Origin of the sequence: Gordonia sp. NPDC057258 (genome assembly GCF_042668985.1) — a bacterium.
In the GTDB taxonomy this organism is placed as follows: Bacteria; Actinomycetota; Actinomycetes; order Mycobacteriales; family Mycobacteriaceae; genus Gordonia; species Gordonia hongkongensis.
In genome coordinates, this window is record NZ_JBHUXZ010000011.1 from 57,672 (window position 1) to 113,522 (window position 55,851).

Annotated in this window: 58 protein-coding genes and 2 pseudogenes (2 of these 60 running past the window's edge); 25 read left to right on the top strand and 35 right to left on the bottom strand. The window is 68.2% G+C overall.

Annotated features, from left to right (window positions below):
• Both ACFUEJ_RS10440 and ACFUEJ_RS10445 read left to right on the top strand, forming a co-directional pair.
• Positions 1–194, top strand: the final stretch of a protein-coding gene (locus tag ACFUEJ_RS10440; RefSeq protein ID WP_388029104.1) for a condensation domain-containing protein. Its footprint begins 1,228 nt before the window's first position; the window shows 194 of its 1,422 coding nt (coding positions 1,229–1,422); the start codon falls outside the window, past its left edge; its stop codon occupies positions 192–194.
• Between the two features lie 95 nt (positions 195–289).
• Positions 290–1,876 (top strand): MFS transporter, encoded by a 1,587-nt coding sequence (locus tag ACFUEJ_RS10445; RefSeq protein WP_388029220.1) that lies wholly within the window; start codon positions 290–292, stop codon positions 1,874–1,876.
• Between the two features lie 54 nt (positions 1,877–1,930).
• On the opposite strand, the gene tsf is transcribed toward ACFUEJ_RS10445, so the two are convergent.
• On the bottom strand, positions 1,931–2,755 hold the full coding sequence (gene tsf / locus ACFUEJ_RS10450; RefSeq protein WP_388029107.1) for a translation elongation factor Ts: 825 nt from the start codon (positions 2,753–2,755) through the stop codon (positions 1,931–1,933).
• 54 nt (positions 2,756–2,809) lie between these two features.
• Positions 2,810–3,631 (bottom strand): 30S ribosomal protein S2, encoded by an 822-nt coding sequence (rpsB, locus tag ACFUEJ_RS10455; RefSeq protein ID WP_058250093.1) that lies wholly within the window; start codon positions 3,629–3,631, stop codon positions 2,810–2,812.
• A gap of 361 nt (positions 3,632–3,992) precedes the next feature.
• Between rpsB and ACFUEJ_RS10460 the strand changes: the two genes are divergently transcribed.
• Positions 3,993–4,502 (top strand): M23 family metallopeptidase, encoded by a 510-nt coding sequence (locus ACFUEJ_RS10460; protein WP_388029110.1) that lies wholly within the window; start codon positions 3,993–3,995, stop codon positions 4,500–4,502.
• 6 nt (positions 4,503–4,508) lie between these two features.
• On the opposite strand, the gene ACFUEJ_RS10465 is transcribed toward ACFUEJ_RS10460, so the two are convergent.
• Together ACFUEJ_RS10465 and ACFUEJ_RS10470 are read right to left on the bottom strand one after the other, a co-directional pair.
• Entirely contained in the window at positions 4,509–5,393 is an 885-nt protein-coding gene (locus ACFUEJ_RS10465) for a tyrosine recombinase XerC (protein WP_388029223.1), read from the bottom strand.
• An 86-nt stretch (positions 5,394–5,479) separates the two neighbouring features.
• Entirely contained in the window at positions 5,480–6,346 is an 867-nt protein-coding gene (locus ACFUEJ_RS10470) for a siderophore-interacting protein (protein ID WP_388029112.1), read from the bottom strand.
• A gap of 172 nt (positions 6,347–6,518) precedes the next feature.
• On the opposite strand from ACFUEJ_RS10470, the gene ACFUEJ_RS10475 reads away from it, so the two are divergent.
• Entirely contained in the window at positions 6,519–7,097 is a 579-nt protein-coding gene (locus ACFUEJ_RS10475; protein ID WP_388029115.1) for a TetR/AcrR family transcriptional regulator, read from the top strand.
• 2 nt (positions 7,098–7,099) lie between these two features.
• Here ACFUEJ_RS10475 and dprA read toward each other — a convergent pair whose 3' ends face one another.
• Together dprA and ACFUEJ_RS10485 are read right to left on the bottom strand one after the other, a co-directional pair.
• Positions 7,100–8,242 carry a DNA-processing protein DprA gene (gene dprA / locus ACFUEJ_RS10480; RefSeq protein WP_388029226.1) on the bottom strand — a complete coding sequence of 381 codons (1,143 nt, stop codon included), beginning with the start codon at positions 8,240–8,242 and terminating at the stop codon, positions 7,100–7,102.
• Positions 8,242–9,750 carry a YifB family Mg chelatase-like AAA ATPase gene (locus ACFUEJ_RS10485; protein ID WP_388029117.1) on the bottom strand — a complete coding sequence of 503 codons (1,509 nt, stop codon included), beginning with the start codon at positions 9,748–9,750 and terminating at the stop codon, positions 8,242–8,244. The genes dprA and ACFUEJ_RS10485 overlap by 1 nt, the downstream gene beginning before the upstream one ends.
• A gap of 122 nt (positions 9,751–9,872) precedes the next feature.
• On the opposite strand from ACFUEJ_RS10485, the gene bluB reads away from it, so the two are divergent.
• Positions 9,873–10,511, top strand: coding sequence for a 5,6-dimethylbenzimidazole synthase (gene bluB / locus ACFUEJ_RS10490; protein WP_159370634.1), 639 nt, complete (start codon positions 9,873–9,875; stop codon positions 10,509–10,511).
• On the opposite strand, the gene ACFUEJ_RS10495 is transcribed toward bluB, so the two are convergent.
• Positions 10,508–10,894: a GIY-YIG nuclease family protein gene (locus tag ACFUEJ_RS10495; protein WP_343213052.1), complete on the bottom strand. Its 387-nt coding sequence runs from the start codon at positions 10,892–10,894 to the stop codon at positions 10,508–10,510. The two genes, bluB and ACFUEJ_RS10495, sit on opposite strands and share 4 nt — an antisense overlap.
• Positions 10,895–11,228: 334 nt before the next feature.
• Between ACFUEJ_RS10495 and ACFUEJ_RS10500 the strand changes: the two genes are divergently transcribed.
• The gene (locus tag ACFUEJ_RS10500) at positions 11,229–12,575 is read left to right on the top strand and encodes a DUF4185 domain-containing protein (protein ID WP_388029121.1); all 1,347 of its coding nucleotides are present in this window, start codon (positions 11,229–11,231) and stop codon (positions 12,573–12,575) included.
• 9 nt (positions 12,576–12,584) lie between these two features.
• On the opposite strand, the gene ACFUEJ_RS10505 is transcribed toward ACFUEJ_RS10500, so the two are convergent.
• The 21 genes and pseudogenes from ACFUEJ_RS10505 to ACFUEJ_RS10605 all read right to left on the bottom strand — a co-directional run bounded on the left by ACFUEJ_RS10505 (position 12,585) and on the right by ACFUEJ_RS10605 (position 32,934).
• Positions 12,585–12,989, bottom strand: a complete 405-nt coding sequence (locus tag ACFUEJ_RS10505; RefSeq protein WP_065628985.1) for a YraN family protein — start codon at positions 12,987–12,989, stop codon at positions 12,585–12,587.
• Between the two features lie 100 nt (positions 12,990–13,089).
• Positions 13,090–13,401 (bottom strand): DUF2469 domain-containing protein, encoded by a 312-nt coding sequence (locus ACFUEJ_RS10510; RefSeq protein WP_388029123.1) that lies wholly within the window; start codon positions 13,399–13,401, stop codon positions 13,090–13,092.
• Entirely contained in the window at positions 13,398–14,087 is a 690-nt protein-coding gene (locus ACFUEJ_RS10515; protein WP_058250085.1) for a ribonuclease HII, read from the bottom strand. The genes ACFUEJ_RS10510 and ACFUEJ_RS10515 overlap by 4 nt, the downstream gene beginning before the upstream one ends.
• A 7-nt stretch (positions 14,088–14,094) precedes the next feature.
• Positions 14,095–14,955 carry a signal peptidase I gene (gene lepB, locus ACFUEJ_RS10520; RefSeq protein ID WP_058250084.1) on the bottom strand — a complete coding sequence of 287 codons (861 nt, stop codon included), beginning with the start codon at positions 14,953–14,955 and terminating at the stop codon, positions 14,095–14,097.
• Between the two features lie 18 nt (positions 14,956–14,973).
• Positions 14,974–15,315 (bottom strand): 50S ribosomal protein L19, encoded by a 342-nt coding sequence (gene rplS / locus ACFUEJ_RS10525; RefSeq protein ID WP_004572295.1) that lies wholly within the window; start codon positions 15,313–15,315, stop codon positions 14,974–14,976.
• Between the two features lie 195 nt (positions 15,316–15,510).
• Positions 15,511–16,485, bottom strand: coding sequence for a hypothetical protein (locus ACFUEJ_RS10530; RefSeq protein ID WP_388029128.1), 975 nt, complete (start codon positions 16,483–16,485; stop codon positions 15,511–15,513).
• Positions 16,482–16,832: a hypothetical protein gene (locus ACFUEJ_RS10535; protein WP_058250082.1), complete on the bottom strand. Its 351-nt coding sequence runs from the start codon at positions 16,830–16,832 to the stop codon at positions 16,482–16,484. Before ACFUEJ_RS10535 ends, ACFUEJ_RS10530 begins: the two co-directional genes overlap by 4 nt.
• Positions 16,819–17,163, bottom strand: coding sequence for a YbaB/EbfC family nucleoid-associated protein (locus tag ACFUEJ_RS10540; RefSeq protein WP_159370630.1), 345 nt, complete (start codon positions 17,161–17,163; stop codon positions 16,819–16,821). The genes ACFUEJ_RS10535 and ACFUEJ_RS10540 overlap by 14 nt, the downstream gene beginning before the upstream one ends.
• 41 nt (positions 17,164–17,204) lie before the next feature.
• Entirely contained in the window at positions 17,205–17,924 is a 720-nt protein-coding gene (gene trmD / locus ACFUEJ_RS10545) for a tRNA (guanosine(37)-N1)-methyltransferase TrmD (protein ID WP_388029133.1), read from the bottom strand.
• Positions 17,924–18,457 (bottom strand): ribosome maturation factor RimM, encoded by a 534-nt coding sequence (rimM, locus tag ACFUEJ_RS10550; RefSeq protein WP_065628991.1) that lies wholly within the window; start codon positions 18,455–18,457, stop codon positions 17,924–17,926. Before rimM ends, trmD begins: the two co-directional genes overlap by 1 nt.
• Positions 18,458–18,483: 26 nt before the next feature.
• Positions 18,484–18,726, bottom strand: a complete 243-nt coding sequence (locus ACFUEJ_RS10555; RefSeq protein ID WP_004572301.1) for an RNA-binding protein — start codon at positions 18,724–18,726, stop codon at positions 18,484–18,486.
• Positions 18,723–19,160, bottom strand: coding sequence for a 30S ribosomal protein S16 (rpsP, locus tag ACFUEJ_RS10560; protein WP_058250078.1), 438 nt, complete (start codon positions 19,158–19,160; stop codon positions 18,723–18,725). The genes ACFUEJ_RS10555 and rpsP overlap by 4 nt, the downstream gene beginning before the upstream one ends.
• Positions 19,161–19,617: 457 nt before the next feature.
• Positions 19,618–20,688 carry an amidohydrolase family protein gene (locus ACFUEJ_RS10565; RefSeq protein WP_388029228.1) on the bottom strand — a complete coding sequence of 357 codons (1,071 nt, stop codon included), beginning with the start codon at positions 20,686–20,688 and terminating at the stop codon, positions 19,618–19,620.
• Positions 20,689–20,714: 26 nt separating this feature from the next.
• Positions 20,715–22,280, bottom strand: a complete 1,566-nt coding sequence (gene ffh, locus ACFUEJ_RS10570) for a signal recognition particle protein (RefSeq protein WP_269554526.1) — start codon at positions 22,278–22,280, stop codon at positions 20,715–20,717.
• Between the two features lie 38 nt (positions 22,281–22,318).
• Positions 22,319–24,942 (bottom strand): annotated as a pseudogene (locus tag ACFUEJ_RS10575) ([protein-PII] uridylyltransferase).
• Between the two features lie 30 nt (positions 24,943–24,972).
• Positions 24,973–25,311: a P-II family nitrogen regulator gene (locus ACFUEJ_RS10580; protein ID WP_004572306.1), complete on the bottom strand. Its 339-nt coding sequence runs from the start codon at positions 25,309–25,311 to the stop codon at positions 24,973–24,975.
• Between the two features lie 50 nt (positions 25,312–25,361).
• Entirely contained in the window at positions 25,362–26,714 is a 1,353-nt protein-coding gene (locus tag ACFUEJ_RS10585; RefSeq protein WP_269554522.1) for an ammonium transporter, read from the bottom strand.
• Positions 26,715–26,945: 231 nt separating this feature from the next.
• The gene (gene ftsY / locus ACFUEJ_RS10590) at positions 26,946–28,532 is read right to left on the bottom strand and encodes a signal recognition particle-docking protein FtsY (protein WP_265964506.1); all 1,587 of its coding nucleotides are present in this window, start codon (positions 28,530–28,532) and stop codon (positions 26,946–26,948) included.
• On the bottom strand, positions 28,529–32,137 hold the full coding sequence (gene smc, locus ACFUEJ_RS10595) for a chromosome segregation protein SMC (protein WP_058250073.1): 3,609 nt from the start codon (positions 32,135–32,137) through the stop codon (positions 28,529–28,531). Before smc ends, ftsY begins: the two co-directional genes overlap by 4 nt.
• Before the next feature lie 43 nt (positions 32,138–32,180).
• The gene (locus ACFUEJ_RS10600) at positions 32,181–32,471 is read right to left on the bottom strand and encodes an acylphosphatase (protein ID WP_068972345.1); all 291 of its coding nucleotides are present in this window, start codon (positions 32,469–32,471) and stop codon (positions 32,181–32,183) included.
• Positions 32,472–32,475: 4 nt separating this feature from the next.
• A complete protein-coding gene (locus tag ACFUEJ_RS10605; protein WP_058250071.1) occupies positions 32,476–32,934 on the bottom strand; it encodes an OsmC family protein in 459 nt (152 codons plus the stop codon).
• Positions 32,935–33,068: 134 nt separating this feature from the next.
• Here ACFUEJ_RS10605 and ACFUEJ_RS10610 point away from each other — a divergent pair, with 134 nt between their 5' ends.
• Entirely contained in the window at positions 33,069–33,947 is an 879-nt protein-coding gene (locus tag ACFUEJ_RS10610; RefSeq protein WP_083229499.1) for a hypothetical protein, read from the top strand.
• Positions 33,948–33,983: 36 nt separating this feature from the next.
• Here the strand turns inward: ACFUEJ_RS10610 and ACFUEJ_RS10615 are convergent.
• Positions 33,984–34,133 (bottom strand): annotated as a pseudogene (locus ACFUEJ_RS10615) (zinc finger domain-containing protein); the annotation flags it as partial.
• Between the two features lie 44 nt (positions 34,134–34,177).
• Here ACFUEJ_RS10615 and ACFUEJ_RS10620 point away from each other — a divergent pair.
• The 5 genes from ACFUEJ_RS10620 (at position 34,178) to ACFUEJ_RS10640 (ending at position 38,397) form a co-directional block, all read left to right on the top strand.
• The gene (locus ACFUEJ_RS10620; RefSeq protein ID WP_388029141.1) at positions 34,178–35,584 is read left to right on the top strand and encodes a recombinase family protein; all 1,407 of its coding nucleotides are present in this window, start codon (positions 34,178–34,180) and stop codon (positions 35,582–35,584) included.
• 455 nt (positions 35,585–36,039) lie between these two features.
• Positions 36,040–36,393: a hypothetical protein gene (locus ACFUEJ_RS10625; protein ID WP_068972348.1), complete on the top strand. Its 354-nt coding sequence runs from the start codon at positions 36,040–36,042 to the stop codon at positions 36,391–36,393.
• Entirely contained in the window at positions 36,390–36,626 is a 237-nt protein-coding gene (locus ACFUEJ_RS10630) for a hypothetical protein (protein ID WP_068972349.1), read from the top strand. The genes ACFUEJ_RS10625 and ACFUEJ_RS10630 overlap by 4 nt, the downstream gene beginning before the upstream one ends.
• Entirely contained in the window at positions 36,626–36,883 is a 258-nt protein-coding gene (locus ACFUEJ_RS10635; RefSeq protein WP_388029145.1) for a hypothetical protein, read from the top strand. Before ACFUEJ_RS10630 ends, ACFUEJ_RS10635 begins: the two co-directional genes overlap by 1 nt.
• Positions 36,883–38,397, top strand: a complete 1,515-nt coding sequence (locus ACFUEJ_RS10640; protein ID WP_388029147.1) for a replication initiation protein — start codon at positions 36,883–36,885, stop codon at positions 38,395–38,397. The genes ACFUEJ_RS10635 and ACFUEJ_RS10640 overlap by 1 nt, the downstream gene beginning before the upstream one ends.
• Positions 38,398–38,522: 125 nt before the next feature.
• On the opposite strand, the gene ACFUEJ_RS10645 is transcribed toward ACFUEJ_RS10640, so the two are convergent.
• Positions 38,523–38,804: a hypothetical protein gene (locus tag ACFUEJ_RS10645; RefSeq protein ID WP_139115587.1), complete on the bottom strand. Its 282-nt coding sequence runs from the start codon at positions 38,802–38,804 to the stop codon at positions 38,523–38,525.
• A gap of 167 nt (positions 38,805–38,971) precedes the next feature.
• On the opposite strand from ACFUEJ_RS10645, the gene ACFUEJ_RS10650 reads away from it, so the two are divergent.
• From ACFUEJ_RS10650 to ACFUEJ_RS10670, 5 genes are all read left to right on the top strand, one after another.
• The gene (locus tag ACFUEJ_RS10650) at positions 38,972–39,445 is read left to right on the top strand and encodes a hypothetical protein (RefSeq protein ID WP_388029150.1); all 474 of its coding nucleotides are present in this window, start codon (positions 38,972–38,974) and stop codon (positions 39,443–39,445) included.
• A 721-nt stretch (positions 39,446–40,166) separates the two neighbouring features.
• Positions 40,167–40,874, top strand: a complete 708-nt coding sequence (locus tag ACFUEJ_RS10655; protein WP_388029152.1) for a hypothetical protein — start codon at positions 40,167–40,169, stop codon at positions 40,872–40,874.
• Positions 40,871–42,808, top strand: coding sequence for a hypothetical protein (locus ACFUEJ_RS10660; RefSeq protein WP_388029155.1), 1,938 nt, complete (start codon positions 40,871–40,873; stop codon positions 42,806–42,808). The genes ACFUEJ_RS10655 and ACFUEJ_RS10660 overlap by 4 nt, the downstream gene beginning before the upstream one ends.
• Positions 42,805–43,092 carry a hypothetical protein gene (locus ACFUEJ_RS10665; RefSeq protein ID WP_388029158.1) on the top strand — a complete coding sequence of 96 codons (288 nt, stop codon included), beginning with the start codon at positions 42,805–42,807 and terminating at the stop codon, positions 43,090–43,092. The genes ACFUEJ_RS10660 and ACFUEJ_RS10665 overlap by 4 nt, the downstream gene beginning before the upstream one ends.
• Positions 43,083–43,451 (top strand): hypothetical protein, encoded by a 369-nt coding sequence (locus ACFUEJ_RS10670; protein ID WP_388029161.1) that lies wholly within the window; start codon positions 43,083–43,085, stop codon positions 43,449–43,451. The genes ACFUEJ_RS10665 and ACFUEJ_RS10670 overlap by 10 nt, the downstream gene beginning before the upstream one ends.
• A 16-nt stretch (positions 43,452–43,467) precedes the next feature.
• Here ACFUEJ_RS10670 and ACFUEJ_RS10675 read toward each other — a convergent pair whose 3' ends face one another.
• Entirely contained in the window at positions 43,468–44,946 is a 1,479-nt protein-coding gene (locus ACFUEJ_RS10675; RefSeq protein ID WP_388029164.1) for a type IV secretory system conjugative DNA transfer family protein, read from the bottom strand.
• Between the two features lie 522 nt (positions 44,947–45,468).
• Here ACFUEJ_RS10675 and ACFUEJ_RS10680 point away from each other — a divergent pair.
• The 6 genes from ACFUEJ_RS10680 to ACFUEJ_RS10705 are packed head-to-tail and all read left to right on the top strand — an operon-like array spanning position 45,469 to position 48,709.
• On the top strand, positions 45,469–45,639 hold the full coding sequence (locus ACFUEJ_RS10680; RefSeq protein ID WP_388029166.1) for a hypothetical protein: 171 nt from the start codon (positions 45,469–45,471) through the stop codon (positions 45,637–45,639).
• Positions 45,636–46,457: a hypothetical protein gene (locus tag ACFUEJ_RS10685; protein ID WP_388029169.1), complete on the top strand. Its 822-nt coding sequence runs from the start codon at positions 45,636–45,638 to the stop codon at positions 46,455–46,457. Before ACFUEJ_RS10680 ends, ACFUEJ_RS10685 begins: the two co-directional genes overlap by 4 nt.
• Before the next feature lie 53 nt (positions 46,458–46,510).
• Positions 46,511–46,762, top strand: a complete 252-nt coding sequence (locus ACFUEJ_RS10690; protein WP_388029171.1) for a DUF3040 domain-containing protein — start codon at positions 46,511–46,513, stop codon at positions 46,760–46,762.
• Positions 46,759–47,499 (top strand): hypothetical protein, encoded by a 741-nt coding sequence (locus tag ACFUEJ_RS10695; protein WP_388029174.1) that lies wholly within the window; start codon positions 46,759–46,761, stop codon positions 47,497–47,499. Before ACFUEJ_RS10690 ends, ACFUEJ_RS10695 begins: the two co-directional genes overlap by 4 nt.
• Positions 47,492–48,313, top strand: coding sequence for a hypothetical protein (locus tag ACFUEJ_RS10700; RefSeq protein WP_388029177.1), 822 nt, complete (start codon positions 47,492–47,494; stop codon positions 48,311–48,313). The genes ACFUEJ_RS10695 and ACFUEJ_RS10700 overlap by 8 nt, the downstream gene beginning before the upstream one ends.
• A 36-nt stretch (positions 48,314–48,349) precedes the next feature.
• On the top strand, positions 48,350–48,709 hold the full coding sequence (locus tag ACFUEJ_RS10705; RefSeq protein ID WP_388029180.1) for a hypothetical protein: 360 nt from the start codon (positions 48,350–48,352) through the stop codon (positions 48,707–48,709).
• A gap of 541 nt (positions 48,710–49,250) precedes the next feature.
• Here ACFUEJ_RS10705 and ACFUEJ_RS10710 read toward each other — a convergent pair.
• On the bottom strand, positions 49,251–50,423 hold the full coding sequence (locus tag ACFUEJ_RS10710; RefSeq protein WP_388029183.1) for a hypothetical protein: 1,173 nt from the start codon (positions 50,421–50,423) through the stop codon (positions 49,251–49,253).
• Positions 50,420–50,992 (bottom strand): recombinase family protein, encoded by a 573-nt coding sequence (locus ACFUEJ_RS10715; RefSeq protein ID WP_388029185.1) that lies wholly within the window; start codon positions 50,990–50,992, stop codon positions 50,420–50,422. The genes ACFUEJ_RS10710 and ACFUEJ_RS10715 overlap by 4 nt, the downstream gene beginning before the upstream one ends.
• A 338-nt stretch (positions 50,993–51,330) precedes the next feature.
• Here ACFUEJ_RS10715 and ACFUEJ_RS10720 point away from each other — a divergent pair, with 338 nt between their 5' ends.
• Positions 51,331–51,453 carry a hypothetical protein gene (locus tag ACFUEJ_RS10720; protein ID WP_317724354.1) on the top strand — a complete coding sequence of 41 codons (123 nt, stop codon included), beginning with the start codon at positions 51,331–51,333 and terminating at the stop codon, positions 51,451–51,453.
• On the opposite strand, the gene ACFUEJ_RS10725 is transcribed toward ACFUEJ_RS10720, so the two are convergent.
• Positions 51,450–51,761 carry a hypothetical protein gene (locus ACFUEJ_RS10725; protein WP_388029188.1) on the bottom strand — a complete coding sequence of 104 codons (312 nt, stop codon included), beginning with the start codon at positions 51,759–51,761 and terminating at the stop codon, positions 51,450–51,452. The two genes, ACFUEJ_RS10720 and ACFUEJ_RS10725, sit on opposite strands and share 4 nt — an antisense overlap.
• A 612-nt stretch (positions 51,762–52,373) precedes the next feature.
• Positions 52,374–53,528, bottom strand: a complete 1,155-nt coding sequence (locus ACFUEJ_RS10730) for a hypothetical protein (protein WP_388029191.1) — start codon at positions 53,526–53,528, stop codon at positions 52,374–52,376.
• A gap of 280 nt (positions 53,529–53,808) precedes the next feature.
• Between ACFUEJ_RS10730 and ACFUEJ_RS10735 the strand changes: the two genes are divergently transcribed.
• A protein-coding gene (locus ACFUEJ_RS10735) for a DNA methyltransferase (protein ID WP_388029194.1) crosses the window boundary here: on the top strand, positions 53,809–55,851 show its 5' portion. The gene runs 669 nt beyond the window's last position; 2,043 of the gene's 2,712 nt are visible here — the first part of the coding sequence; it begins with the start codon at positions 53,809–53,811; its stop codon lies off the right edge, out of view.

The following is a 55,851-nucleotide window of genomic DNA, read 5'->3' on the forward strand; positions in this document are numbered from 1 at the left end:
ATCGTGGTAGCAGCGAAGAGGTGTACATGTGGGTCAATCGGTTCTCCGGCCAGACCTCGATCACGTTGCTGTACCCCGACACCGAGATCGCGCGCGAGTCCGTCACGCAGTATGTCGAACGATTCGTCGCGGTGATGTCCGCGGTCGCCGACCTGGGCGACTACCGACCCTTGCTGCCGGCCCTCGCACCGTGACCGCCGGCCCCGCGGCGGGCCGGGAGACGACGGGCGCTCTGCGCGATCGTCCGGGGGCCTGGGCGGCTCTCGCGGGATGCCTGCTCGGGGTGTTCATGCAGATGCTGGACACCACCATCGTCAACATCGCTCTGCCCGATCTCGCCCGGGATCTCGGCGCGTCGACGTCGCAGCAACTCCTGGTGCTGACGGTGTACACCCTGTCGTTCGCGTGCACCCTGCTGACCGCAGCGACACTGGGGGCGCGTGTCGGACGCCGGCGGATGTTCGTGGTCGGGATGGTGGCCTTCACCGTGACGTCGGTGCTGTGCGGTGTGGCGACCGGTCCTGCTGAAGTCATCGCCTGTCGCGGAATACAAGGCGTGAGTGCGGCGCTCATGTCCGCGCAGACCCTGGCTCTCATCGCGGCCCTGTTCGACAAGAGGCGTCACGGACTGGTCTTCGGCGTCTACGGGGCCGTCGCCGGTATCGCCGCCATCCTCGGTCCGGTGATCGGCGGCTTCCTCGTCGACGCCGACGTTCTCGGATGGGGCTGGCGCGCGATCTTCTTCGTCAACGTGCCGCTCGGCCTGCTCTCGTGCCTGCTCGCCCACCGCCGCCTACCCGACGCGCGCGAACCGTCGCCGGGACGCGTGGACGTCCCGGGCGTGGTGCTGTCGGCAACGGCGCTGTTCCTGCTGCTGTACCCGCTGGCCCTCGGACGCGAGTTGGGGTGGCCCCCGATCCTGTGGGGGATGATCGGGACGGCCGGAATCCTGTTGACGCTGTTCGCTGTTCACGAGGTGCGTGTCGACGCCCGCGGTGGCACTCCCCTGTTACGACCACGGCTGTTCGCCTCGCGCCGCTTCGCGGTCGGGCTTCTCCTGTCGCTCCTGTTCTTCAGTGTGTTCGCCGGGTTCTTCTTCACCGTGTCGATCTCGGCTCAGTTCGGACTCGGCTACTCGGCCTTCGGGACCGGGATGCTGGCCCTGCCCTTCGCGATCGGCGCCGCGGTCGGCTCACTCGCCTCACCACGCGTGGTCGCCCGCATCACCGCCCCGCACACCCTGATGGCCGGATCCGTCGCCGTCGGAGCCGGATTCGTCTGGCTCGCGATGATCATCGAACCGGCTGCGGAGACCCTGCCGGTGCTTGGCATCCTCGGTCCCCTCGTACTCGGCGGTCTGGGGACGGGTGTGTTCATCGCACCGCTGCAGGCCGTGATCCTGTCCGACACGACCGAAGCCACGGTGGGCACGGCAACCGGGACGATCCCCACTGTTCAGCAGATCGGCGCCTCGATCGGGCTGGCGGTCGTCACCCTCTTCTTCTTCGGTCAGGTGGCCGGCCGGACAAGCGAGACGGTTCCGGCGGTGAGAGCCGAACTCGTTGCGTCGCTGTCGGAGTCACCGGTTCGCCCGGTGCTGCACGGGGCGGTCGCCGATCGTTTCGCATCCTGCGCGAGCGATCAGCTGCGGTCCGCACATCCGGAGCGACCGGCGCCCGCCTGCGCGGGCGGACCGACGTCGCCGGCGGTCGCCGCGGTCGCCGCGCAGGCACGGCCCTGGACTCAGGATGCGGCGCGGTCTGTGACCGCTCGGACTTTCCTGGCCGCGCTGAGGACGACCTTGGTGATGCTGGGTCTCGTCGCCGTGGCGATCGGGGCACTCGCCGCCGCTCTGCGGACGCGACGGACCCCATGAACGCACATCGCCCCGTCTCCTCGACGGAGACGGGGCGATGTGGAACGCGTTCGATCAGGCCTGGCCGACCTCGAACCGGGTGAAGGCCTTGACGGTCACACCGGCGTCGTCGAGCAGGGCCTTGACGGACTTCTTCGAGTCCTGAACCGAGGCCTGGTCGAGCAGCACGACGTCCTTGTAGAAGCCGTTGACGCGACCTTCGACGATCTTGGGCAGGGCCTGCTCGGGCTTGCCCTCCTCCTTGGCCGTCTGCTCGGCGATACGACGCTCGTTCTCGACGACGTCCGCGGGGACCTCGTCGCGGGTGGCGTAGCGCGCCTTGAGCGCGGCCACCTGCATCGCGGCGCCGCGAGCGGCCTCCTCGGCGGCCTCGCCCTCACCGGTGTAGGACACCAGCACGCCGACGCCCGGAGGCAGGTCCGACGCGCGCTTGTGCAGGTAGACGGCAACGGGACCGTCGTAGTAGGCCACGCGCCGGAGCTCGAGCTTCTCGCCGATCTTGGCCGAGAGAGCCGCCACGGCCTCGTCCACGGTGCCGTCGCCGAGCGGAGCCTTCTTCAGCTCGTCGAGGTCGTTGGTCTTCGCCGCGGCCGCCGCGTTCACGATGTCGTCGGCGAGCTGCTGGAACTCACCGTTCTTCGCGACGAAGTCGGTCTCGGAGTTGATCTCGATGAGCGCGCCGCCCTTGGCCGCGACCAGGCCCTCGGCCGTGGAGCGCTCGGCGCGCTTGCCCACGTCCTTGGCGCCCTTGATACGCAGCTCATCTACGGCCTTGTCGAAATCGCCGTCGTTGTTGGCCAGCGCGTTCTTGCAGTCGAGCATTCCAGAGCCGGTGAGCTCACGGAGACGCTTCACATCAGCTGCGGTGTAGTTCGCCATCGTCGGCGAGCCTCCTTAGAGAAAGTGTTGGGACCGGACTGCGAGCAGTCGGGACTACTGAGCAGCCGGGGCGTCGGTCGCGGCGGCGTCGCCGGCCGGTGCCGCAGCCTGGGTCAGCAGTTCCTGCTCCCACTCTGCCAGCGGTTCGCCACTGCCGGCCTCGGGCTTGGCGTCGCCACTGGCGGCGCCGGCACGGGCCTGGACGCCCTCGGCCACGGCCGAGGCCACGACGCGGGTGAGCAGTGCTGCGCTGCGGATGGCGTCGTCGTTGCCCGGGATCGGGTAGTCGACGAGGTCGGGATCGCAGTTGGTGTCCAGGATCGCGATGACCGGGATGTTCAGCTTGCGCGCCTCGCCGACGGCGATGTGCTCCTTGTTGGTGTCGACGACCCACACGGCCGACGGAACCTTGGCCATGTCGCGGATACCGCCGAGGGTGCGCTCGAGCTTGTTCTTCTCACGCGTGAGCATGAGGATTTCCTTCTTGGTGCGTCCCTCGAAACCGCCGGTCTGCTCCATGGTCTCGAGCTCCTTCAGGCGCTGCAGGCGCTTGTGGACGGTCGAGAAGTTGGTGAGCATGCCACCGAGCCAGCGCTGGTTGACGTACGGCATGCCGACACGGGTCGCCTCCGCGGCGATCGATTCCTGTGCCTGCTTCTTGGTGCCGACGAAGAGGATGGTGCCGCCGTGGGCGACGGTCTCCTTGACGAACTCGTACGCCTTGTCGATGTAGGTCAGCGTCTGCTGCAAATCGATGATGTAGATGCCGTTGCGGTCGGTGAAGATGAATCGCTTCATCTTCGGGTTCCAACGGCGGGTCTGGTGCCCGAAGTGTGCGCCGCTGTCCAGCAGCTGCTTCATGGTCACGACAGCCATGATCGTCCTTTTCTCGCAGTTGTCGTCGGTACCGTCGGTACCGACCCTGGCGCCTGCGGCCGAGTGCCACCCGAGACGGCATGGGCCGTTCCGGGACTGCTCACTTGGCGTGTGTTTCTCGACTGTGCTGGTCAGGGCGTCGAAGCCCGGAGCGTCACAGACCTGAGTGCAGGCGCGCGAAGTCACCTCATCAACGAGCGATGAGGTGCGTGGGAGAGTTTACGCCGCGGCGGATGGAACACCAAAACGCCTTCGCCCACGTCGGAGACGGTTGTGGTCATGCAGTCGGAGACGGTTGTGGTGATGCAGTCGGAGACGGTTGTGGGCGGATCCCATCCGGCTTCCGCTGCGTCCAATCACCGTGCCATCCCGATCACTGCGTGTCCTCGCCGCGTTCCTGCCGACTGTCCTCTGCGTCGTCGGTCCGGTCCCGGCCGCCGCGTCCGTCGGTGTGTACGCGGCGCCGTTGTCGCCCCGGCCCACCGTGGTGACCGCCTACGACGAGCCCGAGAAGCGATGGCAGCCCGGCCACCGAGGCGTCGACCTCGCGGCCGGGCGCGGCCAGACCGTCCGCGCGGCGGGCGCCGGTCGCGTGCGCTTCGCGGGAACGGTCGCCGGACGGCCGGTGGTCTCGGTGTCCCATCCCGACGGCGTGACCACGACGTACGAGCCGGTGGAGGCGAGTGTCGACGCGGGTGATCACGTCTCACGAGGTGAGGTCATCGGGACCGTGATGACAGGTCATCCGGGATGCCCGGTGCCCGCCTGCCTGCACTGGGGCGCCCGACGCGGTAGCGGCCGTGCGGCGGACTACCTGGACCCGCTCGGCCTGCTCGGGGCCGTGCGCGTCCGACTCAAACCGGTCGACTGACGGCGGTCACGCTCGCGGGTGCGCCTGTCGATGGACGGCCCGCAGACGTTCGACGCTCACATGCGTGTAGATCTGCGTCGTGGCGAGCGACGAGTGTCCGAGCAGTTCCTGGACGACGCGCAGGTCGGCACCACCCTCGAGCAGATGAGTGGCGGCGCTGTGCCGGAGTCCGTGTGGCCCGGTCGCCGGGCCTCCGCTCGCCTCGACCGCGCGTGACACGACCGAGCGCGCCATCCGCTGGTCGAGCCGTCCCCCGCGGGCACCCAGCAGCAAGGCTGGTCCGGACGCGTCGGTCACCAGGGCCGGGCGTCCGGAACGCAGCCAGGCGTCGATCGCGCGGGCGGCGGGCTCTCCGTAGGGGACCGACCGTTCCTTGTCGCCTTTGCCGATCACCCGCACCACCCGTCGCCCGGCGTCGACGTCGCCGACGTCCAGCCCGCACAACTCCCCCACTCGAACTCCGCTGGCGTACAACAACTCCAGGATGACCCGGTCCCGCAGGGCGATCGGGTCGTCGGGGGCACGATCCACTCCGGTGGCCGCGATCGCGGCTTCTGCCTGGGCGGGGGCCAGTACGGCGGGCAGGGTCCGGTGCGCCTTGGGCGCCTTCAACCGCTGTGACGGGTCGGCCGCCAGGTAGCCCTCGCGGACCGCCCACGCGCAGAACGTCTTCGCCGCGGAGACCTGCCGGGCCACGGTCGTGCGCGCGGCGCCGCGCCGGGCCAGTTCCGCGAGCCAGGCCCGCAGCAGCGGGAGATCGATGTCGGCCACCGCGATTCCGCGGGCACCGGCGAACGAGACGAGGGCGCGAGCCCCACCGACATAGGCGCGGATCGTGTGCTCGCTGCGCCCTTTCTCCAGGCGCAGGTGATCGGCGAAGTCGTCGAGCATGGTCACGACCTCACCGCGTCGGGCACCCGAGTGCAACCGCACACGCGGCGTCGTGGCCGAATCGGTGCCTGTCCGGCCTGTGGGCCTCAGCCCTGGACGCCGACGGCCTCCTCCTCGGCCCGCAGGTCGGCCTTCCATTGCCGGAACCCCTCCTCGGTCCGGCCGCGCCGCCAGTACCCGGAGATCGAGGCGTTGGCCGCACCCACGCCGCGTTCCTTGCGGATGTAGGCACGCAAGTTGTGCATGACCGCTTGCGCCTCTCCGTGGATGAACACGTGCGGTTCGCCGTCGAGCCATTCCGTCGCGCGCACGGCCGCGATCAGCGGGGCGTTGTCACCGGCGAGCGAATCGTCGACGTCCGCCGCGGGTCCGCCGCGGTGCACCCAGGAGACCTGCGCCTCGGCGGGTGCGTCGAGGTCGAGTTCGTCGTCGGGGCCGGCGACCTCGATGAAGACCTTGGCGACGGCGTCGGCGGGAAGGGCTTCGAGTGCGGCGGCCACCGCGGGGAGACCCGCCTCGTCGCACGCCATGAGATGCCAGGGGGCATCGGATCGCGGACGGTAGCCACTACCCGGCCCGATGAAGCGGATCGTCTCGCCCGGCTCTACCGAGGCCGCCCAGGGGCCGGCAATGCCCTCGGTGCCGTGCACGACGAAGTCGACGACGAGCTCGCGGGCCTCCGCATCGACCCGCCGCACCGTGTAGGTACGCAACACGGGTTGCCGCTCGGGGGGCTCGTTCGAACGGATCTCCTGGAGATCGAACGGTTCGGGATAGCTGACACCCGGCGGGGCGAAGACGAACTTCACATACATGTCGGTGTCGGGTTCCCCGGACTTGTTCAGGGCCGGTCGAAAGTCGTCGAACCCCTCCCCGCCCAGGTACAGGCGTACGAAATGCGGGCTGATCCGCTCTCTCCGTAGCACCGTCATCGTGTTCACGCGTTTCGCCATCGAACCTCCCTTTCGGGTCAACCCTACGCCTACGAGATTAGGCCACCCTTAGCTTTAGGCCGGCGAACCACCCATCCGCGGTTGTAAGGTTTTCTATCGATCAAGCGATGTGAATTTGAGACTTTGCCATTCCTAAAGTCAGACGTCGCGAGACCCGACCAGAGGTGACTCCATGCCGGATCAGCCCGTGGACCAGTCCACCACGCGCCGCAGCTCGCGGCTCAGTGTGGACGACTGGTTGGAGGCCGCGACCCAGATCCTGGTCGACGACGGGATCGATGCCCTCAAGATCTCGCGCCTCAGCGCGCGCCTCGGTGTGACCAAGGGCAGCTTCTACTGGCACTTCACCGACATCGGGGCGCTGAAGACCGCGCTCGCCGAACACTGCCGACGTGCCCAGTCGGCGGCGGCCGACCGGATCGAGGCGCTGGAGGCCCTACCACCGGTCGAACGGGTCGAAGGGATGGCCCGTCTGCTGTCGGATCCTCGTCGCTGGGCGATGGAGTCCGCCCTGCGCCGCTGGGCCCAGACGGACGAGTCGATCGCGAACTCGGTCGATGCACTCGACTGCCGGATCTTCTCGATCGCGATCTCCGCGATGCGTGAACTCGGTTTCTCGGAGGCCGAGGCACACGCTCGCGCGACGACGCTTCTGTACGCGGGAATCGGTTACGTCCATGCTCATGGCCGTCTGAACGAGGCGACGGTCGAGGATCTGCATGTCATCATCGAGATCCTCACCCGCCGCTGAGGTCACGCCAGCCGCCATCGTCCGTCCACGTTCTCCACATACCCCTTGATGTCGAGGTGCGCGAGCGCCGCGCGGACGGTTCCGATGTCGAGGCCGGCGGCGAACGCGATCTCGTCGATCCCCACTCCACCCCGGCCGGGAATGGCGTCGTGGACCCGTAGTTGCTCGGCGTCGAGCGCGTCGGTCGGTTTCGCGCGGCCGCGGCCGATGTCGCCCCCACCGTCGGGTCGTACCAGGTTGACCACCGACGCGACGTCGGACACCAGCACGGCGAGCTCGTCGGCGATCATCCGGTGGCATCCCACCGAGGTCGCCGAGGTGACGGGACCGGGAACGGCTCCCAGCGGCCGGCCGAGCTTGCGCGCCCATGCCGCAGTGTTCGCCGCGCCGGACCGTCGCCCGGCCTCGATGACCACGGTCGCGCCGCTCATCGCGGCGACCAGTCGGTTCCGGGTGAGAAATCGATGTTTCGCCGCTATCGTCCCGGGCGGGTACTCGCTGATCACCGCGCCCGTACGCGCGATCGCGGTCAGCAGCGACGAGTGTGACGCCGGATAGTCGCGGTCGATCCCACACGCCATCACCGCCGCGGTCACCCCGCCCGCCGCGACGACCGCGCGGTGAGCGGCGCCGTCGATGCCGAACGCCCCGCCGGACAGCACCGCGAAACCCTGGGCCGACAACCCCGACGCGAGCGTCTGCGTGACGTGTTCGCCGTACGACGACGCGGCACGGGACCCGATCAACGCGACCGACGCAGCGGCGAGGTCGTCGAGCCGGGCCGGACCGCGCACCCACAGGGCGAGCGGTTCACCTCCACGAGCGGCCGTGTCGGCCTGCCCCAGCGCCAGCAGCGACCAGGCCGGCCACTCCGGATCGGCACGGGTCACCAGGCGCGCACCGATCCGCTCGGCGGTGTCCAGATCATCGATCGCACAGTCGGATTCGCTCCGGGCATCAGTGGCGGCGAGCACCGCCTCGTGGCCGCCGGGCACGGTGCGTCGGCGGATCGCCGCGGCCGCCTCGACCGGACCGATGTCGTCGACGAGCGCGATGACCGCGGCGCACGGCGGTTCGGCGACCCGCGCCAGATAGGCCCAGGCGATGGATTCCGGCGACCGGGGTTCCGACGAATGGGCGGAGATCACCAGGTCGCTCCTCGGTCTCGGTACAGAAGTGCCTGTGCGACATCGTCTTCGACGGGACGCCCGGACCCGCTCAGATCGCTGAGGGTCCATGCCAGCCGCAGAGCGCGATCGGCACCGCGGGCGGTCACGCGGCCGTCTCGGAGGAACAGTTCGATGGGCCGCAGCACGTCGGGCGGCAGCCGGAACCGCTGCCGCAGCGCGGACCCGGGAACCTCGGCATTGGTGCGCCACCCGAATTCCGACCACCGCTCGATCGCAGTGGCTCGCGCCGCGGTGACGCGGGCCCGGACGTCGGCACTCGACTCCCCGGCACCGCTCATCAGCGCGGTGTTGCCCGGTGGGTCCATCCGCACGCGGATGTCCACGCGGTCCAGCAGCGGTCCGGACAACTTGCCCAGATAGCGCCGCCGCACGACGGCCGTGCAGACGCAGTCGACGTCGTGGGCGGGCGCGCACGGGCACGGGTTCGCCGCGAGGATCAGCTGAAAGCGCGCGGGGTAGACCGCCATGCCGTCACGCCGGGGCACCCGGACCTCGCCGTCTTCGAGGGGTTCCCGCAGGGATTCGAGCGACTTGACACTCATCTCGGCGCACTCGTCGAGGAACAGCACTCCCCGATGCGCCTTGGACGCCGCGCCCGGCCGGGCGAAACCGGTACCGCCACCGAGCAGGGCCGTGATCGATGAGCTGTGGTGCGGGGCGACGAACGGCGGTTCGGTGATCAGCGGACGTCCGGGCGACAGCTCCCCCACCAGGGAATGGATCGCCGTCACCTCCAACGAGTCCTCCAGACCCAGCGGCGGCAGAATGCCCGGCAGCCGCCGCGCGAGCATCGTCTTGCCGATCCCCGGCGATCCGGTCATCAGGACGTGATGAGCTCCCGCGGCAGCGATCTCGAGCGCGTGCCGGGCCTCGTGCTGCCCCACGACGTCGGCCATGTCGGGGGCCGGCGGCGCCTGCGTCGTCGTCGCCGCGTGCACCGTGTCGAGCACGTGGTCACCGGCCAGCCACTGCGTCACCTCTTTCAGACTGCTCGCTCCACCGACGTCCATCCCCTCGACGAGCGCGGCCTCGGCAACGGTCTCGATCGGCACCACCGCCCGTCGATACCCCTCCTGCCGCGCCGCGATCACCGCCGGCAACACCCCGCGGATCGGCCGCACGGTGCCGTCCAGACCGAGCTCGCCCAGAAAAACCGTCGACGACAACTTCTCCGCCGACACCTGTTGCGTGGCAGCCAGAATGGACACGGCCATCGACAGATCGAACCCCGGACCGATCTTCGGCATATCGGCCGGCGACAACGCCACCGTCACCTTCAACTCGGGAAAACTGAACCCGGAGTTCTTGATCGCAGCCCGCACCCGATCCCGCGCCTCCCGAACCGACGAATCCGGATTACCCGTCACCGCGAACCCCGGCAGACCCGAACTCACACTCGCCTGCACGTCGACGACCTGCGCGACAAAGGCATTGAGCCCCACCGCCTGTGTTTGCCCCAACATGGGCACAGTCTCACCGGAAACACGCGTGGCGGGCGGCGCCGAACCACTCACACAGCCGATCTGTGGATGACCTCGCGGTTGTGCACCACCGTTCACAGCAGCCCGACTAGGCTCGACAACCGATGGACGACGGAACATTCGACGATGCGTTCGTCGGCGATCTCGACCGACTACTCCGATGGCGACGCGACGTCCGTTGCTTCCGCCGCGAACCACTCGAACCCCACGTGCTCCCCGACATCCTCGACGCAGCCGAACTGGCTCCGTCTGTGGGCAACAGCCAACCGTGGCGCTGGGTCGAGGTCCGGTCCGCCGAAGCCCGGCAATCGGTGCGCGACAGCTTCACTCGCTGCAACGCCGACGCGCTGGACGGTTATACGGGCGAACGCGCACAGCTGTATTCGTCGCTCAAGCTCGCCGGTCTCGACGACGCTCCCGTCCACCTCGCCGTGTTCTGCGAACCCGGTGTCGAGCAGGGCCGGGGACTCGGCCGACAGACAGTGCCCGAGACGCTGGAGTATTCGGTCGTCACCGCGATCTCCACACTCTGGCTGGCGGCGCGGGCCCGAGGCGTCGGGGTGGGGTGGGTGTCCATCCTCGAACCCGAGGAGGTTTCCGAGGCACTTGCGGTACCGCCGGCCTGGAAGCTTGTCGCCTACCTGTGTATCGGCTACCCCGCGCACGACTCGGAGACACCGGAACTCGAACGTGTCGGCTGGCAATCACGGACGAGGTCCGAGAAGCGGTTCTTCGTGCGCTAGGACGTCGCCGAAGCTGCAGCCCGAGCCCGGGCCAGCTTGAGGTCGCGGTAAAAGGGGTTGTGCGAGTTACCTTCTAGATTCAGCGGCACATCCAGCTGGCGGATCAGTGCTTCCTCGACCAGCCAAGGTTCGTCGACTGCCAACCACGAGACCCGGGTGTTGTCACCCATCCACTCACTGAGGACCGGCTCGCCGACGCCGAAATGCCTTTTCGTCCCGTGTAGGGCGAGCTGGATGCCGAGCTCATCAGCCAGGAGAACACCGAGACTGAGGCGCGGAGTCGACGTCGACGCTCGTCCTCGGTAGTGCGTTCGCAGCCGACGACGGAGATTCTGCCGACTGACCGCCCGACGCGGAGGGTCTCCTGGGGCTGATGCCGACATATGGGAGTGTCATGCCATCTCGGCTCCGGCAGTACGACACGTCCATGAGGTGGGAGGGCGGGCGTTGGAACCACCAGCCATATACGCCTGGCGACGCAGGGACCACAGAACCGGCATGGAGGACCTCGCCGCGGTCATACATCGGCGCACCGAGAAGTTGGCCGACACGGACGTTCGTACCTGCCGAATCGGAGGGTCCCAACGTGCTCCCATCCTGCGGACGAACGCCCCTCGACACCAGATCGTGACCCCGCGGACCGCGCGATCCGCATGTAACTCCAGTAACAATAGTCACGTCAATCACTTCTGTCGCAAGAGTAACTGGAGGACGCGCGTGTCTAGCCGTCTCACCACGAGTGTCCGACTGGCCCTCGCCGGGGTCATCGCCTTCAGCGGCACCGCGGTCGCGCTGACGACCGGTGCCGGCGTCGCGCACGCCGCGCCGTGCGGCAACGCGAGCACGGGCTCGAGCTTCCTGGGCTTCGGGTCCAGCGGTTCCAGCGGCTCGAGTGGCTCCAGCGGGTCGGAGGGCTCGTCGGGCAGCTCGATTCCGAACCCGGGACCGCAGCGGCCGTTGATCCCCTATGTCGGTTCCAAATCCCGCACCGTCGGATGGGTCACGGGCCCGCTCAGCGCCAACCGCACATTCAGCCGGTTCGGTATCGGCGGCACCGATCTCGGCGTCTCCTGGGACAACGGCCGCGGCCAGACGCTGATGGCCTTCGGAGACACCTTCGGCAACTGCAACGCGCCGGGACAGCAGTGGCGGCACAACGTGCTGCTCCGCACCGACGACGACAACCTCGCGAACGGACTCTCCGTCCCGGCCGGTCGCGCCGGCGACGTGACGTCGGGTTCGGTGATCGCGCCCGGTCAACCGAACTACGCGCAGGAACTGATCCCGTCGCTCGGCATCTCCAACGTCGAGGTCACCACGATCCCGACGGCGGCCATCTCTCTCCCGCACGGCGACGGCTTCCGCCAGTACGTCAACTACATGTCGGTGCGCTCGTGGGGTTCGCCGGGCAACTGGGTCACCAACTTCTCGGCGATCGCCCATTCCGACGACAACGGCCAGACCTGGGTCACCGACCAGGACACGATCCTCATCAATGCTCCGGTCTCACTCCGACTGCCCGGCGAGTTCCGTCCGATCGAGTTCAACAACGGCAAGTTCCAGCAGAACGCCTACGTCCGCGGCCGGCCCGGGACACCCGAAGCCGAGTACGTCTACCAGTTCGGCACCCCGAACGGACGATTCGGCGCCGCCTTCCTCGCGCGGTTCAAACCCACGGACATCCTCGACCTCGACGCGTACGAGTACTGGGCCGGGAAGAGTCGCGGCTGGGTGGACGACATCGCCGCGATCCCCGACGACGGCTCGGCGGTCGTCGTCCGACAACCGGTCACCGAACTATCGGTCGCCTGGAGCCCGTACCTCGAGAAGTACGTCATGCTCGATGGCGACAACGACATCACGCTGCGCACCGCCGATCATCCCGAAGGTCCGTGGAGTGCACCGAAGACCATCGTGCCCCGTGGTGCGCTCGTCGTCTACGGACCGATGATGCTCCCCAACTCCCCCGCGCTGCAGGGGGATTCGAAGGAGCTCTACTTCAACGCATCGCGGTGGAGCGACTACAACGTGATGCTGATCCGGACCGATCTGAGCAAGCTGTGACATCCGGGCTCACACGTGCACACCCTGGTGATGCCGCACCTGCGCACGAGCCAGATCGTCGGGAGCGGCCTGGTCGAGGCGCACGCTGACGACGTCGAACCGGATCTGCGTCCATCGCCGATCCTGCGCCGCCAGCCACATCCCCGCGAGTCGGCGCATCCGGGCGAGCTTCGACGGCGTGACCGCCATGACCGGATCGTCGTACGTGCGGCTCGCGCGGGTCTTGACCTCGACGATCACCAGGACCGACCCATCCGCGGCCACCAGATCCAGTTCGCCATAGCGGGTACGCCAATTGCGCTCCAGGACAGTCCAGCCCAGGGATATCGCGTAATCCGCGGCCACGTCCTCACCGAGCCGGCCGATATGACCGCGGCGATCGGGGCGAGGATGGTCGCGCGCTTGTGCACTCATGCCGATCAGATTCGCGCAGAACCGGTTTCGCCGACCGTCCGAAAGCGAGCAACGCCCTGATCTGTGAACGATCAGGGCGTTGTCAACAGATTGCGCGTGGTCAGGGCTCGTCGGGCAGGCGGAGTTCCGACTTCTCGAGTTCCTCGATGTTGACGTCCTTGAACGTGATCACGCGGACCTGCTTGACGAACCGCGCCGGGCGGTACATGTCCCACACCCAGGCATCGCTCATGCGGAGTTCGAAGTAGACCTCGCCGTCGGTGTTGCGCGGGATCATCTCGACCGCGTTGGCGAGATAGAAGCGCCGCTCGGTCTCCACCACGTAGGAGAACTGCCCGACGATGTCCTTGTACTCGCGGTACAGAGAGAGTTCCATCTCGGTTTCGTACTTCTCGAGATCCTCAGCACTCATCCTGTCAGCCTATCCCTGTTGTCGTTTGCGCTGGTGACCACACGTGCCGCGACATTACGGTACGACATGCGGTGTTGTGGTGAGGGGCCGGCGGCGTCGATGCGCGACATGTGCAACGCCGTGCTGTAGCCCTTGTGGATGGCGAAGTCGTACCCGGGCAGGTCGTCGTCCATGGCGACCATGATGCGGTCTCGGGTGACCTTGGCGATGATGCTGGCGGCGGCGATGCACGCGGCCGCCCCGTCTCCTCCGATCACGGGCAGGGACGGCGCCGTCAGTCCCGGCACCGCGAAACCGTCGGACAGCACGTACCCCGGTTTCACGTCGAGGGCGGCCACCGCCCGGCGCATGCCCTCGATGTTCGCGACGTGGATGCCGATGCGATCGATCTCGGCGGCTTCGATGATCACCGCACTCCAGCTCTGCGCGTAGCGCGTCACCGAGCGGTACAGCTCCTCGCGGGTGCGCTCGGTCAGACGTTTCGAGTCGTCGAGGTCGGCGAGGGAGACGAGCTGCGTCGGCTTCAAGACGCAGGCCGCCACGACCAGCGGGCCCGCGCACGCTCCGCGGCCGGCTTCGTCGACCCCCGCCACGGGCCCCAGACCCTGCCGGTGCAGGGCGAATTCGAACGTCCGCAGGCCCGCGGCACGGCGGACGGGTGAGCGGGGTGGCCATCGAGTCGTCACAGCTGTCTCACCCCTGCTGCGGATTGAACGAACCGACACCACCGATCCGCGAGAAGGGGTAGATGATGAACCGGACCTTGCCGCGGATATCGCTGACCGGGACGGTGCCCTGGTACTGGTCCTCGACGTGGTAACGCGAGTCCTGCGAGTTCAGTCGATTGTCACCCATGACCCACACATTGCCCTCGGGCACGGTGATCGGACCGAAATCCGGCCCGAGACACGGAGGCACCTGGTCGCCCGGCCCGGCGACACCGGGCCCGAACGACGCAACCGTCTCCTCCTGGAGCTTCATGTCGATGTAGGGCTCGCGCAACGGGCGACCGTTGACCTTCACGCCGACGCCCTCGTCGTTGCGACATTCCACCGTCTGACCGCCGGTCGCGATGACCCGCTTGACGAGGTTGTTCTCGTCCGGCGGCGCGAACCCGAACCACGACAGCGCATCCTGCGCCTTGTGCATCACCGGATTCGTCGATCGGGGCGACACCCAGGCGCCGTTCCACGACTCCGACGGGCCCTTGAAGACGACGACGTCGCCGGGTTGCGGATCACCGAACCGGTACGTGAGCTTGTCGATCACGATGCGGTCGTTGGTGCAGCCGTCGCACCCGATGAGGGTGGACTCCATCGACTCCGACGGGATGACGTACTGCCGACCGATGAAGGTCTGCAGCACCCAGGTGAGGAGAAGGACGCACCCCACGATGATGACGACTTCGCGCAGGAGCGAACCCGAGCCGGACTTGCGCTTGCCGCGCTCGTCGGCATCGGATTCGGCCGGGTCGGTCTTCAACCTCCACGGACGCTTGGCGTCGTCGGCGCGGTCGTCGTCGGGGGCATCGTGGGGTCGCTGTGTGTCGGCCACCTCGTCAGGTTAGACGCGTCAGCGCTTTTCCTTGATCTTGGCTGCCTTGCCGCGCAGATCGCGCAGGTAGTAGAGCTTGGCGCGACGGACGTCACCGCGGGTGAGGACGTCGATCTTGGCGATGTTCGGGCTGTGCACCGGGAAGGTGCGCTCGACGCCGACGCCGAAGGACACCTTGCGGACGGTGAAGGTCTCGCGCACGCCGCCGCCCTGACGACGGATGACGACGCCCTTGAACACCTGCACGCGCTCCTTGCTGCCCTCGATGACCTTGACGTGGACGTCGAGGGTGTCACCGGGGCCGAAGTCCGGCACGTCGTCGCGGAGGGACTGCTTGTCGAGGAAGTCGAGCGTGTTCATGTGTCGTGGTCCTTGTCTGGCGGAGAACGTTGAGCAGAGGAACCTGGCGGCCCGTGGGCTCGACCGGTTCGTGCTCCGAGTCGTTGGCGTCGCAGCCGGCGGTCTCGGAGAGACAGCCCCGGACACGGGGCATCGTCGGCAGGCAACCCGACTATTGTGCCAGAGACACCCCGGGCCGACGAAATCGCGGAGCCGCTACGTCCGTGGCGCCACGATCACGACGTCGTCGGCCTGCAATGCCGAGATGGTGGCGGGCTCCATCGGCGTCGCCGCGGCGATCGCTCTCGGCGTCACACCGGCATGCACCATGTGGTCGCGGACCGCGAGTTCGGGCGCCTGGCCGTTGGCGGTGAGTGCCTCGTCGTCGGCGAGTTCCATCCCCACCCGCTGATACGGCTGCGGGTCGTTGGTCCCGACGACGACCACCGGGGCTCCCCGCGGGCCGATCCCGACGCCCACCGCGGTCCGGAACCAACCTGCGATCGATGCCGGGACCGTGGTCTGGAGTCGCTCGGCTCGCCCCCGCAACCAGGTCAGGTCGTGCGCGCCGATCACGTCGCGGTCGGCGCGAGCCCGCGCGCCGGCCAGACCCCCGAGACCGGCAGCCATCGCACCCGCCGCACCCAGTGCCCCGAGCGGCATCATCGGCATCATCCCGCTCGTCGCCGCGGGTGCAGCGGCGCTCTGCCCGGCCTCACCCGACCGTTCGGTGTGGTCGTCCCCCGCCGCGGTGAGGGCCATCCGGCCGGTGCTCGCGGCCTCGACCCGCCACGTGTCGTCACCGATCGCGGCGTTCACCTCGGCCCGCCGGATGTCGCGGTCGGCGATCAGTGCGACCACCGACATCTGCTGCTGCGTGTCGATCACCGTCCGGGCATACGCGTCCAGCGACGTCCCGAGCGCGCGCAGCCGTTCCGCCGCTCCGGGCAGATCGGCACGGGCGATCTGTCCGAGCCCGTCGACGACGGCATCGTGGAACCCGCCCGCGGTCGAGTCCCCCGTCGCGTACGAGTCGGTCACCGACGCCACCGCCTCGGCGAGGCCGGCCACCCTCTCGGCGAGTGCCCGCACGCGCTGTGCCGAGTCGCTCAGTGCCGCCGCGTCGGCGGTCGGCCACACCCCCGGGGCCAGTTCCTCGGCGATCCGCTCGGCCTCGCCACGCGCCGTCATGCGTCGGCCCGGCCGATACGCGCCGAGGCCTCGGCATCTCGGTCGAGGAGGTCGTCGATGCCGGCGACGAGGGCGCGGCGGCGTTGTCCGAGACGGTTCTCGACGTCGTGCAGACGATCCGTCGACGCCGCGGCCGCCGGCGAGAACCCCGCCCGGAACGCACCCGCCGATTTCCCGGTGCCTACTGCCATGTCGACGTCGATGAGCAGGGCGGCGAGCTCGGTCTGTATCGCCGTGAGTTCCGCCGCCGCTGCCTGCAGTCGCGTCGCCACGACGGCGGCGGCACCGGGGTCGGCGGCGACCCGGGGACCGGCGTCGGCGGCCGGCGAGAGGTCAGGGTCGGTCATCGGCGACCACACTGTCGAGGCGGGCGTCGGCGTAGTCGATCGGCAGATCCGTTGCGCCGGAGAGGATGTCGGCGGATCTGGTGCGCAGCGCGGTGTCCGCCTCGGCGATCAGCGTGGTCAGCAGGGCGGACAGTTGATCCGCGCGGTATCGACGCATTGCGGAGGGTTCGATCATGATGTCCACCGCACGGCCGCGCGCGTCGACCGTCACCGCGACGAGCCGGTCGTGACTGGTCGCCCGGGAGGTCAGCTGCGACAACGACTTCCGGACCCGTTCGAGTTCGGTGCGTTGCCGGTCGAGTTCCTCGACCATGGCCGAATACCCCTGCATCGTCTGCTGGACCCCCGTCCGAGTCGAACCTCTGCCGAATCCTAGTCGGTATCGCCCGGATGGTCCGCGGAGGAGTCCACAGGGTCCGGGAGGAGATCAGGCCGGCGCGCGCGCGTCCGCTCGAGGGCCTGTTCGGTACGCCAGCGTGCCACCTTCGCATGGTCGCCACTGAGGAGTACGGGCGGGACGTCCAGACCGCGCCAGGACACCGGCCGCGTGTAACTCGGACCTTCGAGCAGCCCGTCGGAGAACGAATCCTCCTGATGCGAGCGGGGATTGCCGAGTACGCCGTCGAGCAGCCGGACGGTCGCCTCGATCATGGCCATGACCGCGACCTCTCCCCCGATGAGGACGAAGTCGCCGAGGGAGACCTCTTCGACGCGCACCCGTCGGGCCGCGTCGTCGAAGACACGCTGGTCGATACCCTCATACCGGCCGCAGGCGAACACCAGATGCGGCTCGGTGCTCCAGCGACGCGCGGTCTCCTGGGTGAACGGCACACCGGCGGGGGTCGGCACGATCAGCAGCGCGTCGTCGGGGCACACCCCATCGAGGCACGGCCCCCAGACGTCGGGTTTCATCACCATGCCGGGCCCGCCGCCGTACGGCGAGTCGTCCACGCTGCGATGGACGTCGTGCGTCCAGTTGCGTAGGTCGTGGACCGCCACGCTGATCCGTCCGGCGTCGATCGCCTTGCCCAGCAAAGCAACTCGGAGCGGATCGAGGTACTCGGGGAAGATCGACACGACGTCGAGACGCATCACGGCGCCTCGTCGAGCGAATCCGGATCCAGCAGCCCCTCCGGGGGGTCGATCACGATCAGCTCGCGACCGACGCTCGGCACGATCTCGCGCACGAACGGCACCAGCACCTCACGGTCGTCGGTGGTGCGTACCGACAGCAACTCGCCGCCGGGCAGATGCAGGACCGATTCGACGACGCCGACCGCGGAGCCGTCGGTGAGTTGTACGGGCACGCCCTCGAGTTCGTGGTCGTAGAACTCGTCCGGGTCGTCGGAAGGCTCCACCTGCGAACTGTCGATGAGGAACAGGGTGCCGCGCAGGGCGTCGGCGGAATCCCGGTCCGCGATGCCGGCCAGGGACACCAACAGCCGCCCGGAATGATCCCGGGCGGCTGTGACGGTGAAATCCCGTTCCCCGGCACCGCGCGGCAGACGGCCACGCAGCACCGAGTTCGGGGCGAAACGCATCTCGGGCTCGTCGGTGCGGACGTCCACGACGACCTCACCACGGATTCCGTGTGACTTGACCACACGGCCTACGACGAGATCCACGATGCGCTCGGTGTTCGGGTTCGCGGTCAGCGGTCGGTGTCGACGATGTCGACGCGCATCCCGCGGCCGCCGATCCCGGAGACCAGGGTGCGCAGCGCGGTGGCGGTACGACCGTTGCGACCGATCACCTTGCCGAGGTCGTCGGGGTTCACGTGAACCTCGACGAGCCGGCCGCGACGGCCGGTGACGAGGTCGACCCGGACGTCATCGGGGTTGGAGACGATTCCGCGGACCAGGTGCTCGACCGCGTCGGCGACGACTGCGCTCACGCGTCACCCTCGGCGGCGGGAGCCTCGGCAGCCTCGTCGTCCTTCTTGGCGGCCTTCTTCTTGGGGGTGGTCGCGGCGGCGACCGGCTCGTTGTCGGCGGCGGCGAGCGCGGCGTTGAACAGGTCGAGCTTCGACGGCTTGGGCTCGGCGGTCTTCAGGGTGCCCTCGGCGCCCGGCAGGCCCTTGAACTTCTGCCAGTCACCGGTCACCTTGAGGATCGCGGCCACGGGCTCGGTCGGCTGCGCACCGACGCCCAGCCAGTACTGCGCGCGCTCGGAGTCGACCTCGATCAGCGAGGGCTCTTCCTTGGGGTGGTACTTGCCGATGGTCTCGATGACCCGGCCGTTGCGGCGGGTGCGGGCGTCGGCGACGACGATGCGGTACTGCGGGTTGCGGATCTTGCCGAGCCGCGTGAGCTTGATCTTGACAGCCATGTCTACATCTCTTTCGTGTGGTCACTGCGCAATTCAGCAATCCGCCCGGAGTGGCGGACCCGGTTTTGCGTCTGTAGTGGTGTGACCGTCGGGCGGCCGTGACCGGATCCGACGAACCAGCGAATCATTGTGCCAGACCGGGCGGTGAGTACCGAATCCGGTGATCGGCCTGCAGAAGGAACAGCCGATGGACCGGCATGTGGTCACCCACCCCGCGAGGACGACCACATGCCGAACGTCACTTCCGTCACTCTGTCGGTGTCGGCTCATCCGCGTCCTGATGCGCGACACCGCCGGAGCCTCCCTCGACCCCCGGCTCCGACGGGCCCGCGCTCTCGGATCCGGGCCGCGGATCCGAGGTGGACTGATCCGGTTCGTCCTGGCCGAACCGTTGCAACGCCGTTGCTACGTTACGCGGCGGTAAGGAAGGCAACCAGCCACTACCGTGTGGCTTTGCTCACACGAGGTGGCGACCAGACGAGACCACTGCCACCGGGTGTCGCAACGTGCCCAGGTCGTCGCACGGGTTGTCCGCGTACACGACGAAGTCGGCGCGGTGCCCGTCCTCCAGGAGGTCGGCGCCCAGCCAGGCGCGCGCATTCGTCGACGCCGCCGCGATCGCACCCGCCGGGCCCAGGCCCACGTCCGAGAGCGCCTCGATCTCGTCGACGATGCGTCCGTGCTCGACGAATCCGCCCGCGTCGGTCCCGGCGAAGATCGCGACGCCGGCCTCACGCGCGGCGGCGAACACCGCCGGGCCGCCCGCATGCAGGGCGCGCATGTGCGCGGCGTAGGTCGGGAAGCGTTCGGCTCCGTCGGCGATCCCGGGAAAGTTTTCGACCTGGATCATGGTGGGCACCAACGCGATCGAGCGGTCGACGAGCTGGTCGACTAGATCGGGAGTCAGCCCGGTGCCATGCTCGATGCAATCGACACCGGCCCCGATCAGGTCGACGAGAGCATCGGTTCCGAAGACATGGGCGGTGATCCGGGCGCCGTGCTCGTGCGCCACCGCCACCGCCGCCTCTATCTGTGCACGGGTCCACAACGGGGCCAGGTCGCCGACCTCGCGGTCGATCCAGTCGCCCACGATCTTCACCCAGCCGTCGCCGGCCTGCGCCTGCCGGGCCACCTCGGCCGCGAGTTCGTCCGGATCGTCGAGGTCGACGCCGTAGTCGCGCAGATACCGCTTGGGCCGGGCGATGTGCTTGCCCGAGCGGATGAAGCGCGGGCAAGCGGGGTCGTCGTCGAGTGGGTGCGTGTCGAGCGGCGACCCGACCTCGCGGATCAGCAGGGTGCCTGCGCGCGCATCGGCGTAGGCGTACCCACGGGCCTGCTCGATGTCGACCCCGAGGCCCGGCGCGATCCCCACATGATTGTGGGCGTCGACGAGGCCCGGCAGAATCCAGCCACCGTCGACTGCCGTCTCGGCGTCGGGAACCGCGGTGAGGCTGATGGTGTCGTCGGACACCCAGAACTCGACCGGTTCGGACGTGAGCGGATCGGTGCCCCGGTAGTGGCGGGCCATTGCACCCTGTTCCGGGCCACCCACCGTCATTTCTTCTTCTTGGGCTGCTGGAACTGCGACACGTCGATGCCCTCGAGACCCGGGGGCAGCTGATCGAGACCGGCCGGCATGTTCGACAGGTCCGGGAACCCGGCCGGCATGCCTCCGGGCATACCCGGGAAGCCGCCGCGCGCCGCCTTCGGCGGGGTGGGGCCGCGACCCTTCCCCTTCTTGCCCTTCTTGCCCTTGCGGTTGGACTTGCGGTTCATCGCGCCCATGCCCATGCGACCCGACATCTGCGCCATCATCTTGCGGGCCTCGAAGAACCGGTCGACGAGCTGGTTGACCTCGCTGACGGTCACACCCGACCCGTTGGCGATCCGGATCCGGCGTGAGGCGTTGATGATCTTCGGGTTGTCGCGCTCGGCGGGGGTCATGCCGCGGATGATCGCCTGCACGCGGTCGAGCTGCTTGTCGTCGACCTGCGACAGCACGTCCTTCATCTGGCCGGCGCCCGGCAACATCCCCAGGATGTTGCCGATGGGGCCCATCTTGCGGATCATCAGCATCTGCTCGAGGAAGTCCTCGAGGGTCAGCTCGCCCTGGGTGATCTTGGCGGCCGCGGCCTCGGCCTGCTGCGCATCCCAGTGCTGTTCGGCCTGCTCGATGAGCGACAACACGTCGCCCATGCCGAGGATGCGGCTGGCCATGCGGTCGGGATGGAAGACGTCGAAGTCCTCGAGCTTCTCGCCCGAGGACGCGAACATGATCGGTTGGCCGGTCACCTCGCGTACCGACAACGCCGCACCGCCGCGCGCATCGCCGTCGAGCTTGGTCAGCACGACGCCGGTGAAGCCCACACCCTCCTGGAAGGCCTCGGCGGTGGTGACGGCGTCCTGACCGATCATCGCGTCGACGACGAACAGCACCTCGTCGGGCGAGGTGGCGTCGCGGATGTCGGAGGCCTGCTTCATCAGTTCGGCGTCGATGCCGAGCCGGCCGGCGGTGTCGATGACCACCACGTCGTAGTGCTTGCTCCGCGCCTCGTCGACACCGGCCTGCGCGACCGAGACCGGATCGCCCGAGGTCACACCGAGCACACCCTCGCCGCCGACGCTCGTGCCCGGATGCGGCGCGAAGACCGGCACGCCGGCGCGCTCGCCGACGATCTGCAGCTGTGAGACCGCGCCCGGACGCTGCAGGTCACAGGCGACGAGCAGCGGGGTGTGACCCTGCTGCTTGAGCCAGTTGCCCAGCTTTCCGGCGAGTGTCGTCTTACCGGCACCCTGGAGACCGGCCAACATGATGACGGTCGGGGGGTTCTTGGCGAACCGCACCCGCCGCGTCTCCCCGCCGAGGATTCCGATGAGTTCCTCGTTGACGATCTTGACGACCGTCTGCGCCGGGTTGAGTGCCGCGGAGACCTCGGCACCCTTGGCGCGCTCCTTGATCCGGGCGATGAAGGACCGGACCACCGCGAGCGAGACGTCCGCCTCGAGCAGGGCGAGCCGGATCTCGCGACAGGTGCGGTCGATGTCGGCGTCGGACAGCCGCCCCTTGCCACGCAGATCCTTCAGGGCACCGGTCAACCGGTCGGAGAGGGAATCGAACATGGGTCCCATCCTTCCATGCGGGTCCCGAGACGAAACATCTAGGAGATCGGCACTCCGGACCGTCCCGTCCCGCCATAGGACTGCGGCCCGTCGCCGTCCTCCTCGCGCGCCGGCTGCGGTGGCGGGCAGACCGCGACGACGGCCTCGGCCAGCTCCGCCCGTGCGTCCTCGGTGTCGGTCGCCAGCCGCAGGCCGAAGATGTCGACCCCGGTGGCGCCCAGGGTCGCCACCTTGGCCCACCGGATGTCGGCGCCGTGGCGTTCCAGGACCGCACTGACCCGGCTGAGCAGGCCGATCCGGTCGTCCGAGCGGACCTCCAGCACCGCTTCCCCCTCCGGGGCGTCCAGCCACGTCACCCGCGGTGGCGCCACGGCGAAGAGCGCGGGTACCGCGTTCTTCGGATGCCCGGCCCCGTCGACCTCGGGATCGGTGCTCCCGGCGCTGGCGCCGATGGTCACCACGGTGCCGGGAATCGTGGTGACGGTGCCGATCGTCGGGATCGGCGAGTCCCGCTCGCGCGCGTCGAGCCGCGCGAGGACGTCGATCTTGCCGTCGACGGCCGCGATCAGCTGCTGGCGCAACAGGCCGGCATCGGGCGGACTGCCGAACATCGGGACGACCAGGAACGAGTTGATCGCCTTCCCGTCGGCGCTCTGGGCACACGCCGAGTGGGACCGCAACCCGCCCAGGGCGAGGACCCCGGCCATCTTCGACAGCAGGCCGGGTTGATCAGGCGCCACCATGGTGACGCGGTACGTGTGTTGCCCGTCGGCCCGGACGAGCCGGACCGCGTAGTCCCCTTCCGCCGCCGTGGCCAGGTCCTCGGCCGTCAGCGGCTCGGGCGCGCTCGGCTCTTCGCCGTCGATGAGTCGCATCGACCGGCGGACGAGGTCGTGGATGAGCGAGGCCTTCCACTCCCCCCACACCCCCGGGCCGGTGGCCAGCGAATCCGCTTCGGCAAGTGCGGCAAGCAGTTCCAACAGCACCCGGTTGTGTCCCAGGGTGTCGGCGACCGACTCGGCGGTGGCCGGGTCGTCGAGGTCCCGGCGGGTGGCGACCTGCGGCAGCAGCAGGTGGTGTCGCACCATGTCGGCGAGGATCGCCACATCCTGCGGCCAGAGACCGAACCGGTTGCCGACCTGAACCGCCAGATCAGCGCCGACGATGCTGTGGTCGGCACCCCGACCCTTGCCGAGGTCGTGGATCAACGCACCGAGGACGAGCAGGTCGGGCCGGGACACCCGGGTGGTCATCGCACTCGCGTACGCCGCGGTTTCCACGAGATGCCGGTCGACGGTCCAGGTGTGGATGGCATCGCGCGGCGGGAGGTCGCGCACCGCACCCCATTCCGGCAGGAGCCGGCCCCACAGGCCGGTGCGGTCGAGTGCCTCGATCGGGTCGACCATGTGATGTCCCGAACTGAGCAGGACCAGCAGGTCGCTGAGTGCTTCGGCCGGCCACGGCTCACGCAGTTCCGGCGCGTAGTCGGCCAGCCGGCTCAGCGTCGACGCGCTGATCGGGAGGCCGGTTCGGGCCGACGCGGCGGCGACCCGCAGGATGAGTCCCGGGTCTTTGCTCGGAATCGCGTTGCGCGCCAACACGATCTCTCCGCTGTGCTCGACGACGCCTTCGTCGAGCGGACGGCGCAGCGGCGAGCGCCGCAGCTTGGCCAGTCCGCGACGCGGCAGGGCGTTGCCCGCGGTCCGCAGGCCGACGTCGATGGAGTAGCTGATGGTGCGGGCCGAGTCGCTGATGACGCGGGCGAGATCGAACCGGTCCCCGATCCGGAGGGCCGCCCCGATCTCGTCGGCGTCCTGGGCCTGCACGTGCTCGCGGGGACGCCCGGCGATGCGGTGCAGTTCGGTACGGATGTCGAGGAGCCGCGTGTAGGCGACCTGCGGTCCGGCACCGGGCGAATCGGGTCGCAGGCTCGCCATCCCGCTGGTGAGCTGGGCGATCGCCAGCGCTCCCAGGAGCTGGACGTCACGCAGGCCGCCCCGGCCGCTCTTGAGGTCGGGTTCGGCGCGATGTGCGATGTCGCCGGCTCGCCGCCAGCGGTCCTGCGCGTGCGTGACCACTTCGGGGAACCGATTGCGGATGTCGTTGCGCCACTGCTGGCGGACCCCGCCGATCAGCAACGTGGACAGATCCTCGTCGCCGGCTATGTGGCGCGCCTCGAGGAGGCCGAGGGCCGCGGTGACATCGTCGCCGGCGACCTGCAGCGCCTGCGGCACCGTCCGCACACTGTGGTCGAGCGGAATGTTGGCGTCCCACAACGGGTACCAGAGTCCGTCGGCAACCTCGGACACCCGCTCGGCGGGCATGTCGTCGTGCAGCAGGATCAGATCGAGGTCCGAATACGGGAGCATCTCACCGCGACCGAGTCCGCCCACGGCGACGATCGCGAACCCGCTGTGCGGCTTGATGCCGAGTTCCGCGCCCTTGCTGGTCAGCCAGAATTCGTGCAGGTCGACGAGCACCTGGCGCAATGCCGGTGCGTCGAGTTTTCCCGATCGGCCGGACTCGGTGAGTTGCCGTCGGGTCTTGGCCAGGTCTGCGGCGCTTACGACTGCCTCCAAAGTGTGTGGGAGAGAAAGGAATACGAGGTGTGGAACTCCGACGGCCCCGCGCCCGACTGGTCGTCGGGCACGGGGCCGTTCACCGGGAATTCGTCGACGCCTCGGCGGGCTCGCTACAGTGCGTCGCCACCGCGCTCGCCGGTTCGGACGCGAACCACGGACTCGACCGGCGAGACCCACACCTTGCCGTCACCGATCTTGCCGGTCCGGGCGGCCTCGACGATCACGTCGACGACCTTGTCCACGGCGGCGTCGTCCACCACGACCTCGACGCGGACCTTGGGTACGAAGTCGACCGAGTACTCGGCGCCGCGATAGACCTCGGTGTGACCCTTCTGGCGGCCGTAGCCCTGGACCTCACTCACGGTCATGCCCAGGATGCCGGCCTGCTCCAACCCGGCTTTGACATCCTCGAGTGTGAACGGCTTGACGATTGCAGTGATCAGCTTCATTAGTTATCCCTCTCCACAGGATTCAGCGTAGTAGCGAATGGCTTCGAGCGTCATGCCAGCTCATAGGCCGTCTCGGCGTGTTCCGCCTCGTCGATGCCGCTCTTCTCGTCCTCGTCGCTGACGCGCCAACCCAGCGGCTTGAGCACCAGGGCGATGATCGCGGTGAGAACACCGGTGAACACGAGGGCGAACAAGGCGATCACGACCTGGACCACCAGCTGCTTGTAATCTCCGCCCCAGAAGAGGCCCACGTCCTCGCCGATCAGGCCGATGGCCACCGTGCCCCAGAGGCCGGCGACGAGGTGGACACCGACGACGTCGAGCGAGTCGTCGTAGCCGAACTTGTTCTTCAGGCCGATCGCGACGGCGGCGAGAGCACCCGCGATGACACCGAGGATGAGCGAGCCGACCGGGGTCAGCGAACCACACGCGGGGGTGATGGCGACCAGACCGGCGACCACACCCGAGGCGGCGCCGACGCTGGTGGCGTGCTTGTCACGGATGATCTCCACCGCGAGCCAGCCGAGGATCGCCGCGGCGGTGGCAGCGGTGGTGTTGACCCACACCTGACCGGCGAGCAGATCGGCGCCCAGCTCGGAGCCGACGTTGAACCCGAACCAGCCGAACCAGAGAAGTGCTGCGCCCAGCATCACGAACGGGATGTTGTGCGGACGGTAGGCGGTGCGGCCGAAGCCGACGCGCTTGCCGATGATGAGAACCAGGACCAGCGCCGCGATACCGGCGTTGATGTGCACGACCGTGCCGCCGGCGAAGTCGATCGGCGCGACGTTGGCCGCACCTTCCTCGTCGGTCCCGAACATCTTGGCCGCCAGACCGTCCTCACCGCCGCCGAGGAGGCCGCCGCCACCGACGAGCCCGCCCCAGACCATGTGGGACAGCGGGAAGTACACGATCGTCGCCCACAGGACGGTGAAGACCATCCAGGTGGAGAACTTGACGCGTTCGGCGAGCGCACCGCTGATGAGGGCGACGGTGATGACCGCGAAGGTCAGCTGGAAACCCATGAAGACGATCGCCGGGATGGTCAGGCCGCCGGTGACGTACATCTCGGTGTCGCCCTCGCCGATGGTGCTCATCAGCTGGTCGGACCCGAAGAGCGCGAACGGGTTCGCGAAGATGCCGCCGATGTCGCTGCTGCCGGTGATCCCGTCGCTGAACGACATCGAGAAGCCCCACAGCACGTACACGACGCTGATCGACGCGAGTGCTCCGAAGGACATCATCATCATGTTCAGGACGGACTTGCCTCGCGCCAACCCCCCGTAGAAGAACGCGAGGCCTGGGGTCATCAGCAACACGAGCGCGGCCGACACGAGCATGAATGCCGTGTTACCCGTGTCGATCGGGCCAAACGATTCGTTTGGCAACTGAGCCAACTCCACTACGAAACCTCCTCAGGATGCGCCGACGGCTCGGCGCCTCCAAAGAGATTGTCGGCAGTCGGTTTCGGCCGTGGTGCCCTGACGTTTCGGGCGCGTAACCCCCTGGGCGGTTTGTATTTCGCCCATGTAACATCCCAGTTCGGCTCTGAGCTGTCTCTCAGACTCCGCGGCCGATGTCTGACCCGACATTTCCGATCACAGATCCCGACTTCACGGCAGCGTCCGCCGGCGTCAGAGGAGGGCGTCGACGAATGCGTCCGGTTCGAAGGGCGCGAGGTCGTCCGCGCCCTCCCCCAGTCCGACGAGCTTGACCGGCACGCCGAGTTCCTTCTGGACATGGAACACGATGCCGCCCTTGGCGGTGCCGTCCAGCTTGGTCAGCACCACGCCGGTGATGTTGACGACCTCGGCGAACACCCGGGCCTGCATCAGTCCGTTCTGTCCGACGGTCGCGTCGAGCACCAGCAGCACCTCGTCGACCGGCGCCTTCTTCTCCACGACGCGCTTGACCTTGCCCAGCTCGTCCATCAGGCCGGTCTTGGTGTGCAGCCGGCCGGCGGTGTCGATCATGACCACGTCGACGCCGCTCTCGATGCCCCGGTCGACGGCGTCGAATGCGACGGCGGCGGGATCGGCCTGTTCCTTGCCGCGCACGATCTCGGCGCCGACCCGCTCGCCCCACGTCTGCAGCTGGTCGGCGGCGGCCGCGCGGAACGTGTCCGCCGCGCCGAGCAGGACACGACGCCCGTCGGCGACCAGGACGCGTGCCAGCTTGCCGGTCGTGGTGGTCTTGCCGGTGCCGTTGACGCCGACGACGAGGACGACGGCGGGACGGCCCGCGTGTGGCAGCGCCCGGATCGACCGGTCGAGCGTCGGGTCGAGCTGCTCGACCAGGACCCGCTTGAGCAACGCCCGGGCCTCACCCGCGGTGCGGACCGGGTTGGCCGCGAGCTCGGTGCGCAGCGTCTCGACGACGGTGGCCGTCGTGGACGCACCGAGATCGGCCATCACCAGCGTGTCCTCGATCTCCTCCCAGCTGTCCTCGTCGAGATCGCCGGCGCCCAGCAGGCCCAGCACACCCTTGCCGATCGCACCCTGTGACCGGGACAGCCGGCCGCGCAGCCTACCGATCCGGCCCGCCGTCGGCGCGATCTCGTCCAGCGGCGGCGCGGTGGTCGCCTCCGCGACATCGTCGGGTACCCGGGTCCCGGGCCCGGTCGTTGCCGGCTCGGTCGTTGCCGGCTCGGCGGTGGCCGGTTCGGGTTCGGCGACCTCGGGCTCGGCGACCTCGGGTTGCGCGGGTGCGGCAGTGGCGGACGCGGGCTCGGCGACGTCGGGCTCCGCCGTCTCGGGCTCGACGGTTTCGGGGCGGGCGGTGGCAGGTTCTGCGGTCTCGGGTTCGGTGGTGTCCGGCTCGGGCAGCGACACCTCGGTGACGCCGCGCCGGATCGAATCCCGCGGCACCGCGGAGTCGTCACCGACGCCCGGCTGACCGTCGACATCGGTGCGCTCTCCGGGCGGCCGGACCACCTCGGGTGCCGGCGTCGCAGACTCCGGAGCCGGGGGTTCCGGCCTCCGTCGCGGCGGTTCCGCGAGGGCGGTGTCACCCGCGGCCTCCCCGCGACTGAAGCTGAACCCCGATCCGGCCTGGTAGCCCCCGGACCGGTCGACCTGGCGGGTCGTCCCGTCGACGATCTCCGGTTGCCGCTCGTCGGTCAGCGAGATGCGCCGGCGGCGCGACAGCACCAGCCCGAGCACGATCAGCGCGATCACGACGAGCACCGCGACGACGATGCCGATGATGATTCCGGTGTTCACTGGCTGGTGTCCTCCTGTTGACCGACGGGCATGTTCACTCCGCGCATGCGTTGCGAGATGACCGTCGTGATGCCGTCGCCGCGCATGCTGACTCCGTAGAGCGCATCCGCGACCTCCATCGTGGGCTTCTGGTGGGTGATGACGATGAGCTGGGACTTCTCCCGCAGTTGGGCGAACAACGTGATCAGTCGCCGCAGGTTGGTGTCGTCGAGCGCGGCCTCGACCTCGTCCATGACGTAGAACGGCGACGGGCGCGCGCGGAAGATCGCCACCAGCATCGCGACCGCGGTCAGGGACTTCTCCCCGCCCGAGAGCAGCGAGAGCCTCTTGACCTTCTTACCGGGCGGGCGGGCCTCGACCTCGATGCCCGTCGTGAGCATGTCGCCGGGTTCGGTCAGGACGAGCCGGCCCTCGCCGCCGGGGAACAAGGTCTGGAAGACCTGGCCGAACTCGCGTTCCACGTCGGCGTACGCCTCGGTGAACACCTGCAGAATCCGGGCGTCGACCTCTTCCACGACGTCGAGGAGGTCCTTGCGGGCCGCCTTGACGTCCTCGAGCTGCGACGACAGGAAGTTGTACCGCTCTTCGAGAGCGGCGAACTCCTCGAGCGCCAGCGGGTTCACCTTGCCGAGCGTGTTGAGATCCTTCTGTGCCTTCTTGGCGCGGGCCTCCTGCGTCGCCCGGTTGTAGGGCATCGGGGCCGGTGCGACGACCTGCTCGCCGCGTTCCCGGGCCTGCTCGTACTCGGCCATCTCCAGCGCCGACGGGGGCATCGGCACGTCGGGACCGTATTCGGCGATCAGATCGTCGGGCGCCATCGCGAAGGTCTCGAGGACCTGCTCTTCGAGCTGTTCGATCCGCAGCGCGACCTGGGCCCGCGCCACCTCGTCGCGGTGGACGGTGTCGCGCAGCGAATTGAGCGTGGTCGTCAGTTCGCCCGCCCGGACCCGGAGCGCGTCGAGGGTCGCGGTGCGGGCGGTCCGGATCTCCTCGAGTTCGTCGCGCCCGGCCTGCGCCGAGGCCACCGCCGCGGCGAGACGCTCACTGACCTGTGCACCGGCGCGTTCGACGGCTGCCGCCACGCCCGCGGCCTGGCGTCGGATCTCGTCCTGCCGACGAGCCCGCTCGCGTGCCTCGCGCTCGCGCTGTGCGGCCCGCCGCAGCGAGTCCGCCTTGCCACGGACGGATGCCAGGCGTTCCTCGGCTGTCCGCAAGGTCAGGCGCGCCTCCATCTCGGCGCTGCGTGCCACGCCGACGGCGGTCGCGGCGTTCGCGCGGTCGGTGTCGTCGGCGGACATCTCGGTCCCCACCTCGGACTCATCGCGGGCGAGACGCAATCGCTCGGTGAGTTCCTGCAGGTTCTCGAGGGTTTCCTCGCGGCCCTTCTCGAGCAGATTCCGCTGTCGGGTCAGCTTGTCGGCCTCGGCACGCGAGGCTCTGATCTCCTGGCCCAGCCGGGCCATCTGCTCATAAGCGGCGCCGACGCCGGCGTCGGACTCGTGCAGCGCCGCGAGCGCCTCCTCGGCCGCCTCCCGCCGATCGTGCTGCTCGGTGAGCGCGCCGGCGAGCGCCGCCTCGAGTTCTTCGACGCGCCTGCGGGTCGAGGCGAGTTCGGCGGTCGCCGCATCGATCGCCGACTGGACCTCCAGCGTGGAGGGACGGCGTGACGAACCGCCCTCGACCGACGCCGCCGAGATGCGGTCGCCGGCGGGCGTCACCGCGCGCACGCCGAGACGGCGGGCGAGTTCGAGCCCCTGCGCGGGATCGTCGACGATGACGGTGTCGGCCAGGACGGTGTCGATCGCACCGCGGATCTCCGGGCGGGTGTCGACCACCGAGGCCGCCCACCTCGCCCCGTCGGGCAGCGCGACGTCGCTCGATCGGTCCGGGCCGGTGAGTCCGCCGCAGATCAGCGCGGCCCGTCCCCCGTCGCCCGACTTCAGGGCCGCCAACGCCCGCACCGCGGCGATCCCGTCCACGGTGACGATGCCGTCCACGGCGGGTCCGAGCGCCCCGGCGATGGCCGTCTCGAAACCCGCTTCGACCGTGACCAGCTCCGACATCGGTCCGAGCAGGCCGTCGGGCGCGTTCTCCAGGAGCCATGCGCCGCCGTCGCCCCGCTCGAGTCCCATGGCGAGTGCGTCCACCCGGGCCGACAAGGAGGCGATGGCGTGCTCGGCGTCGCGGTGTGCGGCCTGCAAGGTGGCCACGCGCTCGTTGGACAGGTTCAGCGCGGCCACGCATCGTTCGTGGTGTTCGTCGAGTGCCTGTTCGGCGGCTTCCAGCTGCGCCAGCTCGCTTGCCGCCGAATCCTGTTGCGTGACTGCGACTTCGGCGCGTTCGGTGGCGGCCGAGATGGCCGCGGTGAGGCGCTGCGCCTCAGCGTCGACCGACTCCGAACGCGTCCGCAGGTTGTCCACCTGCCCTTCGAGGCGCGCCAGACCCTCGCGACGGTCGGCGATGGCGCGGACAGCCGCGAGGTGAGCCGCCTCCGCGGCCTCCGCAATCGACTCGCGTTCGCCAAGCACCTCGCGGGCGCTCTCGAGCTGTTCGGCGGCGATCTCGACACCCTCGGTCAGCTCGGCTTCGAGTTCGGCGGCCTCGAGGGCCTGCTCGTCGAGCTCCTCCGGGTCGGGCCCGGACGCCTCGCTCGACGGCTCGCTGAGGTACCGGCTGCGTTCGGCGGCCACCCGGCGGGTCGCGTCGACGCGCTCGGCGAGCGCCGACAACCGGAACCAGGCGCGGTTGGCCGCGGCCGCGGCGGGCGTGATCTCGGCGAGATGCTGTTCGTGTTCGGTCACTTCCGCGTTCGCACGGTCGAGTTCGGCGGCCACCTCGTCCTGCCGACGCCGGACCTCGTCCTCGACGGCGGCGTGTTCGGCCATCTCGGCGCGGCGGGTGACGAGGTCGTCGGCGGCCAGGCGCAACCGTGCGTCGCGGAGATCGGCCTGGACGGTCTGGGCCCGGCGGGCGACCTCGGCCTGGCGTCCCAGTGGTTTGAGCTGACGACGGAGTTCGGCCGTCAGATCGTTCAGACGCGCCAGGTTGGCCTGCATCGCGTCGAGCTTGCGGACCGCTTTTTCCTTGCGCTTGCGGTGTTTGAGGACCCCGGCCGCCTCTTCGATGAACGCGCGGCGGTCCTCGGGCCGGGACTCGAGGATCGCCGACAACCGTCCCTGGCCGACGATCACGTGCATCTCGCGACCGATACCGGAGTCCGACAGCAGCTCCTGCACGTCCATGAGGCGACAGGAACTGCCGTTGATCTCGTACTCGCCGGCGCCGTCGCGGAACATCCGGCGCGTGATGGACACCTCGGAGTACTCGATCGGCAGCGCACCGTCGGCGTTGTCGATGGTGAGGGTGACCTCGGCGCGGCCCAGCGGAGGACGGCCCGAGGTGCCGGCGAAGATGACGTCCTGCATCTTCCCGCCGCGCAGTGCTTTGGCGCCCTGCTCGCCCATCACCCAGGTCAGGGCGTCGACGACGTTCGACTTACCGGAGCCGTTGGGGCCGACGACGCACGTGATACCCGGCTCGAAGCGCAGGGTCGTCGCCGAGGCGAACGACTTGAAGCCCTTCAGGGTCAGGCTTTTGAGGTGCACGACGGTACAGACTACTCACCATCGCGACGTGTTTCGGCTCTCCTCACCGTTCGACGAAGCCGTCGAGGTCCCCGCGCGGTTCATCCACACGCTCGACCACCAGGTCCACCTGTCCGGGCGTGGTTCCCGACCGGAGCGCGTCGAGCAGGGCGAGGGCCTTGTCCCGTGGCCCCTCGGCAACGACCAGCACCCGGCCGTCGGCCTGGTTCGACGCGTAGCCGACGAGCCCGAGTTCGAGAGCACGCGCTCTGGTCCACCAGCGGAAGCCCACGCCCTGCACGTGCCCGTGGACGTGCGCGGTGAGCCGGACGCGGTCGGTGCCGTCCTCGCTCATGCGGTCACTCCGTCTCGATCCGCAGATCCACCTCGGCGCCGGCCTTCACCGTGCGCCCGACCGTGCACACCGCGTCGATGGCGCGTTCGACGACGACGAGCAACCGGGCCGCGGCGTCGGGCTCGAGTTCGGACAGGTCGATCTCGAGGATCTCCTCGATGCGCGGGTACACCTCGTTCTCGCGGTCGGCGTCGCCGCTGACGCGGATCGTCGCGTCGTAGTCGTCACCGAGGCGTCGCGCCAGCGGCCGGTCCGACGACATGCCGGTGCAGGCGGCCAGCGCGATCTTGAGAAGTTCACCCGGGGTGAAGACGCCCTCGACGTCCTGCGAGCCGATCAGCACCTCCGCGCCGCGCGAGCTGCGACCGGTGTACCGGCGCGTGCCGGTTCGCTCGACCCACAGATCGGTGTGGGCCTGGTCGGCGGGAACCCCGGACGCGGGGGCAGTTGCTTCGGTGGTCATCGAAGACGGGTCCTCTCAAGATGTTGTCGGCCGGCGCCGCCGGCATCGCGACCAATAGTAAGAGCCCCGGCACGTCGATTGTTCCCGGCGCATGTCTGCCGAGGTGAGTCTGCCTGGTGGCTAGGGTCTTCCGCATGCGTCGCAGAACCGCAGTCACGAGGACCCACCGACCGACGATGCACGTGCTGGATCCGTTGAGCCGTCGGTGGTGGCGAGCGGTCGGCCGGCGGGTCGACATGTCGACGCCTGAGTTCGCATTCCTGGGCGCGCCGCACAATGGCCGGCACGAGGTCGGCGACGCCTGGCTGCGCCAGTACGAGAAGCAGGGTGCGGTCGCGCCGCCGTCGCCGACCGCCGGCCTGTTCGAAGACATGGCAGTGCTCGACGGACCGGACTTCCGGGCATCAGCGCTGCACCCCGCGGTGCGAGACTTCTACGAACGGACCGGATCGTGGCGGATGGAGGTCTGGTCGCAGTGGAACCCGCTGTTCGCACCCGGCGGGATGGCGGTCGCAGCGTTGTTCGGGCGGCGCGTCGAACAACTCGCTCTGCCGACCGAACCGCTATCTGTCAGCCGTGGCATGTCCAGCGAGATCCGGGTCGTCACCGACCACTCAGGACACAGAGTGGGCGCGGCGTGGCTGCGACGGCTCCGCCTGGACAATTCCCCTGTGTACAGCGGGTTCTATCGATCGGCTTCGCTTCCAGGACAACCGCAGCCGCACGTCGCCGTCGCGTTTCCCCTGGAACTCGGCAACATCCACGTTTTCCTTGCTCCACGCGCCGAGGCCGACGGGGCGCTCACCTTGACATCCCGCTCTCGACGATTCGGGGCGGACGGCGCCTACGTGTCGGTCCTGTTCGGCGATCAGTGGTATTCGGCGCAGCCGACACTGGCGGAGTCGTTCCGGGTATACGTCGACGAGGAAGGCGTACTCCGCACCGATCATGAGTTGAAGGTCGGACGATTCCGGGCGCTTCGCCTGCACTACCGCCTCGAACGCCAGGCCTGATACTCCCGATGCAGCACCGCCGCGGATACCGGACGGTCAGCCCGGGTTCGCCTTCGACGCCCGCTGGCATCGCGGACACGAGAACGAGCCACGGTTCATGAACTGCTCGCGGCGCATGATCGCGCCGCACCGACGACACGGCTCCCCCGCCCGTCCGTAGGCGTTCAGGGACCGCTCGAAGTAGCCCTACTGGAACAGCTATTGACATTCAAACTACGTATGATCGCACAATGCCGATCGCTGCCGCCTACCTGCGGGTATCGAAGTCTGACGACAAGGACGACGAGTCGCTGACCATCGAGACCCAGCGCCGACTGATCAGAGCACTGTGCGAAGCACGCGAGTGGACGTACGGCCCGGAATACATCGACGAGGGGGTGTCGGCGACCAAGACGCGCGGCATCTCAACCGACTGGGCGACGATGCTCAGCGAGGTCGGGACCGGCCGGTTCGACGTTATCGTGGCGCGTGACCTGGACAGACTGTTGCGGACGCTGCAGGACCTAGTCAAGCTGATCGACATAGGCGCGAAGGTCGCCACAGTCAACGGCGAGATCGACCTCACCACGGCCGACGGGGAGTTCCGGGCGACGATGCTGGCCGCGGTCGCGCGCTTCGAGATCCGACGCAAGGCCGAACGGTCTGTCGCGGCCAACGAGTCGCGCCGCCTCCGGGGCGAGCCGATCGTGCGGGCGAAGATCCTCGGCTACGACGAGGACGGCATGACCCAGATCGACGACGAGGCCGCGGCGGTCCTCAAGGCCTTCAAGGACTTCGTGGCAGGCAAAAAGATCACGCACGTCGCCCGCGACCTGGCGGAGGCCGGCTTCACCACCGCCCGCGGGCGCGCATGGAGCAACGAGAACATCAGACATCTACTACGGAACCCGAAATACAAAGGCACGCTGACGAAGTGGGGATCATCTGAGGTCTACCCAGGCGGCTTCGACCCAATAGTGCCGGTCGACCTGTGGGAGGCGGCGCAGCTGCGACTCGACGACCCCTCGCGCAAGCGGGCGTGGAGCAACGAGCCGCAGCACCTTCTAAGCGGAATCGCCTTGTGTGGCAGGTGTTCTGACGGAACGAAGGTCTACACGAGTTATTACCAGCGCGCGAGATATGCTGGCAAGGATGGCGTCACGCGCGCATTCGAGCCTAAGCGGTTGTACGCCTGCCTCGCGCATAAGCACCTCAGCCGGGGAGCGTCGGACGTCGAGGACTACATCAACCGCCTCGTAGTTGGCCGACTGAGCAGGCTTGACGCACGAACCGCGCTCACCCCCCACAACGACCAAATCGACCGCAATGCGCTACGCGTCGAACGGCAGTCACTGCAGATGCGGTTCGACGGCCTCGCAACCCTGGCCGCCGACGGCGTGCTGCCGATAGCGAGAGTCCGCGAGGAATCGGCACGCCTGCGCGGGCAAATGAGCGAGATTGACTCGCTGCTCGTGCCGGCCAGTACGTCCGCGATGGCCGCGGTGCTGGAGTCCTCCGACGTAGAAGTGGCATGGGCCGAACTTAACGTCTCCCAGAGGCGAGAAGTCGTCAAATCCCTGATGACGGTGACTATTCTACCTTCGAAGCGCGGTGCAAAAGGCTTTGACCACAGCCTGGTACGGATCGACTGGGTGTAGCTGCCTGCCGAGTCTATCCCTTTGCTAAGCCGCCCCATGGGGTACGGTAGCGCCAAGCAAGCCGCTCTGAGCGGCAAGCAGTATGTGCCGTCTGCGCGGTGCGTGCAAAGCATCTGGCGCTGAGTCCAGACTCGGGAGAGATCGCTCCCGACGAAGAGCAAGGCGCTCCTTGCGGCAGACACAGGTGGGGCCCCGTACGCCTCTTAAGAGAATCGCCGAGGGGTCATAGCCCGCCCCGCGCCGAGTGCCTGGAAGCGCAGATCGTCCAGGTGCAGAGCAGGTACTAGAATGGCCGCCCTCGAGGCGGTGGGTGAGAGAAGCGCGGCCCGACTTAGCAACCGGTAGCGGCAAGCTCTCGTCTGGCAGCGTCGGACCGCCTATCGGCCCCCTACGGGACGTCAGCCAGAGACATCGCACAACGGCTAGTGCCGCTGTGCCTGTCTCTGGGAGCACCCGTGACACAGGCTGTCCTTTCTAACCCTTCTTCTCCCCCGGATGATCCGTTTCGTTGGCTCTGGCTCGCTGAAGCCGTTGACGAGCATTACGGCGGCTACAGCACCCTTCGCAAGCACATCGCCGAAGGTCGCCTGGCCACTGCCGAGAAAGTCGGCAAGCGGTGGCGGGTCCGCAAATACGACCTCGACAGCCTCGTCGTCGAGCGAGCGGTCGAGCCCAGCTGTGAGGATGTCGAGGCCGCAGTAGCCCGGATCGTTGCCTCCGCTCCCCCGCTGAGCGACAAGCAAATCCGGACACTAGGCGCCGCGTTCGTCGACCAGCTGAAGCAGCGGCAGACGGTCGGTGCCCAGTGAGCGCATACCTGTCGACGCCCCGATGTCGCGACAAGGTCCGGGCATACCGCGACCACGGCCGCGTCGGCTCCGGGTTCGATGCTTGGTCCATCGGCGAAAAGGCCGCGGTAGCCGCGCTCCTCGGCGACAGCGATCTCCTGCGGGAGCTTGGCTGGACCTCGGCTGCCGCAGCGTGCGAGGCATACGGCTGGCCGCACCCGCTGTACATCGACTACTCGGTCATCGACGCCTGATGGGCGAACGACAAGCCCCCGGAGTCACCGACTTCGGGGGTACAAGAGTCGGCAGCGGCCACTCCCGCGATGATGCCTGGACAAGCGAATTCCGGCGGTTGTGGCTGCCGCTGTGGCCGCCCGCGTCAGACGACCTCCTCGAGGGCGTCTACCGGCAGTCCCGGACGTCCGCTCTCGGCCGCCGCTACGTCGAGGCGTGGATCGCGCAGGTCAAGGCGCGAGGCTCCGTCGAAGCCGCACCTTTTGCTAGCGCCTGATGAGCGGGCGACAAGACCCCGGAGTCGCCGACCCCGGGGTCTTAGACAGCGCCAGCGCCACTACCCGACCCGACCATGCGCGCGCCCTCGACCTGCTCGTCGAGACCCTGGGCGCGCGGCCCCTAGGTCTGGTGTCGCTGGGAGCCGGCGACGAGGATCGGGCGGTCCTGGCGGCGCACCTGGCGCGCAGCACCCTGCAGGGGTGCCCCGACCGTGATTTCGCGCGGGCGTGGCAGACGACGTCGACCGGAGAAAGCCGACCCCGCCTGCACCGGATCGGCAGCACTGCCCTCAGCAGGTGCCAGTACGTCGCGCTGACCCACCCACAGCGCGCCGCCGTCGTCGTCGTCGACGTCGACCGCCGAGGGAGCGCCGGCGGACAGGTCGAGAACCTCTGCCCTGAGGTCTACCGGACCATTGCGCAGATGACCGGAGCTGGTGCGGGACCGGCGTGGATCGGAGTCAATCCACTAAGCGGAAAAGCGCAGTTCATCTGGCTGATCGACCCGGTGTACGCCGGGCAGGACGGCGACTCGCCGAATACGCGCCTGCTCAAGGCCACCACGACCGTCATCGGCGACGCAGTCGGCGGCGACCCCGCCTTCGCGCACGCGCTGTCCCGGTCGCCGTTCTACACCGGTAGTGACCCCACGGCCTACCGTTGGCATTGCCAGCATCACCGTGTGGACCGGCTCGGTGAGCTGATCGAGAAGGGCAGGGCTATGACCGGCGAAGCGGCCAGGTCGACCCCACGCACCCGGGGGGCGCAGACATATGGCAGCGGCCGCGAGCTGCTGGAAGCGGTCCAGGCACGTCGCGCCGAGGCGGCAACGTTCAAGGCGGTGGCCGACGAGCTGGCCGCGGAGCTTCCCGACGCGGCCGCGATGGACGGCGACCGTGTCAACGGCGTGAGGGTGCTCTGGACCGCCCCAGGCCGCGCCGCCCGCGACGAGACCGCATTCCGCCACGCCCTCGCCGAAGCACATCGCCTCCGAGAGGCAGGCCAGCGAATGAGTGATGCAAAGATCATCGACGCCTACGAGCGCGCCTACGCTATCGCCCACCTCGTCGGTGCCGACGGTCGCGTCGAAGAACTTCCGCCGATGCGCGATCGCCTGACCATGGCGCGCCGCGTGCGCACCTACGTCGTGGCCGGCCGCCCGTCTAGGTCGGCCGGAGGCGGCCCAGGCGAGACCGGCCGAGCCACCAGCCGCGAGCGCAAGGCGCTGGCCACCCTTGGCCGCAGAGGTGGCCAGAGAGCAGCTCAGCGCTGGGCCGACCGCGACAGCGATTACGCACGGGGCCGACTCGAGGCGATGGCACGTACGCACCGCAGGAAGCGTCTGCACGGCCAGACCACCCGCGCGCGGATTCTCGCGCTCATCGGCCAGCAGTACGACGAGCTCGGGACGGTGCCGACCCGTGCCGAGATCATGGCCGATACTGGTCTCTCGCGGGCCACGGTGGGCCGGCATTTGGCCGCACTCCGCAGCGCGGGGCTGCTCCCCGAGTAGGGGGCTCACACCATAGGCAATACACGGTTCCCCTGCGGGGGTACCCGCAGCAGCTCTACCGAGACCTCGCTCCTCGACCACCCTGCAGGTATGGGGGTTGGTCGGAAGCACCCCCGCGCGATCGGTCAGTCCGTAGGTGGCGTGACGTCTTCGCCTGCGGCGACTGCGCGGAGCCAGTCCGGGACCTCACGCCCGTCGTACTCGCGGATCTCGATGGCTGCGCGGGCCGCGGCCGCGGCGACCTCCGGGCGCGGCCGCTTTTCTGTGTTGGTCATCCCTGGGCCTCCTGCGGCGACTGCATAGAGCCAGTCCGGGACCTCGCGGCCGTCGTACTCGCGGAGCTCGATGGCTGCGCGGGCCGCGGCCGCGGCGACCTCCGGGCACGGTCGGCGCTGGGTGTTGGTCATCCCTGGCCCTCCTTGGTGTCTCGGCTTCCAGTGTGGTCCTCGACCTCGAGCGCCGCCGCGCGCGGCCTTGGGTTCGACACTCCGATCGGCCCCGCGTGGTCGGTACGACGCCTAGGCTTCGCTGTGTGACGCCACCGCCCTCCTCGATCGAGTCCTGAATCGCGCCGATGCCCTTATCCCAATACGACGCCGTGCTGCTGGGCGACGCCGAGTTCGTTACTGATCCCGAAGCGGTGGCGGCCGCGCGGCTGAACCGAGACATCCGCATGCAGGACCTGGTGTCGCGCTCCCTGTCAGTGACCGACGCGGCCGAGCGTCTCGGGGTGAGTACCGCCAGGGTCCGTCAACGACTCGGGGAAGGGACGCTGTGGGCCTTCAGTGCAGGTCCGCGCCGACTTCTACCCCCAGCCCAGTTCACCGACACGGGTGCGGTACCCCATCTGGAGAGAGTGATGCCGCTGGTGGCCAAAGACCTGCACCCGCTCACCGTGCAGGCGCTGCTCACCACGCCGCAACCGGCCCTGACCGTGGAGGGGCGGCCGGTGTCGATCGTGCAATGGCTGACCGGCGGCGCGGGCACCGAGCACGACATCGAGCAGGTCGTCGACATTCTCACCGCCGCGACCTGGGAATCGGCGTAGACCCGCGCGCGCACTTCACAGACGTTATTAACGTCTGTGACGACACGTTAATAACGTCTCTGACGAGACGTTGACGACACCTGTGCGGCTGTACCGTCACTTAAAGGGTCGGTAAAGGTGCCCCTTGAAGCGTCAGTAAGGTGACCCGCGCGGTAGTACCGTCACTGAAGGGACGGTAGTGGCGTCACTTAAGTGTCCGACAAGCGGCGGTTCAGTTCTGCCGACCACGACGCCACCTGCTCAGCCGCGTCCAAGACTCGCTTTTCGGCCTGGTCGTCGCGGTCCTCGCTCGTGTCCTTCTCGGACTCCGGGTGCATGCTCATACCTCGATATATCGCACGTGCCCCACCGGACCACAGCCGGTCACCCCGTGCGCGGAGTGACGGGGCGCACCTGACCCACGGAGGCAAGTCGGGGACGGCACCAACGGCAGACCATGCATTTCCGCCCGCCAGGGCGGGGCACGTCGGCCCCACCCGGCGCTGGCGGCCGGGTCGGCCGCCCGGCGTGGGTGCCGCGTCCAAATCCGCAGCGGGTAGTCCCCGGCGCGGCGGCTGGGGGTCCGGGGGCGCGCAGCGGCCCCTGGCGAGCCCCGCGAACCCGAGCGAAGCGAGGGCGGTAAACAGCAGGCGCGAAGCGCCGACTGTTTAACGGCGGGGAAGCTCGCTGGGGTTGCGACATCAGCCGCGCTAGCGGCTGCACAAGGTATAGGGTGACCCCTATGACGCAGGGGGTCGGCGCGGCGGAGTCGGCGGGCGATAGCCCGCTCGACTACGCCGTGCTGGCCGCCGGAGTCGCGGCGGTGAAGGGCCCCCGGGGCCCGGAGCCGTCGCATGCCGAGGTGGCCGACGCGCTTGCGCGGCGAGCCGCCGGCCAGACGTACGAGGCGATAGCCGAGGAGGTCGGGATCTCCGCGAAGCGTGCAGCGACCTGGTGCCGCGCGGCCGCGCGGATCGAGCCCCGCTTCGACGCGCGCGCGGGCAAGCCCCGCACCGTCCGCAAGGAGGCGGCGGCGAAGGCGCCGCTGGAGAAGCTGATCGGGTGGCGGCCACGCCCGGGCACCCGGGCGGTACTGGAGCGCCGCGCCGAGCTGGAGGGGCGGTCGCTGACCGATCTCGTCCAGGCGGCGGTCGATGCGTACGTGCAGCGAAAGACTGCGGGCGTGGAGTCGCTGGTGCGCCGCGAGCTTCGTAAGCAGCTCAAGGCCGAGCTGCGAGCGGTGGCCGACGCGGTGAGCGCGCAGTCGGTGGAGCTGACGAGGCAGGGAAGCAACCTCAACCAGCTTGTCCGGTTTGTGAACGGCTATCGCGAGCTGCCGGTGGCGATCGCCGACGAGCTGGCCGCCTACCGGGCCGAGCTGGCCGCGAACCGGACCGAGCTGGCGCGACTGACCGCCGCCGTCGAATCCCTGGTCGGCGGTGACCGGTGACGACGTTGAGCGGCTCGTCGCTGCCCTTCCTCAAGGGCTTCGACACCTACATCTCGTCGGCGGCCGCGCACGACCAGGACCGTCCCGGCGGTCCTTCGGCGCGCGTCGAGTACATGAGCACCGTCGGTGACTGCGCGCCGGAGACCTTCGTCGGCGACGTGCTGCGCACACGGCTGGCCTACGGCAAGAGCGACCTGGAGATCGACGCGTACTCGTACGTGCTAAGCCACAGCCACGCGGAGCTGGACCCGGCCGACGACGACATGGGCGCGGTCGCGCACGGACTCGCGCGGGCGTGGGCAGCGGAGGCCTGGCCGGGGCGGCAGGTCAAGATCGTCACGCAGCGCGACAACGGGCGATGGGAGGGAGGCGACGACCGGGCGTGGGTCGAGGGTCATTGGCACAGCCACATCGTCGTGGCCAATGTCGCCGAGGAGCCGGTCACCCTCCGGTGGACCGACGCGAAAGGCACCGACAAGGCGAAGACTTACGCAGCCGGCCGCGCGATCGACGGTGACCTCAAGAACATATTTCGCCTCCGCCGGGTCACTGATGACGTGGTGATGCGCGAGTGGAAGTACGACAATGCGGCTTTCGTCGAGGAGTGTCGCCGCTTCGCCGACGGGTCGGCGTCCAAGCAGGACCTCGCGCAGCGCGCCGAGCGCGGCTACTCGACCTATGACGAGGTGCGGGTGAAGCTGCGCGTCGCCGCGTCCCAAGCCACCGGCTGGGACGACTACGTCGCCCGCTGCCAGTCGTCGGCTGTAGACGTGCGGGTCCGGGGCACGGCCGGCGTCTCGTACTCGTGGGTGGGTGACGACGGCCTCGAGCGCAAGGCCCGCGCCCGCGGTAAGACCGGCATCGGCCCGGAGTTCACCCGGGCCGAGGTCGAGTCCCGCTGCGCGGCAAACGCCGCGACCCTGGCCCGCGGTGAGACGCTCGCAGCGCCGGAGCCGACGCTGGTGGTGCCGACGAGCACCGTCGTGCCGGACAGACCCAGACCCCGGTACCTCACCGAGGACGGCAGGCCGCCGTGGCAGCAGGGCGAGGGCTCCTACGCCGCGCACGTCCGCCAGACCGGCGGCACCTACGAAGGCAGGGCCGCGCAGGCCCTGGCCACCGCCGAGGCCGTCGAGGGCGTCGAGGGCGTCACGCTGACCCGCGAGACCGACGGGCGGGTCACCGCCGCGGTCGACGCGGGCGCCGGACCTCTGGTCGTCGACGTCGACCACGCCCTGGTAGCCCGTGTACACGAGGTCGAGTCCCGCGAGGCCGCTGTCGCCCGGACCGAAGCCCGCGCCGCTGCGACGATCCGGTCGGCGCAGGATGAGGCGACGGCGATCCGTCGTCAGGCCCGCGCAGACGAGGCCGCGGCTGTCCGTACCGAGTGGGAGTCGATGCGACCGCAGGTGATCGCCGAAGCCCAGGCCGCCGGACGGCAGCACGGTCGGGCGGCCTGGGAGCGCGACGAGAAGCCCGCCCTCGTCACTGCGTCTCGTGTCGAGGGCTTCGAGCAGGGTCGCGCCGACGGGCGTGAGGAGGTCACCGACGAGCTGGAGGCGGCGCGCAGGGATCGTCGAGCGGCCGCCGAGCAGCTGCGCGAGATCTCCGGCCTGACTCCCGAGGAGGCCACCGAGCGCGTGCTCGATGACTACACGGTGAAGGCGCGGGTCGCGCTGACGCGGTATCGGGTCCGGCAGGTCGCCTACGACCCGGACGGTACACCGCATGCAGTGACCGGGGCCGACGGCAAGCCGGCGATCACCACTGCCTGGGAGCAGATGAAGACCGATGTCGCGTCCGGCCCGGGCCGCGGCGCTGACGTCACTGTCGGCCAGGCGCGTCGGGCCGGACGCCAGGCCAGGCAGAATCTCGCCGCCCAGGCTGAGCGGCAGAACGCGCGATCGAGTCAGGACAGGGGTTTCGGGCTGTGACGTACACACCGAGCACGAAGGACGAGCAGACCGCCCGGGCCGCGGTCGCCGAGGCCGCCGGCCTCGACGCCGAAGCTGCGCTCCTGGAGCGCCACGCCACCGAGCGCTACGAGGACGGCCCGCGCCTTTATGGTGGCGGCACACTGATGCATATGCGCAGCCTCGACGTCGCCGACGGCTACCGCCGTGAGGCCGCCACCCTGCGGCACAGGGCCCGCGAATGGCGGGCCATCGCTCACTGGCTCCGGACAGGAGTGCGCCTCGAGGAGAAAGAGTGGAAGTGACGATGAGTGAAGACGCGGCTGAGCGACGGCAGCAGGAAGAGCGCGAGGCCAGGACGGCCGAGATCCGCCGGATGCTTGAGCAGCCGGGCGGGCAGGACGAGGTGGCCAAGCAGTTCGGCAAGAACGTGCTGGCCAGCCCCGAGTTCAGGGCCGCCCAGCGTCAGCGGAAGGCGGCCCAGGCCCAGCGGCGAGAGGCCGCCGAGGCCAGGGCGCGAGACGCCGGGCAGAAGGTGCCCCAGCCTGGCCGGACGCCGACCCGGCAGGAGATGGTCGCCGCCCAGAAGTCGTTCCAACAGACCGGACAAACCGCCGCGGACCTGGGCCGGCAGCGGAAGCAGATCCAGACCCAATCGATGTAGGGCGTAGGTCAGAGCTTTAGGCCAGGTCGGTGCCGCTGATGTCGAGCAACCGCACCCGGACGCCGGCCTGACCACCGAGCAGCAGGCGGCCGTAGGAGATCCGCGGATCCGTACGCGAGCGCGGCGGCGGCAGCAGCTCGCCCATCGTGGGCTGCACCATCTGTCTGGACTGGCTGGCCTTCCCACCGGCGTCGAGGGTGGTCACCACGCGCTCCTCGGGCGGCGTGCTCTCCGCGGCGGACTTGAGCATCTCGGTCTCCCCCGCGCCGGGCAGGATCAGCGCCGCCGGCATGATCGCGCGCAGCTCGTCGGCCGCGGGCGCTCCCCACAGCCGAGTGAGCTGCTTGGTGCTCTGCAGGCCCAGGACCAGCCGGATGCCCAGGCCGCGCCCCTCACTGATCCACCGGTTCAGGTACCTGGCAGGCACCTGGGCACCGTTGACGAACTCATCCAGAACGAACATCACTGGTGCGAGTGTCCCGACCCTCTTGCGCCAGTATTTGACGATCTCGATGAGCAACGTGCTCACGACGGTCGGGGCCGCGCCGTCCATACCGGCGACGATGTGCAGGGTGGCGCCGGTCGCCAGCATGGCTGGGCTGAACACTTTCGCGTCGGGTGAGGCTGTGCTGTCCATCGCCCAAGCACCCAGGGCCACTTGGCAATTGATGCCAATTGAGTCGCGCTGCCGCTCATCCATAGTGCGGGCGGTCTTGAGCGACTCGGCGTGGCGCGAGCCGACGGACAGCGCACGCAGGTAGGCCGCACCCCAGTGCGGTGTGCTCATGTCGAGCGGCTCGTCCTCGTCGTCCGCGCTGGTCTCGTCGCCTATGTCGTCGAGTCCCTCCTGTGTCAAGCCTCGTCCGCCGCCGTCGGCCGCCGACGGCCCCACGTTGTCGGCGGCTTCGAGCGCCCAGACAATGCCACCGCCCCACATCTCCTCGCCGGTGTCGGGGTCGCGGTAGAAGCCGCCGGCGCGCAGCAGACACGCCAATCGCCTGCGCGCCAGGCTCTTCCAGAAGGCCGCGTCACCCGAGCCCTGGCCGTCACCGCCGGCCCCAACATCGCCGATCTGCATCAGCAGGCTCGCCATCTCCATAGCCTCGTCATCGGTCTCAATCCACGCGCACGGATCAATCCGCACCGGAGTGAGGTCCACACCCTCGATCTGGCCGCCGCGAATCTCGCCGCTTAGGTCCATGACGTACTGGGCACCGTACTGGGCGCGACGTCGGATCGTCAGCTCGGAGAGATCGCCCTTCGACGACATGACGACCAGTGCGCGCGGCCCCCAACGCGCGGCGTTGGGCGCCAGGACGGTCCGGCTCTTACCGGAGCCCGTCTTGCCGACGACCATGAGATGCGGAGCAGTCATGGCGACATCGCCATCGGCCCTACCGTAATTGGCGTCTTCGGTGACGACTCCGGCCCTCCCGTCCGCACCGCGCGGGACGTCGAGCAGGCCCGCGTAGGGCTGGTCGGTGATCCCCGTCATCAATACTCCGCTCGACGCCGTCCGTATAGCGTTTGTGATCGTAGCCATGGACGGCGACAGTCGCACCACTATCACCATTAATACCGGCATTACTGGTATTACAAGCAATGCTTGAATAGACAGCACTGGTCACGGTGCCACAGCTTGAATCAACTGCGCGCCTTGCATATTGACAAACACTTTTCGTGACGTCAGCAGTCAGTAAATACGCACGTCACGGCATTCTATTTGGTGACGTCACGACGCGAGAACCCCGCATTGAGGTGTTGCGAATCCATTTTTTTCGTGCATTCTGATGCTGCATCATTAAACGGAGAGGGTGGGCCTTTGGATGGGTATGGCCAGCAAGGGGGCGCGGACCCCCGTGACCAGCCGGGTCCCCAATGAGGTACGCGCCGTCTTGGAGGACCGACGACGCCGCCTGGGCGTCAGCTCCATGAGCCAGCTGGTGTCTGACATCCTCGCTCATCACGTTGACCGGCCCGATCTGGCCGTCGAGCTCACAGAAGGGGACCCGCCGGTATGAGTGACTTCTCAAAGCGATTGCTGACTAGCCGCTGGATGTGGTTGTGGGTCGGTGCCTTGGCGATCTTCCTCGCCGGCCTCGCCTTCGGTGCCGGCGGCGCCACTAGCGGCGGGGAGCAGGACTGCGGGCCGGCGTCGAGCGCCGTCACCGAGCCGGTGCGGCAATGAGCGCTGCGGTGCAGCGCTGGGAGCGGCACCGAGCGGCCTGGCTGATCGGCCACTCCAGCGCCCACGGCGGTGCCATCTCAGCGACGATGCGCCGGCGCGCGGAGATCCTCGAACGCAGCGCTCGACGAAGCGAGCGCGCGGGCTCGGGTATCACGGCGACCGCCGTGCAGGACGAGGTCTCGCCGGCCCTGTGGCACCGGCTGACCCGCGACACCGACGGGTCGCGCCACCACCGACCGCGATGGGTGCTGGCCGCGACCGCCGTAGCGATCTTCGCAGGCCTGGGCCTGCTGGTCGGCCACGGCATCTACCGGCTGATGTGGCGGACGTCCCCGTCGATAGGGCGGCTGTGGGCCTGGCCGTGGGCCGCCGTGGGCATGGCACTGGCCCTGGCGCTCGCCCTGTGCGGCATCGGCTTTCGGCCGATACCACACTTCGATCGGCACTGGCCTCTCACGGCGCTCACCGCCGGGCCGTGGTGGGCCCTGGCCGGCTGGCAGCTGGTCATCGCCGCGCTGACGGTCGCGTCGCTGATCCCCTTGTGGGGCTGGCGCGGCGTCCCCGCCAGGGCCGTCGGCGCACCAATCAGGAACCGCGACGGCACCTTCCGCGAGGTGAGCGAAGCCGACAAGCTCGCACTCGACCCGTGGAAGGGCGAGCCGCAGCAGGGTGAGGACCCCGACCGGACCCAAGAGCTGAGCGCCTACGAGAAGTGGGAGGCGAGCGCCCAGCGCGAGGCCGACCTCGGCGCGATCTACGACGAAGTGTCATCCGACGACGACCTGCTCGACGACACAGACTGGCAGGCTCTGCGATGACCGGCGAGCCCCCCACCACCCGACCATCACCGCACCCGACAGGAGACCGACCAATGATCGACCCGCCGCCGCTACCGCTGACGACGCCGATCGAGGACCGGCGTCGGACGGAATCGACTGCACCCCAGGGGCGCTGGATCACCGCACTCGTCGTCGTTGCGGCGGTCGCAGGCATCACCGTCATCGTCGCCGGGATCGGGCTGGGCGGTGCGTGGCGGTGGGCCGCCGGCGCGGCCACCGTAGCGCTCATCGCCGCCATCGCGGTCCCCTCCCTCGCTGATCGACCTCGAGGAGGTCGACGATGAGCGAGGAGCGGATCACCGTCAACGTGCAGACCGGGACTGGTGAGATCCTGCGGATTGTGGCCACAGTCCTACTGTTCGGTGGAGCGGGTGCGGTGGCCTGGTCGGTGGCCCAGGGCCAGCACGCCGAGATCGCCGCCACCGGCATGACGCTGATGATCGTGATGGTGGCGAAGCTGATGTACCGGCGGGGGCTCGTCCGACTGCCGAGCACCAGTGGCGGTGAGGACTCCGCCGCCACGCGGGGCATGATCGCTCAGGTCAGCGGCGAGTATCAGCGATGGCTCGCCGGCACCTCAATGCCGGCGCTCACACTCATCGCCATCGCCTATGCGCTGGCCTTCCTGCTGCTGCGGACCGCAGTCAGCGCGGCGTTCTCCGTCTTCCAAAACCTATGGATCGCTGGCGGTTTCGCCGCAATCGTCGGCGCGATCGTCGTTTTCCCAAGCTTGCTGCCGTCGATCCTCTCGTCGCTCAAGCGCAAGGGCGTAGTCACCACGCCTACCGAGCCGGCGACCCGGCTGGCGCCGCCTCCCGCACCGGCTGCCGCGACATCGGCGCCTACCGAGCCGGCGACCCGGCTGGCGCCGCCTCCCGCACCGGCTGCCGCGACATCGGCCGCCCCTCTCATCCAGGAGGCCGCGCCCGCACCAGTACATGGGCAGGTGCCCACCTCCACGCCGCCTCGGCGCGTGGTTCGAAGGGTAGTGACGGCAGACGCGGAGGGACGAGATGAATGACCGCACTGGCTATTTCGACGAGTCGGGGCGGGAGCTGACGCCGGATGAGGTCGCCGCCTTGGGCGCAGACGTCGAGATCGTCGAGGAGGCCGTCGAGGCTCCCCACAGGTCGAGAGTGCCGAGGGGGCTGATCGCGGGGGTGCTGGTCGTGGTCCTCGTGGCCGGTGCCGCGGTGGTCTTCGCGCTGTCAAAGCTCGGGGAGGCCGACACGCTCGAGGACGCGACAGCCGCCGCGAGCAGCGTCGTCACGACGGCTACGCGCGACATCACAGACCGGGTGCAGGGGCGGACGCGCCCGGGTCTCGTCGCCTGCGGCACGAGCGACCTGAAGCGGGCGCGCTGGATCCGGGGCGACGACACGCCGGTCGCGCAGCTGAGAGTCCTGGAGTCGGTGGCTCTTCCACCGGTGCTCGTCGAGCGTGCAGCGGCATCGACATCCTCGGCCAGGACCCTCTCGGTTCGCCAGCTGCGTGACCGCAGCCTTAGCGTCGTCCACCACGATCGTCGCGCAAGAGGTGACGACGCGAAGTGGTGGGCGGTCACCGTCGACACCATGCCCACGCTCACCGTGGTCGGAGAGGCCGAAGCCGAAGACTCAGGCGAGGACTCCGAGGCCGCGACAGCCTGTCCCAGCGTCGACGGCGGCGTCTACCGCATAGTCGGCGACGGCATCCCGGACCAGACCCGAGAGATGCAGACCGATCTCGTCCAGGTCAGCGCCCTCAAAGGCGACGGCGTCGAGCCGACGACCGTCTGGATCGTCACCGGCGACCGGCTTCTGAAGACCGTCCTGGAATACACCCCTTCCAAGTAACCCGAATTTGTTGCAACACAACACAAGGAGGACACCATGAACACCAAGCAGAGCGTCACCAAGACCCTCTTCGGAGTCACCTTGGCCGTCGCCACCGCTACCAGCATGGCCGGCGCCGCATCGGCGGCTGTCCCCGACGGCACATACACCGCCCAGGTGTACCCGCCCTTAGAGACAACCATGTGGGGGCTGCCACCGCTGTCGGCGCCGGCCACCGTGCGAGACAACATCCTCGACGTCGCGGGCATGACAGGCAAGCTCATACCGACCGGCGACGGCTACCGCGTGACCCTCTCCGGGCACCAGCTCGTTCTCACAAGCGTCTCCGACGACTCCGGCGACTACCTAATCAGCGACCGCCGCGGCGCGACGCTGGGCCAGCTCATCACTCGCTGACAAGGACCGCCTGATCCCCGCACCCATCGGTGCGGGGATCAGGTAGGCAGCCAGAGCGTTGAGCACGGCGCCGCGAATTGTCGGAGTGGACCAGCTCGGCGAGCGCGATCAACAGTTCGGCGGCCGGTGTCGTCTTGGGCGTGGGCGTGGGAGAGCCTCCTCGAATCGGTGTTCGAGGAGGCATTCGGTAGCCGGCTACGTCGGCACCGCGCTGCTTTGGGGGCACCGTGTCCGAGTAGTCTCTGGGACATGCCGACTGGACCCAAACACTCCAAACTGACTCGGGTGGGCGATGGCTCGGACGACGCTTGGGCCGAAGAATGCCGGTGCACAATCGGCGAAGACCATTATGACGGCGATGACGGTCCAGCCAGCGAGTACATCAGCGAATCTGACGCTGAGAACATCTGGGTATCCAGCGGCAAAGACGAGGATTACGACTTCCGCTAGGGAGCGCTGCACTCGGACGCGACGTCCGTTGGCCAGATCGTATGGCGATAATCAGTGATACCGACAACCGCCGTGGGTCGTTGCCGTGCGCCTACGCCGCAGCGGCCGCGATCTGCTCGTCCAGGTGGTAGAGCAGCCCGCAGGCCAGCATGATCCCCTGAACAGCGTTGCGCCGGTTGAACTGTCGCCGTGAGACGCTGTGTGCGCTCGCATGGCGACTGAACACGGTCGGCACCGGATCGTCGTTCTCGGTGCGGTACTGCTGGTACGCCTGCCAGATGGGGGCGAACGCGATGAACTGCCGGGCGCTGAGCTTGTCGTACTCGGACGTGGTCCGCTTGCCCTTGACGTCGGGCATGTACTTGTGGCGGTCATCGAGCGAGTCGCGTAGCAGCGAGTCGACCAGGGTCGCGGCCAGCGCTTGCGCCGCCTCCACGTGGCCGGCATCGAGCGCGTCCAGGGCGCACTCCGCGGTCCATGCGTAGCCCTTGAGCTCGTCATCGAGCGATTCGACGACGTCGCGGCAGTCCGCGGAGATCTGCTTCCAGCGGCGCCCGAGGATCTCGCGGCGCTTGGCGACCCCGTCGGCGTGCAGCAGCGCCTGCGCGACCGACTTCCTCGGCACTCCGTAGAGCGCGATGCCGTCGACCATGACCACCTGCTGGACCAACTCGAAGGTGATTCCGTCCGCCTCGCGCAGGTTGGGCGGGTAGAAGATTCGCCGGAGGCGCTGGAAATCGACGGCGAAGTCCTGCAACCAGGACGTCTGGCGCGCCGCGAACGCCTCCATCGCGGTGCCGAGGGCACTGGTGGCCTGGATGTTCCTGGTCAGCTCGGCCGCGATCCTGTTCAGGCCGGGCTGGCTGATTGCGATGGTCTTGAAGATGTCGCTGTTGATCGCCCCGAACTGGCTGTGCATCTGAGCCGCGAGCGCGTCGTTGGCGGCCGAGGCGTTGGCGAGGCTTTCCGTGAGGCGCCCCATCTGAGGCTGCAGTGACGCCATCAGCTTGGTGGTGTCGATGCCTGCGGTCATCCGCGTCTGAAAGTCGGCGAGGGGCAGGGCGACTCCTGAAATCAACTTACGTCGCACGTCGTCGGAGATGCCGGAGACCCAGGAGCTGGCCTGTGCGATCCCCGCCAGCCTCGCCCGCATCTCCGGCGTGTCGAAGGCGCGCAGTATCGCAGCCTTCTGCTCAGGGGTCAGCTCGATGGCATCCTCGTCGGGCTGTTCGCCGGGCGCGCTGCCCTCCGGAGCGTCGCTCACGAGGTCGCGCCAGCGCGTTCGACGGCGCGGTAGACGGTGGAGCGGGCCACGCCGAAGTCCGCGGCCAGCTCGGCTGTGGTGTGCTCACCTGACCGGTAGAGGGCAACGAGTCGCTTCTCCTGGTTCGGCGAGAGCTTGGGGGCCTTCCCGCGCAGCCTGCCCTTGGCCTTGGCAACCTGCATGCCCTCGCGGGTCCGCATGCGGATCAGGTCGCTCTCGAACTCGGCGATCATCGCCAAGGTGTTGAACATCAGCTTGCCGAACGGGTCGGTCGGGTCGTAGGCGCTGTTGCCGATCGCCAGCACGACGCCCTTGCCGGCCAGCTCGTCGGCGATCTCGTGGGCATCGCGGATGCTGCGGGCCAGCCGATCGAGCTTGGTGACCACCAGGGTGTCGCCCGTGCGGGCCGCGCGGATTGCGGCGTCCAGTTCCGGCCGGTCACGGTTGGTGCCGGTGAGCCCGTGGTCGGTGTAGATGTCGTCTGCGTCGACGCCGAGGGCCTGTAGCCCGTTGATCTGCGCGGTGAGGTCCTGTTGGGCGGTGCTGACCCGCGCGTATCCGATCTTCATGAGAACAGTGTAGCGGTTTCCATGCCTTCACCGGGCTTTTAATCGGGCGGGCCTTTCGGGAATCGGCGACCTCGGCATTCGGTGCGCCGTCGCGGCGTCCGCCCCGCGTCCGCACGACCACCGGCTTCCGGACACCGCATCAGTGTCGTCAGTGGAGATCGCCGGCGCTGAGCTTCCTTCGGTACTCGGTGCGTGCGGAAGCGAGAGCACTCCGGTGGGTAGGATTCGAGTCCATGCCGAAACGGACGCCACTAGATCGGATCAGCCTGGCGAGTGCCGGGACCGTCGTTGAGGTTACATTCGAAGGAGAGAGCCCGACTAGGTACAGGGTGCAGGAGATGCTCGACGATCCACGGCGAGGGCGGGGCGCACGACTACGCGTCGACGGCGCGTTCGACGACTGGCACCTCTACGACGATGAGGCCGGCGAGGGCACGACGATCGTGGCGATTCACGGCTAAGTCGGACCGATGTCCCACAAGGCGTGTCGGCCGTCTGCTTGCACGTTGTGGTCGGCAAATCGAGGGCCCCGGGCCGGGTCGAGGTCGAAGCCTTCTGCCCGTGCCTGGGCGGCCAGTCGCTCACGAAGTTCCGTCAGCAGCTTGCGACCGATGGAGTCGAGGTGGGTCACGTGCATGGTGATCAGCACCAGCTGTCCGTTCGCAAGCACGAAACCGTCGACGATCCCCGCGTCCAAGAAGTAGCCAGCGGGCCCCGCGTCAATCAGCGGCGCCCCCGGATCGCCGATGGACACTCGAAACTCGGTCACGGTGTCGGTCCGTTCGGGCCGGGTGATCCAGCGGACCCTTCCGTGATCCTCCCACCCCGAGGTTGGCGACGGCCTCACGTCCTCGGTCGGCACCATGACGGTGATGAGGTGGGTCCAGCCGGGCACGAATGGCTTAGGGCGGTCCCAGGCGTCGATGCGCCTGTTTCCCGGATCAGGGCGCCGGACCCACTGGGCTCCGGGGTGATCGACGGTTGACAGATGGAAGATGTAGCGGCCGCTCTGGTGGAACGAGAACTTCGCGAGGTCCTTCCAGGTCCGAATGGCCGCATAGACGTCGAGCTTGCCCTTGTTCGCCCATACGCGGAAGACGCTGGAGCACTCGCCGGGTCGGCCGCGGCGAACCGTGCAGCGGTGCGCTTGGTGACCGGGCCAAAAGTCACGATCGGCTCGCTGGCAGGGGTGAGCGTCCGGACCTTGGCCCGGCTCCTGTCCTCAGAGAGGTCGAATACCAGCCCGGCGGAGACGACGCCGCCGACGACAGCCCGGGCGTTCGTGTCGTGCGGCACAGCATTGAATGCTATTCCCACCACGAGACCCCCGCACCGAGATCCTGTGCGGGTCCTCGTAGTGCCGGAGCCAGCCGTTGAAGCCCTAGACGCGCGAGGAGCCCTTGGGTGAGAACGGCAGCAGCCACCTGCGGGAGGGATTGATGACGTGCCGGTCGCGCTGTCGGACCGGCAGCTCCACGGTGCGCATCGGGGACCGCTCACCCTCCTCGACGGCAGCGGTACGGATGACGCGCAGATTAAGGCTGATGCCCGTGAGAGTGCCGTCGGGGCGCTTCTTCGTCAGCTCGATCACCGTGGTGCGGGCGATGTTGCCCGATGCGCGGACGGGGCCGGAGATGCAGCTCTGCACTGCAGTGCGGTCGAAGAGGATCAATTTCCCCGACTGCGCGGTGTAGCGACGCCTGGCCACCGCCCACAGATCTGCGATCGCGTGGTAGATCATGGTCGCCACGGCAAGGTCCTGGTCTGGGAGGGAGCCGGTCATGCTGATGTGGTGCTTCGGGCCGTCCGTGACGCCGGGAGCGGACGGGCCGTGCATGTAGATGAGCAGGCTACCGTCGTGCAGGCGCACCGTGTCGCCGTCGGCACTCGTTAGGGTCATCGCGCCGGTGTCGACCCGAACTGTCGTCAGCCCGTGCTTCGCCGCGTTGTAGAGGAATGACTCATCCAGGAACTGCGTCGCGCTGTATCCGAGCAGCAGATTGATCCCGTCGACGCACGCGGCGAACTCCTCGTCGGTGGCGCGGATGGACGCGTCGCGCGGGTCAGTGCCCCCGAGGAATACCCGAGCTATGTCGGCCTCGTCGAACCCACTCTCCAGGCTTTTGGCGACCTTGGATTTGAACTCAGCGAAGTTCGTCGAGGAGGACATGCCCAGCCACGGGCAGTCCGGCTTCTCGACGTGGGCGTAGAACATGCGCAAGAACATCTCGGCGGCGTGGTGAAAGATCATCACCGCCTCAGTGGCGATGTAGCGTTCGCGCACGTCGTCGGCGGGCGCCCCTACGGGGTCGACACCGAGCGATCCGATCCTGCGCGGTGTGGCCAGCATCGCCGCGACCTGCTCGGTCGGGAGCGCCATCAGCGACAGCGACTCGATCCGCATCCTCAGGAACTCGGCCGGATCGCCGCTGTAGAAGGTGGCGTTCAGTTCGGAGAACAGCTCAGGAGCCAACGGCAGGGACTCCGCGGCGTCGTTGCTGGCCTTCTTCTTCCGGGAACGGCTTCTGCTGGACATCCAGTAATGATGCCCGCAGTCAAAGACATTCACGACACGACAGTGGCCCAATTCCGGGACCGTCACCATCGAAGTGCGGCCCGATCCTGTCCACGATGAACACGGACCGGCAGACTTCGCCCGCAGCACTTCCGCGTGCAGAGCTACGACCTCCGGCGTACGGATTGGAACATCACCGACCCACAGGGCTAACTGCGTTACCACGTCGCGCAGATGGAATGATCAGGACACCGTCGGCAGCTGACAGCCGAACCTATGTGACCTGCGAGAGGTAGCGTTCGTGGCTAGATTGAACCTAAAGGCAGTCGAGGAACGGGTCGCTCCCCTGGCCCGGCGCGAGACGTACGACCGCGAGTTCATCTTCGACCTGCTGCTGGCCTATGGGAAGCCGAAGGGCAACGTCACCCGGTTGCGCAACGGGTCGTTGAATGTCGCAGCCGATCCTGTAAGCGAGGTCGCGCAGAAGAACGTCATCTACTTCCGGGAGACCGATCGCGAGCCCCTCGCTGACGTGGAGGAGCTGCGGACATCCCCAGACGTGGTCCGTTACAACCCGCGGTTCGTGATTGCCACCGACTACGACGAGCTGGTCGCGGTCGACATGAAGACCGGGGAGAACAAAGTCTTTCCGATCCGTGACATCGACAAGCACTTCACATTCTTCCTTCCCTGGGCCGGGATGGAGAAGGCACAGTACACATCAGAAGCACATGCCGACGTCAAGGCCGCCGACCGCATGGGCAAGCTCTTCGACGAACTGCTCCAGGCCAACCCGGAACTTATCGACGAGCAGTATGGCCGGCACGCGCTGAATGTGTTCTTCACCCGCCTGCTGTTCTGCTTTTTCGCCGAGGACACCGGGATCTTCGACGATGATCAGTTCACCATGGCAGTCGGCTCGCACACGCAGGCCGACGGTTCCGACGTGCAGGAGTTCCTGACGGACCTGTTCCACGCGTTAGACGCCGAGAACGCCGAGGACAAGGCGAGCTACCTGTCAGCGTTCCCGTACGTCAACGGTCGACTGTTCGAGGTCACCAGCCTGCACGTCGTGCCAGCCTTCACCAAGAGCGCCCGTGGGCTGCTGCTGGATCTCGGCGCGCTGGACTGGAGCGAGATCAACCCCGACATCTTCGGGTCGATGTTCCAGGCGATCGTCACACCCGGGAAGCGGTCAGACCTCGGGCAGCATTACACGTCGGTGCCGAACATCCTTAAGACGATTGAGCCGCTGTTCCTCGACGAGCTGAAGGAGGAGTTCGACGCTTGCTTCAACAGTGTCGGCAAGCTGGAAAAGCTGTTGGATCGGATCGGAGCGATCAAGGTTTTCGACCCGGCATGCGGCTCCGGGAACTTCCTGGTCATCGCCTACAAGGAACTACGACGCCTGGAACACGCGATTCTCGAACGACTCGCGACTCTGAGCCCCAAGCACCAGGTCCTTTACGCCGTGTCGAAGATCGACATCGAGAACTTCTACGGCATCGAGATCGACGACTTCGCAGTAGAAGTGGCGATCCTGTCACTGTGGATCGCCAAACATCAGATGAACCGCGAGTTCCGCGAGAAGTTTGGAGTCGAGATCCCGCTGATTCCGCTCAAGGAGACCGGACAGATCCGTGCAGACAACGCGACGCGGGTCGACTGGAACGATGTGTGTCCGAATAACGGTGAGGTGGAGATCTACCTGATCGGGAACCCGCCATATGCAGGTGCAAAGACTCAGAAGCCGGAGCAAAAGGAAGACTATCGGTTTGTGTTCGGCGACCGCGCATACTCGAAGAACCTTGACTACATCGCTCTCTGGTTCCTCAAGGGGGCCGACTACATAGCGGGAACTGCCGCTGCGCTCGCCTTTGTCACCACAAATTCAGTAGCGCAGGGTGAGCATGTGGCACTGATGTTCCCGATGATCTTCGACAGAGGATTAGAGATCGGCTTCGCCTACACCTCCTTCAAATGGGAGAACAATGCGAAACGCAACGCCGGAGTTACCGTGGCCGTTATCGGACTTCGGGCTGCCCGGCCCCGCCCGAAGTGCATATACACCGACGATCTTCGAATCGTTGCCGACAACATCAACGGGTACCTGGCCGACGGGCCCGATGTATTCATAGAGCGGCGCAAGCGTCCCCTCGGAGCACAACTACCCGAGATGGTCTTCGGGTCGATGCCCAGAGATGGAGGTGGACTCATCCTGTCTCCAGTAGAGGTCGCCACTATGATCGAGCAGGACCCGCGCTGTCAGACGCTAGTTAAACGCTATATGGGTTCGTCTGAGCTGATTAATGACGGGGAGCGCTACTGTCTATGGATCGATGAC

Coding starts and splice junctions, on each gene's coding strand:
- ACFUEJ_RS10445 (WP_388029220.1), top strand. CDS start 290: ATGCAGATGCTGGACACCACCATCGTCAACATCGCTCTGCCCGATCTC.
- tsf (WP_388029107.1), bottom strand. CDS start 2,755: ATGGCGAACTACACCGCAGCTGATGTGAAGCGTCTCCGTGAGCTCACC.
- rpsB (WP_058250093.1), bottom strand. CDS start 3,631: ATGGCTGTCGTGACCATGAAGCAGCTGCTGGACAGCGGCGCACACTTC.
- ACFUEJ_RS10465 (WP_388029223.1), bottom strand. CDS start 5,393: ATGCTCGACGACTTCGCCGATCACCTGCGCCTGGAGAAAGGGCGCAGC.
- ACFUEJ_RS10470 (WP_388029112.1), bottom strand. CDS start 6,346: ATGGCGAAACGCGTGAACACGATGACGGTGCTACGGAGAGAGCGGATC.
- ACFUEJ_RS10475 (WP_388029115.1), top strand. CDS start 6,519: ATGCCGGATCAGCCCGTGGACCAGTCCACCACGCGCCGCAGCTCGCGG.
- ACFUEJ_RS10485 (WP_388029117.1), bottom strand. CDS start 9,750: ATGTTGGGGCAAACACAGGCGGTGGGGCTCAATGCCTTTGTCGCGCAG.
- bluB (WP_159370634.1), top strand. CDS start 9,873: ATGGACGACGGAACATTCGACGATGCGTTCGTCGGCGATCTCGACCGA.
- ACFUEJ_RS10495 (WP_343213052.1), bottom strand. CDS start 10,894: ATGTCGGCATCAGCCCCAGGAGACCCTCCGCGTCGGGCGGTCAGTCGG.
- ACFUEJ_RS10505 (WP_065628985.1), bottom strand. CDS start 12,989: ATGAGTGCACAAGCGCGCGACCATCCTCGCCCCGATCGCCGCGGTCAT.
- ACFUEJ_RS10510 (WP_388029123.1), bottom strand. CDS start 13,401: ATGAGTGCTGAGGATCTCGAGAAGTACGAAACCGAGATGGAACTCTCT.
- rplS (WP_004572295.1), bottom strand. CDS start 15,315: ATGAACACGCTCGACTTCCTCGACAAGCAGTCCCTCCGCGACGACGTG.
- ACFUEJ_RS10530 (WP_388029128.1), bottom strand. CDS start 16,485: ATGACGGCGCGTGGCGAGGCCGAGCGGATCGCCGAGGAACTGGCCCCG.
- ACFUEJ_RS10535 (WP_058250082.1), bottom strand. CDS start 16,832: ATGACCGACCCTGACCTCTCGCCGGCCGCCGACGCCGGTCCCCGGGTC.
- ACFUEJ_RS10540 (WP_159370630.1), bottom strand. CDS start 17,163: ATGCAGGGGTATTCGGCCATGGTCGAGGAACTCGACCGGCAACGCACC.
- trmD (WP_388029133.1), bottom strand. CDS start 17,924: ATGCGTCTCGACGTCGTGTCGATCTTCCCCGAGTACCTCGATCCGCTC.
- rpsP (WP_058250078.1), bottom strand. CDS start 19,160: ATGGCTGTCAAGATCAAGCTCACGCGGCTCGGCAAGATCCGCAACCCG.
- ACFUEJ_RS10565 (WP_388029228.1), bottom strand. CDS start 20,688: ATGGCCCGCCACTACCGGGGCACCGATCCGCTCACGTCCGAACCGGTC.
- ffh (WP_269554526.1), bottom strand. CDS start 22,280: ATGTTCGATTCCCTCTCCGACCGGTTGACCGGTGCCCTGAAGGATCTG.
- ACFUEJ_RS10580 (WP_004572306.1), bottom strand. CDS start 25,311: ATGAAGCTGATCACTGCAATCGTCAAGCCGTTCACACTCGAGGATGTC.
- ACFUEJ_RS10600 (WP_068972345.1), bottom strand. CDS start 32,471: ATGAGCGAGGACGGCACCGACCGCGTCCGGCTCACCGCGCACGTCCAC.
- ACFUEJ_RS10605 (WP_058250071.1), bottom strand. CDS start 32,934: ATGACCACCGAAGCAACTGCCCCCGCGTCCGGGGTTCCCGCCGACCAG.
- ACFUEJ_RS10610 (WP_083229499.1), top strand. CDS start 33,069: ATGCGTCGCAGAACCGCAGTCACGAGGACCCACCGACCGACGATGCAC.
- ACFUEJ_RS10620 (WP_388029141.1), top strand. CDS start 34,178: ATGCCGATCGCTGCCGCCTACCTGCGGGTATCGAAGTCTGACGACAAG.
- ACFUEJ_RS10635 (WP_388029145.1), top strand. CDS start 36,626: ATGGGCGAACGACAAGCCCCCGGAGTCACCGACTTCGGGGGTACAAGA.
- ACFUEJ_RS10640 (WP_388029147.1), top strand. CDS start 36,883: ATGAGCGGGCGACAAGACCCCGGAGTCGCCGACCCCGGGGTCTTAGAC.
- ACFUEJ_RS10645 (WP_139115587.1), bottom strand. CDS start 38,804: ATGACCAACACCCAGCGCCGACCGTGCCCGGAGGTCGCCGCGGCCGCG.
- ACFUEJ_RS10650 (WP_388029150.1), top strand. CDS start 38,972: ATGCCCTTATCCCAATACGACGCCGTGCTGCTGGGCGACGCCGAGTTC.
- ACFUEJ_RS10655 (WP_388029152.1), top strand. CDS start 40,167: ATGACGCAGGGGGTCGGCGCGGCGGAGTCGGCGGGCGATAGCCCGCTC.
- ACFUEJ_RS10675 (WP_388029164.1), bottom strand. CDS start 44,946: ATGACGGGGATCACCGACCAGCCCTACGCGGGCCTGCTCGACGTCCCG.
- ACFUEJ_RS10680 (WP_388029166.1), top strand. CDS start 45,469: ATGAGTGACTTCTCAAAGCGATTGCTGACTAGCCGCTGGATGTGGTTG.
- ACFUEJ_RS10685 (WP_388029169.1), top strand. CDS start 45,636: ATGAGCGCTGCGGTGCAGCGCTGGGAGCGGCACCGAGCGGCCTGGCTG.
- ACFUEJ_RS10690 (WP_388029171.1), top strand. CDS start 46,511: ATGATCGACCCGCCGCCGCTACCGCTGACGACGCCGATCGAGGACCGG.
- ACFUEJ_RS10695 (WP_388029174.1), top strand. CDS start 46,759: ATGAGCGAGGAGCGGATCACCGTCAACGTGCAGACCGGGACTGGTGAG.
- ACFUEJ_RS10700 (WP_388029177.1), top strand. CDS start 47,492: ATGAATGACCGCACTGGCTATTTCGACGAGTCGGGGCGGGAGCTGACG.
- ACFUEJ_RS10705 (WP_388029180.1), top strand. CDS start 48,350: ATGAACACCAAGCAGAGCGTCACCAAGACCCTCTTCGGAGTCACCTTG.
- ACFUEJ_RS10715 (WP_388029185.1), bottom strand. CDS start 50,992: ATGAAGATCGGATACGCGCGGGTCAGCACCGCCCAACAGGACCTCACC.
- ACFUEJ_RS10720 (WP_317724354.1), top strand. CDS start 51,331: ATGCTCGACGATCCACGGCGAGGGCGGGGCGCACGACTACGCGTCGAC.
- ACFUEJ_RS10730 (WP_388029191.1), bottom strand. CDS start 53,528: ATGTCCAGCAGAAGCCGTTCCCGGAAGAAGAAGGCCAGCAACGACGCC.